Origin of the sequence: Desertihabitans brevis (assembly GCF_003327535.1) — a bacterium.
In the GTDB taxonomy this organism is placed as follows: domain Bacteria; phylum Actinomycetota; class Actinomycetes; order Propionibacteriales; family Propionibacteriaceae; genus Desertihabitans; species Desertihabitans brevis.
In genome coordinates this window covers 226,642-283,107 of the sequence record NZ_QOUI01000004.1, presented here as the reverse complement: position 1 = coordinate 283,107, position 56,466 = coordinate 226,642, and the positions used below count along the sequence as shown (strand labels likewise).

The 56,466-nt window shown below is 74.7% G+C and carries 53 protein-coding genes (2 of these 53 cut by a window edge); 24 read left to right on the top strand and 29 right to left on the bottom strand.

Features of this window, described 5'->3' with window-relative positions; translation table 11 throughout:
- Together deoC and DT076_RS08680 are read left to right on the top strand one after the other, a co-directional pair.
- A protein-coding gene (gene deoC / locus DT076_RS08685; RefSeq protein WP_114126246.1) for a deoxyribose-phosphate aldolase crosses the window boundary here: on the top strand, positions 1–161 show its 3' end. It extends 514 nt beyond the left edge of the window; only the last 161 of its 675 coding nucleotides appear in the window; its start codon lies off the left edge, out of view; it ends in the stop codon at positions 159–161.
- Between the two features lie 34 nt (positions 162–195).
- Positions 196–1,080, top strand: coding sequence for an SDR family NAD(P)-dependent oxidoreductase (locus DT076_RS08680; RefSeq protein WP_114126245.1), 885 nt, complete (start codon positions 196–198; stop codon positions 1,078–1,080).
- 97 nt (positions 1,081–1,177) lie between these two features.
- Here the strand turns inward: DT076_RS08680 and DT076_RS08675 are convergent, their stop codons facing one another.
- The 6 genes from DT076_RS08675 to DT076_RS08650 form a co-directional block, all read right to left on the bottom strand.
- The gene (locus tag DT076_RS08675) at positions 1,178–1,459 is read right to left on the bottom strand and encodes a hypothetical protein (protein ID WP_147264107.1); all 282 of its coding nucleotides are present in this window, start codon (positions 1,457–1,459) and stop codon (positions 1,178–1,180) included.
- A gap of 100 nt (positions 1,460–1,559) precedes the next feature.
- Entirely contained in the window at positions 1,560–2,465 is a 906-nt protein-coding gene (locus DT076_RS08670; RefSeq protein WP_114126243.1) for a phenylalanine 4-monooxygenase, read from the bottom strand.
- 171 nt (positions 2,466–2,636) lie between these two features.
- A complete protein-coding gene (locus DT076_RS08665) occupies positions 2,637–3,572 on the bottom strand; it encodes an ABC transporter substrate-binding protein (protein ID WP_114126242.1) in 936 nt (311 codons plus the stop codon).
- 53 nt (positions 3,573–3,625) lie between these two features.
- Positions 3,626–4,459: an ABC transporter permease gene (locus DT076_RS08660; RefSeq protein WP_158548087.1), complete on the bottom strand. Its 834-nt coding sequence runs from the start codon at positions 4,457–4,459 to the stop codon at positions 3,626–3,628.
- Positions 4,456–5,112, bottom strand: a complete 657-nt coding sequence (locus tag DT076_RS08655; RefSeq protein ID WP_114126241.1) for an ABC transporter permease — start codon at positions 5,110–5,112, stop codon at positions 4,456–4,458. The genes DT076_RS08660 and DT076_RS08655 overlap by 4 nt, the downstream gene beginning before the upstream one ends.
- Positions 5,112–6,542 (bottom strand): ABC transporter ATP-binding protein, encoded by a 1,431-nt coding sequence (locus DT076_RS08650; RefSeq protein WP_114126240.1) that lies wholly within the window; start codon positions 6,540–6,542, stop codon positions 5,112–5,114. Before DT076_RS08650 ends, DT076_RS08655 begins: the two co-directional genes overlap by 1 nt.
- Positions 6,543–6,738: 196 nt before the next feature.
- Here DT076_RS08650 and DT076_RS08645 point away from each other — a divergent pair, with 196 nt between their 5' ends.
- From DT076_RS08645 to DT076_RS08630, 4 genes are all read left to right on the top strand, one after another.
- Positions 6,739–7,485 (top strand): SCO2322 family protein, encoded by a 747-nt coding sequence (locus DT076_RS08645; RefSeq protein ID WP_114126239.1) that lies wholly within the window; start codon positions 6,739–6,741, stop codon positions 7,483–7,485.
- 86 nt (positions 7,486–7,571) lie between these two features.
- A complete protein-coding gene (locus tag DT076_RS08640; RefSeq protein WP_114126238.1) occupies positions 7,572–9,740 on the top strand; it encodes a (Fe-S)-binding protein in 2,169 nt (722 codons plus the stop codon).
- 66 nt (positions 9,741–9,806) lie between these two features.
- On the top strand, positions 9,807–10,859 hold the full coding sequence (locus DT076_RS08635; protein ID WP_114126237.1) for a hypothetical protein: 1,053 nt from the start codon (positions 9,807–9,809) through the stop codon (positions 10,857–10,859).
- Positions 10,860–11,051: 192 nt separating this feature from the next.
- The gene (locus DT076_RS08630; protein WP_233493800.1) at positions 11,052–11,582 is read left to right on the top strand and encodes a DUF1697 domain-containing protein; all 531 of its coding nucleotides are present in this window, start codon (positions 11,052–11,054) and stop codon (positions 11,580–11,582) included.
- A 22-nt stretch (positions 11,583–11,604) separates the two neighbouring features.
- Here the strand turns inward: DT076_RS08630 and DT076_RS08625 are convergent, their stop codons facing one another.
- Positions 11,605–12,183 (bottom strand): DinB family protein, encoded by a 579-nt coding sequence (locus DT076_RS08625; RefSeq protein ID WP_114126235.1) that lies wholly within the window; start codon positions 12,181–12,183, stop codon positions 11,605–11,607.
- Between the two features lie 88 nt (positions 12,184–12,271).
- Between DT076_RS08625 and DT076_RS08620 the strand changes: the two genes are divergently transcribed.
- Together DT076_RS08620 and DT076_RS08615 are read left to right on the top strand one after the other, a co-directional pair.
- Positions 12,272–12,928: a hypothetical protein gene (locus DT076_RS08620; protein WP_114126234.1), complete on the top strand. Its 657-nt coding sequence runs from the start codon at positions 12,272–12,274 to the stop codon at positions 12,926–12,928.
- On the top strand, positions 12,925–13,719 hold the full coding sequence (locus DT076_RS08615; protein WP_147264106.1) for a DUF4097 family beta strand repeat-containing protein: 795 nt from the start codon (positions 12,925–12,927) through the stop codon (positions 13,717–13,719). The genes DT076_RS08620 and DT076_RS08615 overlap by 4 nt, the downstream gene beginning before the upstream one ends.
- Before the next feature lie 18 nt (positions 13,720–13,737).
- Here DT076_RS08615 and DT076_RS08610 read toward each other — a convergent pair whose 3' ends face one another.
- On the bottom strand, positions 13,738–14,229 hold the full coding sequence (locus tag DT076_RS08610; RefSeq protein ID WP_114126232.1) for a helix-turn-helix domain-containing protein: 492 nt from the start codon (positions 14,227–14,229) through the stop codon (positions 13,738–13,740).
- A gap of 122 nt (positions 14,230–14,351) precedes the next feature.
- Between DT076_RS08610 and DT076_RS08605 the strand changes: the two genes are divergently transcribed.
- Entirely contained in the window at positions 14,352–16,289 is a 1,938-nt protein-coding gene (locus DT076_RS08605; protein WP_158548086.1) for a vWA domain-containing protein, read from the top strand.
- A gap of 13 nt (positions 16,290–16,302) precedes the next feature.
- Here DT076_RS08605 and DT076_RS08600 read toward each other — a convergent pair whose 3' ends face one another.
- From DT076_RS08600 to DT076_RS08560, 9 genes are all read right to left on the bottom strand, one after another.
- The gene (locus DT076_RS08600; protein ID WP_158548085.1) at positions 16,303–17,367 is read right to left on the bottom strand and encodes a serine/threonine-protein kinase; all 1,065 of its coding nucleotides are present in this window, start codon (positions 17,365–17,367) and stop codon (positions 16,303–16,305) included.
- A gap of 31 nt (positions 17,368–17,398) precedes the next feature.
- Positions 17,399–17,974, bottom strand: coding sequence for a dCTP deaminase (gene dcd / locus DT076_RS08595; RefSeq protein WP_114126229.1), 576 nt, complete (start codon positions 17,972–17,974; stop codon positions 17,399–17,401).
- Positions 17,975–17,991: 17 nt separating this feature from the next.
- Entirely contained in the window at positions 17,992–19,053 is a 1,062-nt protein-coding gene (locus tag DT076_RS08590; RefSeq protein ID WP_114126228.1) for an AI-2E family transporter, read from the bottom strand.
- Positions 19,054–19,154: 101 nt separating this feature from the next.
- Positions 19,155–20,699: an RDD family protein gene (locus tag DT076_RS08585; protein WP_114126227.1), complete on the bottom strand. Its 1,545-nt coding sequence runs from the start codon at positions 20,697–20,699 to the stop codon at positions 19,155–19,157.
- Between the two features lie 286 nt (positions 20,700–20,985).
- Entirely contained in the window at positions 20,986–21,627 is a 642-nt protein-coding gene (locus tag DT076_RS08580) for a response regulator transcription factor (RefSeq protein WP_114126226.1), read from the bottom strand.
- Positions 21,579–22,895: a sensor histidine kinase gene (locus tag DT076_RS08575; protein WP_233493799.1), complete on the bottom strand. Its 1,317-nt coding sequence runs from the start codon at positions 22,893–22,895 to the stop codon at positions 21,579–21,581. The genes DT076_RS08580 and DT076_RS08575 overlap by 49 nt, the downstream gene beginning before the upstream one ends.
- Positions 22,896–22,980: 85 nt before the next feature.
- Positions 22,981–25,257, bottom strand: a complete 2,277-nt coding sequence (locus tag DT076_RS20245; protein ID WP_114126224.1) for an FHA domain-containing protein — start codon at positions 25,255–25,257, stop codon at positions 22,981–22,983.
- Between the two features lie 179 nt (positions 25,258–25,436).
- Positions 25,437–25,931 carry an SRPBCC family protein gene (locus DT076_RS08565; protein ID WP_114126223.1) on the bottom strand — a complete coding sequence of 165 codons (495 nt, stop codon included), beginning with the start codon at positions 25,929–25,931 and terminating at the stop codon, positions 25,437–25,439.
- A 72-nt stretch (positions 25,932–26,003) separates the two neighbouring features.
- Entirely contained in the window at positions 26,004–27,023 is a 1,020-nt protein-coding gene (locus tag DT076_RS08560) for a bile acid:sodium symporter family protein (RefSeq protein WP_114126222.1), read from the bottom strand.
- A gap of 134 nt (positions 27,024–27,157) precedes the next feature.
- Between DT076_RS08560 and DT076_RS08555 the strand changes: the two genes are divergently transcribed.
- The gene (locus DT076_RS08555; protein ID WP_114126221.1) at positions 27,158–28,201 is read left to right on the top strand and encodes a class I SAM-dependent methyltransferase; all 1,044 of its coding nucleotides are present in this window, start codon (positions 27,158–27,160) and stop codon (positions 28,199–28,201) included.
- A 21-nt stretch (positions 28,202–28,222) separates the two neighbouring features.
- Here the strand turns inward: DT076_RS08555 and DT076_RS08550 are convergent, their stop codons facing one another.
- Positions 28,223–28,816, bottom strand: a complete 594-nt coding sequence (locus DT076_RS08550) for a methylated-DNA--[protein]-cysteine S-methyltransferase (RefSeq protein WP_114126220.1) — start codon at positions 28,814–28,816, stop codon at positions 28,223–28,225.
- Entirely contained in the window at positions 28,813–29,325 is a 513-nt protein-coding gene (locus DT076_RS08545; RefSeq protein ID WP_114126219.1) for an RNA polymerase sigma factor, read from the bottom strand. The genes DT076_RS08550 and DT076_RS08545 overlap by 4 nt, the downstream gene beginning before the upstream one ends.
- Before the next feature lie 122 nt (positions 29,326–29,447).
- Between DT076_RS08545 and DT076_RS08540 the strand changes: the two genes are divergently transcribed.
- Complete coding sequence (locus DT076_RS08540; protein ID WP_233493797.1) at positions 29,448–30,266, top strand: class I SAM-dependent methyltransferase; 819 nt, start codon at positions 29,448–29,450, stop codon at positions 30,264–30,266.
- Positions 30,263–31,804 carry an FAD-dependent oxidoreductase gene (locus tag DT076_RS08535; RefSeq protein ID WP_199539056.1) on the top strand — a complete coding sequence of 514 codons (1,542 nt, stop codon included), beginning with the start codon at positions 30,263–30,265 and terminating at the stop codon, positions 31,802–31,804. Before DT076_RS08540 ends, DT076_RS08535 begins: the two co-directional genes overlap by 4 nt.
- Before the next feature lie 314 nt (positions 31,805–32,118).
- On the opposite strand, the gene DT076_RS08530 is transcribed toward DT076_RS08535, so the two are convergent.
- Together DT076_RS08530 and DT076_RS08525 are read right to left on the bottom strand one after the other, a co-directional pair.
- Positions 32,119–32,853: a hypothetical protein gene (locus DT076_RS08530; RefSeq protein WP_114126218.1), complete on the bottom strand. Its 735-nt coding sequence runs from the start codon at positions 32,851–32,853 to the stop codon at positions 32,119–32,121.
- Between the two features lie 119 nt (positions 32,854–32,972).
- Positions 32,973–34,589: a phosphodiester glycosidase family protein gene (locus DT076_RS08525; RefSeq protein ID WP_114126217.1), complete on the bottom strand. Its 1,617-nt coding sequence runs from the start codon at positions 34,587–34,589 to the stop codon at positions 32,973–32,975.
- Positions 34,590–34,727: 138 nt separating this feature from the next.
- On the opposite strand from DT076_RS08525, the gene ggt reads away from it, so the two are divergent.
- Complete coding sequence (ggt, locus tag DT076_RS08520) at positions 34,728–36,515, top strand: gamma-glutamyltransferase (RefSeq protein ID WP_114126216.1); 1,788 nt, start codon at positions 34,728–34,730, stop codon at positions 36,513–36,515.
- A gap of 8 nt (positions 36,516–36,523) precedes the next feature.
- On the opposite strand, the gene DT076_RS08515 is transcribed toward ggt, so the two are convergent.
- Entirely contained in the window at positions 36,524–37,591 is a 1,068-nt protein-coding gene (locus DT076_RS08515; protein WP_114126215.1) for an inositol-3-phosphate synthase, read from the bottom strand.
- A gap of 10 nt (positions 37,592–37,601) precedes the next feature.
- Positions 37,602–38,417, bottom strand: coding sequence for a helix-turn-helix domain-containing protein (locus DT076_RS08510; protein WP_233493795.1), 816 nt, complete (start codon positions 38,415–38,417; stop codon positions 37,602–37,604).
- 109 nt (positions 38,418–38,526) lie between these two features.
- Between DT076_RS08510 and DT076_RS08505 the strand changes: the two genes are divergently transcribed.
- From DT076_RS08505 to DT076_RS08465, 9 genes are all read left to right on the top strand, one after another.
- Positions 38,527–39,420, top strand: coding sequence for a phytanoyl-CoA dioxygenase family protein (locus DT076_RS08505; RefSeq protein ID WP_199539055.1), 894 nt, complete (start codon positions 38,527–38,529; stop codon positions 39,418–39,420).
- A 46-nt stretch (positions 39,421–39,466) separates the two neighbouring features.
- Positions 39,467–39,787: a hypothetical protein gene (locus DT076_RS08500; protein ID WP_114126214.1), complete on the top strand. Its 321-nt coding sequence runs from the start codon at positions 39,467–39,469 to the stop codon at positions 39,785–39,787.
- Positions 39,788–39,991: 204 nt separating this feature from the next.
- The gene (locus DT076_RS08495; RefSeq protein WP_158548084.1) at positions 39,992–41,164 is read left to right on the top strand and encodes a DNA glycosylase AlkZ-like family protein; all 1,173 of its coding nucleotides are present in this window, start codon (positions 39,992–39,994) and stop codon (positions 41,162–41,164) included.
- Between the two features lie 157 nt (positions 41,165–41,321).
- Entirely contained in the window at positions 41,322–43,160 is a 1,839-nt protein-coding gene (locus DT076_RS08490) for a LamG-like jellyroll fold domain-containing protein (RefSeq protein WP_233493794.1), read from the top strand.
- A 929-nt stretch (positions 43,161–44,089) separates the two neighbouring features.
- Positions 44,090–45,382, top strand: coding sequence for a type III polyketide synthase (locus tag DT076_RS08485; protein ID WP_325048364.1), 1,293 nt, complete (start codon positions 44,090–44,092; stop codon positions 45,380–45,382).
- Positions 45,379–46,080, top strand: a complete 702-nt coding sequence (locus tag DT076_RS08480) for a class I SAM-dependent methyltransferase (protein ID WP_199539053.1) — start codon at positions 45,379–45,381, stop codon at positions 46,078–46,080. The genes DT076_RS08485 and DT076_RS08480 overlap by 4 nt, the downstream gene beginning before the upstream one ends.
- Positions 46,077–46,424 (top strand): hypothetical protein, encoded by a 348-nt coding sequence (locus DT076_RS08475; RefSeq protein WP_114126211.1) that lies wholly within the window; start codon positions 46,077–46,079, stop codon positions 46,422–46,424. Before DT076_RS08480 ends, DT076_RS08475 begins: the two co-directional genes overlap by 4 nt.
- Complete coding sequence (locus DT076_RS08470) at positions 46,424–47,227, top strand: nitroreductase family protein (protein WP_114126210.1); 804 nt, start codon at positions 46,424–46,426, stop codon at positions 47,225–47,227. The genes DT076_RS08475 and DT076_RS08470 overlap by 1 nt, the downstream gene beginning before the upstream one ends.
- A 93-nt stretch (positions 47,228–47,320) precedes the next feature.
- The gene (locus DT076_RS08465) at positions 47,321–48,289 is read left to right on the top strand and encodes a hypothetical protein (protein ID WP_114126209.1); all 969 of its coding nucleotides are present in this window, start codon (positions 47,321–47,323) and stop codon (positions 48,287–48,289) included.
- Positions 48,290–48,307: 18 nt separating this feature from the next.
- Here DT076_RS08465 and DT076_RS08460 read toward each other — a convergent pair whose 3' ends face one another.
- From DT076_RS08460 to idi, 4 genes are all read right to left on the bottom strand, one after another.
- Positions 48,308–49,354, bottom strand: coding sequence for a DUF5914 domain-containing protein (locus DT076_RS08460; RefSeq protein ID WP_114126208.1), 1,047 nt, complete (start codon positions 49,352–49,354; stop codon positions 48,308–48,310).
- 25 nt (positions 49,355–49,379) lie between these two features.
- Positions 49,380–50,294: a phytoene/squalene synthase family protein gene (locus DT076_RS08455; RefSeq protein ID WP_114126207.1), complete on the bottom strand. Its 915-nt coding sequence runs from the start codon at positions 50,292–50,294 to the stop codon at positions 49,380–49,382.
- The gene (gene crtI / locus DT076_RS08450) at positions 50,291–51,769 is read right to left on the bottom strand and encodes a phytoene desaturase family protein (RefSeq protein ID WP_114126206.1); all 1,479 of its coding nucleotides are present in this window, start codon (positions 51,767–51,769) and stop codon (positions 50,291–50,293) included. Before crtI ends, DT076_RS08455 begins: the two co-directional genes overlap by 4 nt.
- Before the next feature lie 138 nt (positions 51,770–51,907).
- Positions 51,908–52,435, bottom strand: a complete 528-nt coding sequence (gene idi, locus DT076_RS08445) for an isopentenyl-diphosphate Delta-isomerase (protein WP_114126321.1) — start codon at positions 52,433–52,435, stop codon at positions 51,908–51,910.
- Between the two features lie 201 nt (positions 52,436–52,636).
- Between idi and DT076_RS08440 the strand changes: the two genes are divergently transcribed.
- Complete coding sequence (locus DT076_RS08440; RefSeq protein ID WP_158548083.1) at positions 52,637–53,287, top strand: lysoplasmalogenase family protein; 651 nt, start codon at positions 52,637–52,639, stop codon at positions 53,285–53,287.
- Positions 53,288–53,338: 51 nt separating this feature from the next.
- On the opposite strand, the gene DT076_RS08435 is transcribed toward DT076_RS08440, so the two are convergent.
- Positions 53,339–54,202 (bottom strand): manganese catalase family protein, encoded by an 864-nt coding sequence (locus DT076_RS08435; RefSeq protein WP_114126204.1) that lies wholly within the window; start codon positions 54,200–54,202, stop codon positions 53,339–53,341.
- 238 nt (positions 54,203–54,440) lie between these two features.
- Here DT076_RS08435 and DT076_RS08430 point away from each other — a divergent pair, with 238 nt between their 5' ends.
- Positions 54,441–55,655, top strand: a complete 1,215-nt coding sequence (locus tag DT076_RS08430) for a Gfo/Idh/MocA family protein (RefSeq protein WP_114126203.1) — start codon at positions 54,441–54,443, stop codon at positions 55,653–55,655.
- Between the two features lie 82 nt (positions 55,656–55,737).
- On the opposite strand, the gene DT076_RS08425 is transcribed toward DT076_RS08430, so the two are convergent.
- Positions 55,738–56,466, bottom strand: partial view of an alpha/beta fold hydrolase gene (locus DT076_RS08425; protein WP_114126202.1) — the 3' portion only. Its footprint extends 12 nt past the window's final position; the window shows 729 of its 741 coding nt (coding positions 13–741); the start codon falls outside the window, past its right edge — the gene reads right to left on this strand; the stop codon is at positions 55,738–55,740.

The window sequence follows — 56,466 nt, the reverse complement described above, 5'->3', positions numbered from 1 at the left end:
TGATGGCCCGCACCGTCGGCGACCGGCTGGGGGTCAAGGCCTCGGGCGGCATCCGCACCTGGGCGGACGCGGTGGCGATGGTCGAGGCCGGCGCCACCCGGCTGGGGCTCTCGGGCACCCGTGCGGTGCTGGAGGGCGGCGAGGCCGGCACGGGCTACTGAACCAGCGTTCCGGGGCGCTCACTAGGGTGAGCCCATGACGTCGCCTCGATCGGTCCTGGTCACCTCCTGTGCCGAGGGTCTCGGCCAGCGGATCGCCGTCACCGCCGCGGCTGCGGGGTGGGAGGTCTTCGCCACCATGCCCGACGCCTCGCGCTCAAGGGGCCTGCGTCAGGCGCTGCGGGAGGCCGGCGCCGACGCGACGGTGCTCGAGATGGACACCCACGACGACGGCTCGGTGAAGCGGGCGGTCGGGATCGCACTGGAGGGCACCGGGGACCGGCTGCACGCGGTCGTCAACGTGCCCGGGGACACCCCGCTCGGCTTCTTCGAGGACCTCACCGACGCCCAGCTGCGCGAGACCCTGGACGGGGTCCTGTTCGGGGCGATGTCGGTGACCCGGGCGGTGCTGCCGACGATGCGCCGGCGCCGCAGCGGGCACGTGGTCAACATCAGCTCCCACGCCGCCCTCACCCCGTCGCCCACCCTGTCGGCGCTGGCGGCGGCGACCTGGGCGCTGGAGGGCTGGTCGGAGGCGCTGGCGCTGGAGGTGGCGCCCTTCGAGGTCGACGTCAGCGTGCTGCAGCCCAGCCTCGAGGCCTCCCTCATCACCCCGAGCCGGCGACGTCCGGACTCGGCGTACCGCCGGCTGGCCGACCGGGCCGAGCCGCGGGTGCGCGGGGCGGCGCGCTACGAGGTGTCGCCGGAGGACGAGGTGGCCGACGCCGTCCTGCACGTGCTCGGCGAGCACTCCCCGCGGCTGCGGGTGCCGGTCGGCAGGCAGGCCCGCTCGGCCACCTGGCGGCGCCGGCTGCTGCCCTTCCGCGAGATCGTGCGCTCTGCCGCCGAGGCGACCGGGCTGGGCAAGGCCGCCCCGGAGTCGGGCGCGGACCGGAAGTGGCGCCGCTCGCTCTCGCGGTAGCCCTCCGGCCGGCACGACGTGCCGCGGGCCCGCAGCGGACGGGTCGTCCACCGCGGGCCCGGTCAGCACCCCCGCGCCACGCCGCGGCGTGGGCTCGTCAGCGCGAGGTCTTGAGCGGCATCCAGTAGTGGAAGCTGCCGCGGTAGCCCCCGTGGATCCGGTGGCACTGGTCGATGGCGCCGATCCGTGCCCCCTCGGCCGAGCGCAGGCGCACCTGGTTGGAGAGCCGGCCCTGGCACTGCAGCAGCGTGTCGGTCTGCACCATCGAGTGGTACTTCTTCCAGGTCGCCGCCTCGGCCTGCGGTGCCACTGCCAGCCCGCCTGCCCCCACCAGGGCGAGCGCCGCCACTGCCGTCCCGATCCGTCGTGCGAGCTGCACTCCGACCACGTCCTCTCCGATCCGCCGTGCCGCCGGGTCCCGGCGGCCGTGCACTACGACGGGCCGGGCACGCCTCCGGTTCCCGGCGGACGGCGACGGCTCAGAGCCGGCCGGCGGCGGCCAGGCCGCGCTGGTGCAGCGCAGCGGCACGGTCGTCGTCCACCTCGGTGAAGAAGACGCCCACCACGTCCTCCAGCTGGTCGAGGGAGTCGGCGGCGAAGAGCACCGGCTGGTAGGCGGTGATGTCGTAGTTGAGGGTGCCCATCTGGGCCAGGTCGAGCGGGCGGATCTCCATCCGGGTGTACTCGTCGAGCTCGCCGTAGCTGGAGAGGATCCCCGCCCCGTAGGCCTTGAGGTCGCCGTCCTCGCGGACCACCCCGAACTCGAGGGTGAACCAGAAGACGTCGGCGACGAGCTGGACCGCCTCGTCGGTCTCCAGCCGGCGGACGGCGGTGCCGGCGGCGCGGGTCAGCGCGGCGAAGCGGGGGCTGGCGAGCTGGTTGGCGTGCCCGACCACCTCGTGGATGATGTCCGGCTCGGGTGTGTACAGCGGCATCGACGGGTGCCGCAGGTACTGGGTGGAGTGGAACTCCGCGTCGGCCAGCGACCCGTAGAACGCCCGCAGCTCGACCAGTCCCGGCGCGCTGACGTAGCGGAACCCGGTCAGCGGCTCCAGCCGCGCGGTCACCTCGTCCAGCTGCGGCACCCGGTCGATCGGCAGCCCGAGCCGCGCCTTCGCCGCCAGGTACTCCCGGCTGGCGTGCCGGGCGTGCTGGGGACCGAGCTCGGCGCACACCCGGCGCCAGATGCCGTGCTCGGCCTCGGTGTAGTCGATGGTCGGGACCGGTCCGCCGGGCTGGCGGCGCAGCGCGGCGTCGGCGATCTCGTTGCGGCGCCGGCGGTAGTCGGGGTCGGCGAAACCGGGATGGTTCTCGGCCAGGTGCACCTGGACCTCCCCGTCGTCACCGCGGCTGACCGGCGAGTAGAGCTGGCCGTCCTCGAACATCTGCCCGTCCTCTCCATCGAGGTGTGCCGACCAGCCCAGCACGCGGCGGCCGGCACCGGAACACCCCCACGACGCGGCTGGGCATCCGGTGCACCGGCGGGGAACGGCACCGGGCCCGCGGTGGACAGGGTGTCCACCGCGGGCCCGGTCACGAACGGCCGGAGGCTCGGCTCAGGCGAGGCCCTCGCTGGCCAGCCACTCCCCCGCGACCTCGCCCGGGTTGCGCCGGTCGACGTCCACCGCCTTGTTGAGGGCGGTCAGCTCCTCGGTGGTGAGCGCCTCCGAGACGGCGTCCATCGCGTCCACCGCGGCGGTGTTCTGGGCCACCTGCGGCGCCATCAGCGGGACGATGTTCTGCGGCAGGATCATCCCCTGCGGGTCCTCCAGCTGCACGTAGCCGTTGTCGCCGATGGCCGACTCGGTGGTGAAGAAGGTGGCCACCTGGATCTTGCCGTCGTTGAGGTCGCGGATCTTCACCGCCGGTGCGTCGTAGGGGCGGAACTCGCCGAACTCGACGCCGTAGAGCTCGGCCAGCCCGGGTGGGCCGTAGGAGCGCTCGGCCAGCTCGGCCGGACCGCCCAGCACGGCGTCCGGTGCGAGGTCGGCGAGGTCCTCCAGCGAGGTCACCTGGTTCTGCTGGGAGTACTCGGCGGTGACCACGTAGACGTCCTGGTCGGTCGCCTCCGACGGCGTGCCGAGCACCAGCTGCTCCTCGGCCAGCACCTCCTCCAGCGCGGTCTCGATCTCCTCCGCGGTCGAGGCGGGGGACTCGGGATCGAAGTAGAGCAGCAGGTTGCCGGTGTACTCGGGGATCACCGAGATCGAGCCGTCCTGCAGCGCGGTCAGGTAGACCTCGCGGGATCCGATGTTCGGCCGGGTGGTCGCCTGCACCCCCTGGGCCTGCATCGCCTGGGCGTACAGCTCGGCCAGCACCTGCGACTCGGTGAAGTTGGCCGAGCCGACGACCACCTCACCCGCCTCGGGTGCCGGCGCGGCGGACTCGCTCGCCCCGCCGCCCTCGAGCGGGTTGGAGCCGGCGCCGCAGGCGCTGAGCACCAGTGCGGTGGCGGCTGCGGCCGCGGTCAGGATCCAGCGCTTCCTCGTCATGTGAGCTCCTCGGTGTGTGGTGGGAGGTCGGGATCGGTGATGTGGTCGGCGGGTCAGCGGTGCCCCGGCCGGGGTCCGGTGTCCGGCGTCTCGCCGGCGGGGACCTCGACGGTCGCGGCGTCCGCGGGACGGTCGGCGTCGCCGGCGCGGTCCGCGGTGTCGGGGCGGGCGGCGGCCTGCTCGGCCAGCTCGCCGGCCCGCAGCGCGTCCAGGTCGCCCCGCTCCTCACGGCGGATGTGGCGGCGGCGGCGCTCGAGCTGCCAGCTGAGCCCACCGAGCAGCAGGTCGACGACGATCGCGAGCAGGGCGACGAGGACCGCGCCGGCCAACATCTGCGGATAGCCCTCGGGGCCCAGCCGCTGCCCGTCCACCACGAACCGACCCAGCCCGCCGGCGGCGGCGAGCGCGGCCACGGTGGCGGTCGCGATCACCTGCAGGGAGGCGCTGCGCACACCGGAGACGATCAACGGCGTGGCCAGCGGCAGCTCCACCTGCCGGACCAGCTGCCAGGGCGTCATCCCCAGCGCCCGGCCCGCGTGCACCGCCTCCTGGTCGGCCTGCCGGAACCCGGCGACGGTGTTGATGAGGACCGGCGGGACGGCCAGCACGGCCAGCGCGCCCACCACCGGTGCGGCGCCGGTGCCCAGCAGCGTGACGACGAGGACGAGCAGGCCCAGGGTGGGGATGGCCCGCGCCGCGTTGCTCAGCCCGCTCGCGACCGCATCACCCCGGCGGGTGTGGCCGATGACGACGCCGAGCGGGATCGCCACCAGCGCGGCGAGCAGCACCGCCGCCCCGCTGTAGAGGAGGTGCTGCAGCAGCCGGGCCGGGATGCCGCTGGGGCCCGTCCAGCTCGCGGGGTCGAGGAGGAACTCGAAGAGGTTCACGCGGCCGCCTTCCGATACCAGGGCAGCAGCACCCGCTGGAGCATCAGGATGACGCCGTCGAAGAGCAGCGCCAGGGCCACGATCAGCACGATCCCGACGATGATCGGGGTGTAGAAGGCCTGCCGCAGGCCCAGGTCGAACAGCTGCCCGAGCGCGCCGGAGCCGATCACCGCGCCGACGCTGACCAGCGCGATGTTCGACACGGTGGCGACCCGCAGCCCGGCGAAGACCACCGGCATGGCCAGCGGCAGCTCGACCGTCAGCACCCGGCGCACCGGGCCCATCCCCATCGACTCGGCGGCCTGACGGGCGTCGACGGGCACCGAGCGGAACCCGTCCACCACGCTGCGGACCAGCAGCGCGAGGGTGTAGACGGTGAGCGCGACCACGATGTTGAGCGGGTCCAGGATCTGGGTGCCGATGACCACCGGGATGGCCACGAACAGCGCCAGCGACGGGACCGAGTAGACGATGCCGAACAGCGCCAGCAGCGGCGCGGCGCCGGCCCGGGTGCGGTGCACCAGGTAGCCGACCGGCACCGACAGCACCAGGGCGCACAGCACCGGGGTCAGCGCGAGCACCAGGTGCAGCCCGAGCAGGCCGAGGATGTCCTCGCCCTCGGACAGGTTGCGCCCGATCCAGTCCAGGTCCATCAGCGGCTGCCGTCCTCGGCGTGCCGGGGCTCGGCGGCCGGGGCCTCCGGGGCATCGGCCGGCGGCGGACCGAGGGCCCGCCCCGGCTGGCGCTCGAGGTCGTCGCCGTCGGCCGGCGGCGCCGTCGACGTGCTGCCCGGTGTCGCGTCGGGCTCGACGGCACCGGCTCCGGCGGCGTCGGGCTCGGCGGCGTCGGGCTCGGCGGCGTCCGGTTCGGCGGGACGGGGCTCGGTGGCGTCCGGCTCCGCGGGACGGGTCCCGCCCGCGGCGTCGGAACGGGCCGCGGGCGCGGTGTCGGGCTCAGCATCGGCGACCGGGACGTCGTCGGGCTCGGCGTCGGCGGCCTGCTCCTCGGGGCGGTGCTGGTCGGCCACCTCCAGCCGGCGACGACGGACGGCGGCGAGCGCGTCCTCGGCGCGCACCACCCCGGCCAGCCGGCCGCTGGGCTGCAGCGCCACGGCCATGCCGAGCGGGGAGGAGAGGGTCGCGTCGACGACGGCCCGCAGGCTGTCGGTCTCGGGGTGGAAGGTGGCCCCGAGCGGCAGCACCGCGGGCCCGTGGTCGGGGTCGACCCAGCCGGTCGGGCGTCCCTCGGCGTCCACCACCACGGCCGGGGCGCCGCTGGTGGCGCTGGCGGCCGACCGCACCGAGCGCACCCGTCCGACCGGCAGCCCCGACGCCGGGGCGAAGGACAGCGCCCGGTAGCCGCGGTCCTTCCCGACGAAGCCCTCGACGAAGTCGTCCACCGGACGGTCGAGGATCTCGTCGGGGGTGCCGACCTGGGCGATCCGACCGCCGACGCGCATGATGACGACCCGGTCGCCCATCAGCATCGCCTCGTCGATGTCGTGGGTGATCATCACGATGGTCTTGCCGAGCTCGCGCTGGATCTCGCGCACCAGCTGCTGCAGGTCGGCGCGGACCACCGGGTCGACGGCGGAGAACGGCTCGTCCATCAGCAGCAGGACCGGGTCGGCAGCCAGCGCCCGCGCCACCCCGACCCGCTGCTGCTGCCCACCGCTGAGCTGGGCGGGGAACCGGTGCGCGAGGGAGCGGTCGAGCCCGACCATCTTCAGCAGGTCGATCGCCCGTGAGCGGCTCTTCGCCCGGCTCCACCCCAGCAGGGCGGGCACGGTGCAGATGTTGTCGAGCACGGTGCGGTGGGGGAAGAGCCCGCCGTTCTGGATGACGTAGCCCATCTGGCGGCGCAGGGTGGTGCGCCGGAACGACTTCAGCGGACGGTCGTCCCAGGCGATCGTGCCGGTGGTGGGCTCGATCATCCGGTTGATCATCCGCAACGTGGTGGTCTTGCCGCAGCCCGACGGGCCGACCACGATCGAGATCTGGTCCGAGGGCAGGACCAGGTCGAGATCGGCGACGGCCGTGGTGCCGTCGCGGTAGGTCTTGCTGACGGACTCGAAAGTGATCACGTGGTACCCATCATCCGGTGCCAGACCGCCGCGGCGCGCGGCGACGGAACGACCCTAGACCAGCCCTCTGACAGCCGTCGGGGTTCTCGGCCGCGGGTCGGCGTGCCCGGCGCCGTCTCGACGCCGGTCCTGTCGGTGGCTGCTGCGTAGGATGCCGCCGACCGACCGCCGGGTCGGACGGACCGGAAGGACACACGTGCACCGCACACCGCTGCGCTGGGTCGGCCTCGCGCTGCTCGCCCTGCTCACCCTCGGCCTCACCGCCCCCCTGGCCACGGCCGAGACCGCGTTCCGGTACTGGTCCTACACCACCGCCGACCAGGGCACCTGGACGCCGGCCTCGACCGGCCCGGCCGACGTGCAGCCCGAGGAGGGCTCGGTGCAGGGGATGCGCTTCGCCGTGCACGGCACCACCGCGCGCGTCCCGCGGACCGCACCGGACTTCGAGACCGTCTGCGCCGGCACCGAGCCCAGCGCTGACGGCGTCCGGGTGGCGGTGGTGGTCGACCCCGGCACCGCCGAGGACGCCCCCGAGGGCGCCACCCCGGGCCCGGCGACCGGCACCTGCGTGCTGGCCGCACCCGGCGACTCCGCCCAGGACGTGCTGGCCGCCGCCACCGAGCTGCGCACCGACGACAGCGGGCTGATCTGCGCCCTCGGCGGCTACCCCGCCACCGGCTGCGGCGACCCCGCCCCGGCGCCCGAGGCCACCGAGGACGCCCCGGTCGAGCTGCAGGTCACCGCACCCGTGGGGTTCCCGGCCGGCAGCGGCGAGGACGCCGCCCAGGGCACCAGCCCCTCCCCGGCGGCCTCGGAGGACGCCGTCGAGGGCGAGGGCGCCCCGTCCTGGCTGGTGCCGCTGGTCGCGGTGGTGGCCGCGGCCGCGCTGGTCGGCGGCGGCGTGCTGGTGTCGCGCCGCCGGCGCGGCGGCGACGCCGGCTGAGCCCTGCGCCAGGCCGCTCCCTCGCGGCCGCGGTGTCGGTTACCCTCCGGTAACAACGGTGTTCGACGGAGAACCGAGGTGACGTGATGAGGACGGCCGCGATCGTGGTGGCCCTGGCCGCGACGGTGGTCGGGGTGGCGCTCTTCGTCCGTGCGGTGGTGCGGATCGTCGGCGTGGTCCGCCTCGGCGGGCCGACGCTCGGTCGCACCGACGCGCCTCGGGAGCGCTGGAAGCACCTGCTGGCCGAGACCCTCGGCCACACCCGGATGCTGCAGTGGACGCGGGTGGGGGTCGCGCACTGGTTCGTCTTCGTCGCCTTCGGCGCGCTGTTCCTCACCCTGGTCACCGCCTACGGCCAGCTCTTCGACCCACGCTTCGCGCTGCCGGTGATCGGGCACTGGGTGGTCTACGAGTGGGCCAGCGAGCTGATCGCCTGGCTCGGGCTGGTGAGCATCCTCGCGCTGATGGCCGTCCGCGCCCGCAACCGCGCCTCGGACCGGTCGTCGCGGTTCTACGGCTCGAGCACCTGGCAGGGGGTCTACGTCGAGCTGACCATCGTCGGGATCACCGTCTGCGTGCTGCTGATCCGGGCGCTGGAGTACCAGCTGGTCGGCGGCGTCGTGCACTTCCCGCTGACCTTCTTCCTGCTGCCGGCGGGGCTGCCGACCGGGGCGGTGGAGACGGCCGTGGTGGTGCTGGCCGCGGTGAAGATCGTGATCTCGATGGCCTGGTTCGCCGTGATCGGGCTCGTCACCACGATGGGCGTGGCCTGGCACCGCTTCACCGCCTGGCCCAACATCTGGTTCAAGCGCGAGTCCAGCGGTGCGACGGCGCTGGGGGCGCTGCAGCCGGTCAACGCCGGCGGCACCCCGGTCGACTTCGCCGACGTCGAGAGCTTCGACGAGGACGCCCCGCTCGGCGTCGGCGCGGTCGAGGACTTCACCTGGAAGGGCCTGCTCGACTTCACCTCCTGCACCGAGTGCGGGCGCTGCCAGAGCCAGTGCCCGGCGTGGGCCACCGGCAAGCCGCTCAGCCCCAAGCTGCTCATCACCGGGTTGCGTGACCACGCCCACGCCAAGGCGCCCTACCTGCAGGCCGCCGAGGAGGCCCGCGGATCGCTGCCGGCGACCGTCCAGGCCGAGGCCGCGCGGCCGCTGGTCGGGCCGATCCAGGTCGACGGCGACGGCCACCCCGGCGTGGTCGACCCCGACGTGCTGTGGTCCTGCACCAGCTGCGGCGCCTGCGTCCAGCAGTGCCCGGTCGACATCGAGCACGTCGACCACATCATGGACCTGCGCCGCTTCCAGGTGATGGTCGGCGAGGAGTTCCCCGACGAGCTCACCGGGCTGTTCAAGGGTCTGGAGGGCCGCGGCAACCCCTGGAACCTCAACGCCAGGGGACGGCTGGACTGGACCAAGGACCTCGACTTCGAGGTGCCGGTGGTCGGCCGCGACGTCGAGGACCTGTCGGAGGTCGACTACCTGTTCTGGGTGGGCTGCGCCGGCGCCTACGAGGAGCGGGCGAAGCGGACCACCCAGGCCGTGGCCGAGCTGCTGCACACCGCCGGCGTCCGCTTCGCGGTGCTCGGCAAGGGCGAGACCTGCACCGGCGACCCGGCGCGGCGGGCCGGCAACGAGTTCGTCTTCCAGCAGCTGGCGATGCAGAACGCCGAGACGCTCACCGAGGCGGGCGCCACCAAGGTCGTGGCGACCTGTGCGCACTGCCTCAACACGCTGAAGAACGAGTACCCGCAGGTGGGCGTCCAGCTGGAGGTGGTGCACCACACCCAGCTGCTCAACCGGCTGGTGCGCGAGGGCCGGCTCACCCCGGTCGCACCGCCGGCCGGATCGGTGGGCGGGCGCACCATCACCTACCACGATCCCTGCTTCATCGGCCGCCACAACGGCGTCTACGACCCGCCGCGGGAGCTCCTCGAGGTGCTGCCCGACGCCACGGTGACCGAGATGCCGCGCAACCGGCAGACCGCGTTCTGCTGCGGGGCCGGCGGGGCGCGGATGTGGATGGAGGAGAAGCTCGGCACCCGGATCAACGTCGCCCGCACCGAGGAGGCGCTGGCGACCGGCGCCACCACCATCGCGACCGGCTGCCCGTTCTGCCGGGTGATGCTCTCCGACGGCGTCGCCGCGGTGCAGGACCGGACCGGGCAGGACGGCGGGCCGGACCGGGAGGTCGAGGTGCTCGACGTCGCCCAGCTGCTGCTGGAGTCGGTGCGCCGCGGCGACGTCCGCCCCTGACGCGCGGGCGACGGCGCCCGAGCGGCGGCCGGGCCGACGAACCCTCGAACCGGTAGGAACGCCCCCATGACCGCCGCACCTCCCCCGTCCGCGGGACCCGAGCCGGACTACCTCGACCTCGGACCCGGTCCGCGCCCCGAGGCCGACGCGGAGCTGCTCGCCCGGTTGCGCACCGCCCTGCTTGCCGCCGACCCGATCTCGCAGTCGGACGTCGAGCAGCTGCTCTCCCGCCTGACGGTCGACCTCGACGGGGCCGACGTGGACGCGCTCGTGCTCGACGCCACCGGGCTGGAGCTGGAGCTGCCCTCCCTCGCCGAGGCGGCGGCAGACCCGGTCCCGCCCGTCGTGGCGTCCGCACCGGACGGCGGCGACCCGACCGATGCCCACCCGCTGTCCGATCCGTCGGTGGATCCGGCCTCGGGCGCCACCCCGCTGCCGGGCGAGCCGGACCTCGGGGACGGCCCGCTCCGTGTTCCCGACCTGCCGCCACCTCCGGAGCCGCCCGCCGCGCCACCGGGAGCGCGGCGGACACCGGCGTCGGTGCGGCGGGCCGTGCTGCGGGCGCGGCCGGTGCACCTGCGGGGCGTACCGGTGGAGGTCGAGGCGGACGCGGCCGACCTGCCGTTCAGCTGGGTCGAGGGTGGTGACCGCTGCGGGATCGAGGTGGCCGCGCCGGCCCCCGGCTGGCGGCTGCGGGGCACCGCCCGCGCCTCGGCGCCGACCCGCGAGCTGGTGGCTGCGGTCCGCGCCGCGGCGGCGGAGGAGCTCGGCCGGCAGGGCGTCCGGCTCACCCGGTTCGAGGTCGACCTCACCGGGTCCGGGCCGCGGACGCTGCGGGCACGGGTGCGCACCGCAGTGCGCAAGGGCCTCGTCTCCGGCTCCGTCACCGCCTCCGGCACCGCGAGCGTCGACGACGCCCTGGTGCTGCAGCTGCGCGACGTGCGGCTCACCAGCCGCAACCCGATCCTCGCGGTGGCGCTGCTGGTGCTGCGGGGGAAGATCCGGGCGGCCGTCGGACGGCCCGTCCCGCTGGCTGAGCACCTGCCGCCGTGGGTGCACCTCACCGACCTCCAGGTCGGCGCCGGGCCGACGCTGACCCTCTCCCTGCGCTGCGGGTGAGACTGCGAGAACGGCCATCCGAGGCCGAAGGGCGGTGCGACGTCCCGCCCTTCGACAGGCTCACGGCGCTGGGGTCGCGACCCTGCGCCGGCTCGGCAGATCGCCCTTCGACAAGCTCAGGGCGCTGGGGTCGCGACGCTGCGTCCACTCGGGGTCGGGATGCTGGGGTCGGGCGGGCGCTACGGTGCCGGCGTGGGCGGGCGACGGGCGGTGCTGCTGCGGGCGGTGAACGTGGGTGGGGCCAAGCTGCCGATGGCCGAGCTGCGCCAGATCGCCACCGACCTGGGGGCGACGGAGGTCGCCACCCACATCGCCTCGGGCAACCTGCTGTGCAGCCCACCGGGCGCAGCGGCCGACTTCGACCGGGCGTTGGAGCGGGCCGTCGAGGAGCGGTTCGGGTTCTTCCGCGAGGCGATCTCGCGGACCGGGCCCGAGCTGCGGGCGGCCCTGGAGGCGTTCCCGTTCGAGGTGCACGAGCGGCGCTTCTGCTACGTCGTCTTCCTGCTCGACCAGCCCCGCGCCGACGCGGTGGCGGCCGCGGCCGAGGTGGACACCGGCGCCGAGCAGTGGCAGCTGATCGGACGTGATGTCCACCTCCGCTACGCCGACGGCGCCGGACGCGCCGACCCGCGGCTGGACCGCGCGCTGCGCCGGCTGGCCAACCCGGGCACCGCACGCAACCTCAACACGGTGGCCAAGCTCGTCGAGCTGCTGGGCGCCTGATGCGCCCCGCACCACGATCCGGTCAGGCCTCGCGCGCCGCCCGCTCCACCCGCTCGCGGTAGTCCGCCCACCAGGCCTCGTCGCCCTCGGGCAGGTTGTCGTTGCCCGCCCGCATCCCCCGCGCCCCGTCGACCAGCTCGCGGACGATGTCGGCGTGACCGGCGTGCCGATGGGTCTCGGTGACCACGTGCACCAGCACCTGGTGCAGCGTGACGTCGCGGACCGCCGGCGGCCACCACGGCACCTGTCCGACGGCGTCCAGCGGCAGTGACGTCACGGTGGCGTCGGTGTGCTCGGCGACCCGCTGGTAGAGGTCGAGGACGTCGGCGCGGGTCTCCTGCGGCGTCACCCACAGGTCGGCGTTGGGCTCGGCATCCTCGGCCATCCACGGCAGCGGCTGGGGGAACGGACGTCCGAACACCTCGCCGAGGTAGCCGGCCTCGACCGAGGCCACGTGCTTCACCAGACCCAGGAGGTTGGTGCCGGTGGGCGTCAGCGGGCGGCGGACGTCGTACTCGTCGAGACCCTCGAGCTTCCAGACCAGGGCCTCGCGGGCGGCGGAGAGGTAGCGCAGCAGCACCTGCGCGTCAGGACTCGTCATGCCAGCATCCTGGCCGTCACCGCCCACCCCGCCAGGCTGACGCCAATAGTGACTTGCATTGACGTCAGCCTGGCGTCATAGTGGTGCCATGAACATCGACAGCTATCTCGAGTCGGTCCGCCGCGGTGTGCGCAACGCCGCCGCCCTGGCCGACGACCGCACCCAGCAGGTGGCGGACCAGCTCAGCGCCGCGCTGGAGTCCACGGTCCGCCTCACCCTCGTCCAGGCCCTGGCCGATGCCGCCACCGAGGTCAGCGCCCAGCTGGCTCCGAGCTCGGTGTCGGTGCGGATGGACGGGGACGAACCGCACTTCGACGTCACCCTGGTCGAGGCCGAGGACGAGCCGGAGGTGATCGCCCCCGACGAGCCGGTCACCGAGCCGTCGGCGGAGGACGAGGCCACGGCCCGGATCAGCCTCCGGCTGCCGCAGTCGCTCAAGACGCGGGTGGACCAGCTGGCCGACGCGCAGGGCGTCTCCACCAACGTCTGGCTGACCCAGGTCATCACCCGGGCCATCATGCGCGGCGGCCGCCGCGAGCGCTGGGGTGAGGAGCGCGGTGGGCACCGTGGCGGACCCGTCCCGCCGGTGCCACCGGTGCCCCCGTTCGGCCCCGACTTCCCGTTCGGCCCGGGTTCGCCCTTCGGCGGCCGGGGACGCGGCCGCGGAGGTCGGCGCGGCCCCGGCCCACGGGGCGGCCGCGGCGGCCCCGAGACCGGCGGGAACGTGCAGGGGTGGGTCCGATGACCGCCTCCGCGCCCACCACGCGCACCGTCGAGGCTGCTGCCGCCACCGCGCTGCAGGTGGAGCTACGGGCCGGGCGGGTCGAGCTGCGCCCCGCCCCGGAGGGCACCACGGGCATCCGCGGCACGCTCACCGGCGAGCCGGACGTGGTCGAGCAGATCGCCGTCACCACGTCCGGCGACACCCTCGTCGTCGAGCAGCCCGCCCCGAGCGGCTGGTCACCGTCGGAGCTGCTGCAGCGGGTCACGCTCAGCCTGGAGGTCCCGGACGGGTCGCGGCTGCGGTCCACCACCGGAGCGGCCGAGCTGTCCAGCCAGGTCGGGCTGGAGGCCGCCTCCGTGCAGACCGGGGCGGGCGAGGTCCGGCTCGCCCGGGTCGGCGAGCTGGTGCTGCACGCCGGGGCCGCCGACGTCGCCGTCGAGGAGCTCACCGGTCCGGGCCGCATCACCACGGGGGCCGGCGCCGTCCGCCTCGGCCGGGTGACCGGCTCGCTCAGCGCCCGCACCGGGGCCGGCGACGTCGAGGTCGACCGGCTGGAGGCGCCGCTGCAGGCCCACACCGCCGCCGGTTCGCTCACGGTCCGCGCCACCACCGCCTCGGTGGAGGCGCGCACGGCGGTCGGGACGATCACCGTCGGCGTGGCCGACGAGATCCCGACACTGGTCGACCTGCACTCGGGTCTGGGCCGGGTCCGGGTGGAGCTGCCGCCCACCGAGCCGCCGGCGGCCGACGACCGGTGGCTGCGTGTGCACGCCCGCAGCGCGACGGGCGACATCCTGCTCCACCGCGCCTGATCCGGGCGCCGCGGTGGCTCAGCCGTCCTCCCCGCCCAGCAGCTGACCGGCGCGCCCCGAACCGAGCAGCCGCAGCAGCTGCGACACCCCCGGATGGGTGCCGGCCAGCACGTCGGCGGCGGAGAGGTACTCCTCCGGCGTGGCCACCCCTCGGAGCGCCGCCTCGAGCCGTTCGGCCGGCGCGGTCCGGGGGCCGGTCCGGCGGGTGCTCAGCAGGTCCCCGCCGGCCTGGACCGCCGCCACCGCGGCCAGGGCCACCGAGACGTCCATCCGCCCCGCCTCGACGGCGTCCACCGCGTCGTTCATCGCCTGCAGCCGGGCGGCGGCCAGCGGGTTGGCGATCTTCACCCGGTGGGCGTTGATGAGCTGGGACAGCATCGGCGCCGAGATGCCGAGCGCCCGGGCCAGCTCGGCCTGGTTGAGACCCAGGACCTGCCCGCAGCGTCGCAGCACCTCACTCAGCGGCGCCCCGTACAGGGCCGTCTGGGCCACCCGCACCTCATCGCTCATCCTCCACCTCCGTCGCCTGGATCCTGGCAGCGTGCGGTGGGAGCGACAACCGCGGAGGGGCCCGCCCGTACCGGCGTCGGACGGGTTGACACCTGACCCCGGGCCCCGGCATGCTCCGGACCATGATTTGCAATCGCAAACATCCGCTGCGGTCCGGCGCCGCCACGCTCGCCGCCTCGCTGCTCCTCGCGCTCGTGGTCGCCGGCCCGCAGGCGTCCGCGGACGAGCAGACGGCGAGCGGCCGGATGATGTTGGTCCTGGACGCCTCGGGGTCGATGGCGGAGGAGGCGGCCGGCGGGGTGACCAAGATCGAGGCGGCCCGGGAGAGCCTCCGCGCCGTCACCGACGCGCTGCCGGCGGACCAGCCGGTCGGGCTGCGGGTGTTCGGTGCGGAGGTCTTCTCCGCCGACGACCCGGGCGCCTGCACCGACTCCCAGCAGGTGGTGGCCCCCGGCACCGGCAACCGGGACGAGCTGCGGGAGGCGGTCGAGGCGTACGAGCCCTACGGGGAGACGCCCACCGGGCACGCCCTGCAGGAGGCCGGCAAGGACCTGGGCGGGGAGGGCCAGCGCACGATCATCCTGGTCTCCGACGGCGAACCGACCTGCGAGCCCGACCCGTGCGAGGTGGCCGCGCAGCTGTCCGAGGACGGCATCGACCTGCGGATCGACGTGGTCGGGCTCAACGTGTCCGGCGAGGCGCGGGAGTCGCTGCAGTGCATCGCCGAGCAGGGCAACGGCACCTACTACGACGCCGACGACGCCGACAGCCTGACCGACAGCCTGACCCGGGTCTCGGAACGCTCCTCCCGCCCGTTCGACCTCACCGGAGAGCCGGTCGAGGGCGCTGCGGACCCCGAGCAGGGCCCGGCGCTCGGCACGGGTATCTACCTCGACACGATCCCCAGCACCGGCGAGCTGTGGTACCGGGTGCCGCGCACCGTCCCCGGCTCCACCCTCCACGTCGGCGCCGCCTTCCAGTACGTCAGCTCCAACAACAACGTCTACCTCAAGGTCTTCGACGACCCGACCGGTCCGGCGTGCGCGAGCGTGCTGGTCCACCGGATGCTGTCGTGGGGGCGGCCCCTGGTGAACCAGGCGGCCTCCACCTGGTCCGACGACCCGGAGGACGGCTGCAACACGGCCGACACCGTGTACGTCCAGCTGGAGTCCTCCGACGAGGACATCGCCGGCCGTCCGCTGCAGCTGGTGGTCTACGAGGAGCCCCCGCTGGCCGACCCGACCCAGCGCGACCTGCCGCCGCGTCCGGACGACCCGGCCTGGACGACCCTCGAACCCGCCGACGACCCGGTCGACGGCGTCGTCCCCGGCACCAGCCTGGCCAGCGCCCCGGTGGTGGAGGACGGCAGCTACGCCCTCGACATCACCACCGAGGAGACGCAGGTGCTGGCCGTCCCGCTCGACTGGGGACAGGACCTGCAGGTCCAGCTGGACGCGGTCTGGCCCGAGGACGCCTGGCAGGTCGAGATCCGGGTGATCAGCCCGCTGCGCGGCCGCGGCAACGTGGACTTCCTCGCCTCGGAGCCCGGTGACTGGACCACCACCGCGCTGCCCAACCTGCGGGCCGGTGAGCCGGTGCGACTCGGTGCCCAGACCCTGACCACCGCCTTCCGCCACCGCAGCGGCAGCGCGGAGGAGGCCGGGGCGGCCCTGCCGGGATTGCGCTACGTCGAGGTGTCCTTCCGCGGCGACGACGAGGACGTGCCGGTCAACCTGCCCTACACCCTCACCCTGCAGACCAACGGCACCGCCGGCGAGGGCGCCCCGACCTACGTCGACGGGACCGGGCTGGTCCCGCCCTCGGCCGACTTCGCCATCACGGCCGGCAACCGTCCCGACCAGGCCGGTGCCGGGGAGGACGCCTCGCCGTCGGCCGCGCCGAGCAGCGAGCCGGACGGAGAGCCCTCGGCCCCGGCGGGTGGACCGGTCGACGACGACCCCACGGCCGGTCCGCCGGTCCTCGCGCTCGCCCTCGGTGGTGCCGGGCTGGCCCTGCTGGTGGCGGCGGTGGTGCTGCTGGTGGTCCGGCTCCGACGCTGACCCACCGGCCCGCTCAGAGCAGGAGCAGGGCGACCACGACCAGCACGACCCCGAGCCCGGCGAGCACGACCGGGAGCAGCAGCCCGCGGCCACGGCCGTCCCGGCTGACGACCCGGGTGGGCCCGGCCGACGCCGGACCCTGCTGTGACCAGCCGGCGTCCGGCCTCCCCGGACCACCGGCCCCCGGCGGCGTGACCGGCGGCGCGGGCCGCAGCGGCTCGTCCCGACCGGTGGCCTGCTGCGGGGCACCGGGGGACGGGGTGGCGGGTACCGGACCGTCGGCGCTCCAACCGGCGGGCAGCTCCGGGAGGTGGCGGAACACCTCCACCTCCTCCTCGCCGCGGGGCACCTCGACGGCCCGGACGGCGAGCAGGGCCTCGGCCGCCGTCCGGTAGCGCGCAGCCGGCCGCTCGGCGCAGAGCCGTTCGGCGACGTCGGCCAGCGACCCGGGACGCGGGTCGGGCAGCCGACCGCGGCCACCGCTGAGCAGCTCGCGCACCACGACGCCGGCCGAGTACAGGTCCTGGCGCGGATCGGGGTCCGCCCCGTCCTCCGCCTCGGGGGCGGCGTAGCCGGGGGTGAGCAGCCGGTCCGTGCTGGCCGTCAACCGCGGCTGGTCGATCCCGGCCGCGATGCCGAAGTCGGACAGCAGCAGGTGCGGGCGGCCCCGTCCGGTCGCCCGCAGCAGCAGGTTGGCCGGTTTGACGTCGCGGTGGACGAGGCCGGCCGCGTGCACCGCCACCAGCGCCTGCAGCAGCTGGTCGGTGAGCTCGCGCACCCACAGCGGGGGCAGCGCGCCGTAGTCGGCGAGCAGCAGCGCGACCGAGCCGCCGTCGACCAGCGGCATGGTGAACAGCACCCGGTCGTCCTCGGCGGACCAGCCGGTCGGGGCCACCACGTGCGGGTGGTCGATCCGGGTCGCGGTCTCCCGGACGAACCGCAGCAGCGCGGCGCCGTCGGAACGTTCCAGCAGCTTCGCGGCGCGGTAGCACCGGTCGCGCCGGTCCCACACCCGCCAGACCGAGCCCATCCCGCCCTCGTCGAGCAGGTCGACGAACACGTAGCGGCCGGCGAACACCTCCCCCACGGTCGTGGCCCCGGACGCCGGGTCAGACCACCGTGCGGTGGAAGTTCAGGTGCGAGCGGGACGGGGTCGGGCCGCGCTGGTTCTGGTAGCGGGAGCCGTACCCCGTCGATCCGTAGGGCTGCTCGGCCGGGGAGGACAGCGCGAAGAAGCAGAGCTGGCCGATCTTCATCCCCGGCCACAGCTTGATCGGCAGCGTGGCGACGTTGGACAGCTCCAGCGTCACGTGCCCGGAGAACCCGGGGTCGATGAACCCGGCGGTGGAGTGGGTGAGCAGCCCCAGGCGTCCCAGCGAGGACTTGCCCTCCAGCCGGGCCGCCACGTCGTCGGGCAGGGTCACCGTCTCCAGCGTGCTGCCCAGCACGAACTCGCCGGGGTGGAGGATGAAGGGCTCCTCCCCCTTCGGCTCGACCATCCGGGTCAGCTCGGGCTGGTCCTCCGACGGGTCGATGTGGGGGTAGCGGTGGTTCTCGAAGATGCGGAAGTAGCGGTCCAGCCGGACGTCCACGCTGGAGGGCTGCACCATCTGCGGTGTCCACGGGTCCAGGGCGATCCGGCCGGCGTCGATGCGCGCGCGGATGTCGCGGTCGGAGAGCAGCATGGCCGCACCCTAACGGTCTAGCGGGGGTTGGCGGCGATCAGCGTGTTGAGCCACTGCCGCTTCGGGTCGCCGTCGACCAGCATCGTCTTGACGAACAGCGTGGCCGGCAGCGCCAGCAGCGCCCCGAGGGGGCCGAAGACGAAGGCCCAGAAGGTCAGCGACAGGAACGACATCGCCGTCGTGACCCCGACGGCGTCCCCGGTGAAGCGGGGCTGGATGACGGTCTGCACGGTGAAGTTGAGCACCGAGTAGATGGCGACCACCCACAGCATGAGCGGCCAGCCGCCCTCGAGCAGCCCGAGCAGGGCCGGCGGCACCAGACCGATGACGAACCCGATGTTGGGGATGAAGTTGGTGATGAAGGAGACCAGACCCCACAGCAGCGCCAGCGGGATGCCGAGGATGACCAGGGCGACGACGTCGAGCACGGCGACGATCAGCCCGAACACCGCCGTCACCACCCAGTAGCGCCGGACGCCGATGGCGAAGCTGTCGAGCGCGGCGACGAACTGCGGGTTGGCCCGCGAGGCGAGCCGGAGCCGCCGGGGGATGTCGGCGGAGTCGAACATCAGGAACAGCAGCACCACCAGCAGGAAGACGAACAGGGAGGTGGCGTTGAGCAGGCTGCCGAGGAAGCCCTGCAGGGTGGTGAACAGCGAGGAGACGTCGAAGTTGTCGAGCTGCTGCTGCAGCTGGGTGGAGCCGAGCCCGATCCGGCCGAGCTGCTCCAGGCCGTCGTTGTAGAGCTCGACGAACTGCGACTGGTAGGTGGGCATGGCCGTGATCAGCTGGGCGATCGACAGACCCATCGCGATGGTCAGCCCGACCACCGTGACGTAGAGGACGACCCCGCAGATGACGGCCGCGACCGCCCGCGGCACCTTGCGCACCACCAGCCACCGGTGCAGCGGGTGCACGGTGATGACGAGGGTCAGCGCCAGGAAGGTCGGGGCGACGATGTCGGCCGCCACCCGCAGACCGGCGCAGACGATGACGACCGCGGCCGCGCCGAGCAGGATCCGCAGGCCGCGGTTGACATCCCGGCCGGAGGCGGGAGCAGGGGTCTCGGCGTCGGCCATGGGCCTGAGCGTAGCGGTCGGCCTCCCCGGGTCGGCTCGGCCGAGCGGGGTGCCCGGGTCGGCTCCGGGTCGGCTCGGGGAGCCCCCCGGGAGAAGGCGCGTCAGTGCTTGGTGCGGCGGACCTCGAGGCTGTTCTCGCCGAAGGAGACCGAGTGGCCCTCCCCCACCCGCACCGGTTCCCCGGGTGGGCAGCCCTCGTAGTCGCCGTAGGGTGCCGCGACCGCCGAGCCGTTGGTCGAGCCGCGGTCGACCACGTACAGGCCGCGCGCGTCGACGCCGACGGCGAGGTGGGTCTTGGACACGGTCCGGTCGGCCTGGTCGATGGTCACCAGCTCGGCCGCCTCCTCCCCGGGACGCGGTCGCGGGTTGCGCCCGATCAGCACCAGGCCCTTGACCCGCACCTCGCGGCCGTCGTCGAGGGCGAGCACCCAGCCCTCGTCCGGGGCTCGCCCGCGCCGGCCGGGCTCGTCGCGCCGGGGGGCGTCGACCTCGGGGTCGAGGGCCCGCGCCCCGCGTCGCGGTGCCGGGGCGGAGGTCGTCGGCAGCTCGGTGGTGGGCGCCGGGTCGATGTCGGGGACGGCCCGGGCCCGGCGGCCGCTGGTGGCCGGAGGAGGCGGGGTCGCCGAGGCCGCGCTGGCCGGCGGAGCCGGGTCCCCGGGCGGACGTCCCCAGCGGGCGCGCTCGTCGAGCTCGGGTGGGAGGTCGGCCGGGCGCGGCGAGACCCACCCCGTCGGGCCGGAGGCCGGACGCTCCGGCGTGGGACCGCCGGTCGGACCGGTCGTCCCGCCGCGTGGAGGTGTTCCGAGGCCGTTGCCGGAGACCCACTCGCTGGCCGAGGGCGCCGAGCCGGCCGAGCGTGCCGAACCAGCCGAGCGCGCCGAGGCGGCCGACGCGGGGCCGGGTGCGCTGGCGGCCGACGACGCCGAGGCGGCGGAGCTGCCGGAGGTGGCGGAGCTGGCGGAAGTGGCGGAGGTGGCGGAGCTGGCGGAGGTGGCGGAGGTGGCGGAGCTGGCGGAGGTGGCGGAGCTGCCGGAGGTGGCGGGAACCGGGGCGGCCGGGGCCGACAGCGACGGGGTGGCCGGAGCCGACGGCGTGGCGGCAGCGCTCGGACGTCCTGGCTCGCCGGTCGACCGCGGCGCCGACTCCGGGGCCTGGCGCCGTCCCACCGGCGGACGCGGTGCGGTGCGCTCCCGGATGACCACCGAGGAGGCCAGCCGGTCGTGCCAGCCCTGGCGGCGGGCGTCGCGGGCCAGGAAGACCGCCAGCAGCACCAGGCCGACCACGGTGGCCCCGAGGGCGCCCAGCACCGCCTGGCGCCCGAGCACCCGGAGCCAGCCGACCGGGCGACCGTCGTGCAGGCCGACCAGCTGCAGCCGGGCCAGCCGCATGCCGGGGCTGGCCGTGGTGACGGCGAGCATGTACCAGACCACCAGACCCCAGGCGAGCGTCAGCAGGCCGGCCGTGGTGGCGAGCACGAGGAAGACCACCGCCGCCTGCACCCACAGCGTCACCGCCAGCACGAAGGCGACCTGCACCAGCACCGGGACGCCCCAGTCGAGCACAGCGGCAGCCAGGCGGCGCCCGAGCGGACCGGTCTGCACGCCGGGCGGCAGCACGTCGCCGGCCGGTACGTCCTCAGCGCTCACCGGGCGTCCCGGGGGAGGGGTCCGTGGCTGGTCCTCATCGTTCCGCTCCTCCTCGACTGCTCACCGGCGCTCCTGGAGTCGGCCCGCTCGCTCGCGGCCCGCGCCCCATGATCGCCTAACGCCGACCACTCGCCAACCGTGCCTCGTCGGGGGGCGTTCGCCCCCCGCGCCCGGGATCGTCGCCGGCCTCCGCCCCTCACGCACGCCGGGGGTGTGGCCGAACCGTCGCTGCGAGCCCGCGCATCCCCCACTCCGGCCACACCGGCGGGCGCGGGGCGCAGCCGGTTCAGGACTGCTGGAGGTAGGTGAGGACGGCCAGCACGCGACGGTGGTCGTCGCCGGAGACCTCCAGCCCGAGCTTGGCGAAGACGGCGGCGACGTTCTTGCCGACCGCGGACTCGGTGACCACCATCTGCGCGGCGATCGCGGCGTTGGAGCGTCCGCTGGCCATCAGCTGCAGGGTCTCCCGCTCCCGCGGGGTGAGGGTGGCGAGCACGTCCTCCCGCCGGCCGAGCAGCCGCGAGACCACCTCCGGGTCCATCACCGTGCCCCCGGCGGCCACCCGGCGGACGGCGTCGACGAAGTCGGCCACCCGGTTCACCCGGTCCTTCAGCAGGTAGCCGACGCCGCTTCCGGCGGACGCCAGCAGCTCGCGGGCGTAGAGCTGCTCGACGTACTGCGAGAGCACCAGCACCGGCAGCCCGGGGCGCTCGGCCCGGATCTCCAGCGCCGCCCGCAGGCCCTCGTCGGTCCCGGTGGGCGGCAGCCGGACGTCCAGCACGGCGATGTCGAAGTCGTCGCGTCGCAGCGCCTGGCGCAGGTGCGGCTCGTCGGCGACCGCCGCGGTGACCGTGATCCCGTTGAGCTCGAGGAGCTGGATCAGACCTTCTCGGAGGAGGGTGTGGTCTTCGGCGACGAGGGCTCGCACGGCATCTCCAGGGTCACGGTGGTGGGCCCGCCGACCGGGCTGGCGAGGTGGAGGCTACCGTCGAAGGCCCGCAGCCGCCGTTCGATGCCGGCCAGCCCGCTGCCCGCCCCGACGGCCGCGCCGCCGTGCCCGTCATCGGTCACCGAGGCGCTCACCGAACCCTCGCGCAGGGTCAGCACCACGCCGGCGCGGGTGGCCCCGGAGTGCTTGACCACGTTGGCCAGCGCCTCGGCCACCCCGAAGTAGAGGCAGGTCTCGACCGGCGCCTCCAGCCGCCGCGACCTACCGCCGTCCGGGCCGTCGGCCGGCTCCACCTCGAAGCCGTGCACGGTCAGGGTGGTCGGCACGGCGGTGTCGAGCACCAGGCTGCGGACGGCGCCGACCAGCCCGCGGTCGGCCAGCACCGGCGGGTGGATGCCGCGGACCAGCGCGCGCAGCTCCTGCATGGTCGAGGTGGTCGCCTCGGAGGCGGAGGCCAGCAGCGCACGGGCCCGCTCCGGATCGGTGCGGATCAGCTGCTCGACCAGCCCGAGGTTCATCCCCAGCGAGGCCAGCCGAACCTGGACGCCGTCGTGCAGGTCGCGCTCGATCCGGCGCAGCTCGGCCGCGGCGGCGTCCCGGGTCTCGGCCCGGGAGCTGCTCAGCGTGTCCACCCGGCCCTGCAGCCGGCTGGAGCGGGTGGGGCCGAGCAGCGCCCGGGTCATCACCGCCCACCCGGTCATCAGGCCCGGGGTGGTGACCCACCAGAGCAGGACCGCCAGCCCGGCGACCGGCCACATCCAGAAGCCCTCGGTCCAGTGGTCGAGCACGACCAGCGGACCCAGCGGGTCGTTGAAGATCCCGGGCGGGGTGACCGCCAGCAGCAGCGGCATCGCCAGGTAGAACAGCGCGGCGCCGAACAGGGTGAGGACGAGGGTGGCCAGGGTGAACCCGACGGTGCACGACAGCAGCACCCACAGCAGGTCGCGCCAGGTGGCGGGATCGGTCAGCAGCACCCGCACCCAGCTGAACATGCCGGCGGGGCCGCGTCCGCGCGGCAGCGGCCGGTAGGGGCGGGGGACGCGGTTGCCGCCGATGCTCCCGGCCAGCCAGCGGGCGCCGTCGCACCACAGCCGCAGCAGCAGGACGGCCCCGAGGAACATCGGCACGCCCAGCCAGACCACGAACAGCGGGAGGGCGGTGACGACGAGGACGAACGGGACCAGCCCGATCATGGTGAGGACGACGAGGACCAGGCTCGTCAGGGTCAGCTTCGCTCGCAGTGCCATGCCTCCAGGCTGGGCCCGCGGGGACGCCGGCGCAGTGGGGCTGGCACCCGGATCGGTCATGGTCCCTCCCCCCGGTCAGGGGCCCTCAGGAGCTGCTGGCCAGGGTGAGGGTGACCCCGTCGCCGAGGTGCAGCTGCCACCCCGGCTGGACGACCACCGCCTCCCCCGGGGTGAGCCGGCGGGGGCTCTCACCGGGTCGGGCCAGCGTGGTGCCGTTGGTCGAGTGCAGGTCGGTGACGGTGACGTCCCAGCCCTCCGGCGCCAGCTGCAGGTGCGTGCGCGAGATGTCGGAGTGCGGGCTGGGGACGGTCAGCAGCCGGGCGTCGCCGGGCCCGCGGTCGGCCGACGGGGAGCGTCCCACCAGGACGACCCGGTCGACCTCGACGGGCCGGCCCTCGGGCGGGTGCACCACCAGCTGCACCGGGCGCGGGAGCAGCCGCGGCTGCTGGGAGGGCACGCGTCCGCCGCAGCGCCGGCAGACGGGGGCGTCGGGTGGGTTCGGGTGGCCCCCGGCGCACAGGGTGGCCAGCACCAGCGGACCGGCGGGCGCGGGCTCGTCGTCCTCGCGCCGGGGCGGGGACGACTGCAGCACGGTGGCGCCGTCGTGGTCGAGGTCGTGGTCCGCTGAGCCGGGCGCGGCAGGCAGCGGCGGGACGCCGCCCGGCGGACGGCCGGGGGTGGGTGCCGGCGCGCCGGAGCCGGTCCCCGTCCCGCCCGGGCCAGCGGGTGCGCCCGGTGCCACGTCCGGGCCGGAGGGCCGGGGACCTGCCTGGCCGGGACCCGGCGGTCCGGGGCGGTCGTGCAGGTCGGGCCGGTACGGACCGGACGGGTGCGGTCCGGGTGCCGCCGGGGCGCCCGGTGGGCGGACGCGGGGGTCCGAACGGTCCGGACGGTACGGGTGGGGCACTCCGGACGGAGGGCCGCCGGGAGCGCCGGGGGGAGGCGGGCCCGGCTGACCGCGGAGGGGCTGGCCAGGATGGGGTCCCGCGGCCCCCGGTCCACCCGGGACCAGACCTCCGGGCACCGCCGCCCCGGCACCCGGCAGGCCCGGCACGGCACCTCCGGTGTCGGGTTGCGGCGGCCGGACCGGCGGACCGGGCGGGACGGGTGCCCCGGGAGCGGCTCGCCCGGGGCCGTCCGGGAGGACCGGCCAGCCGTAGCCCTCGCCCGGCGGTGGGGCCGGTGTCTGGGAGGACCCGGCCGGGAGCCGGTCCGGCGCCGACCTCGCCGGGGCGGCGCCCCGTTCGGGGTGCCAGTGCTCGGACATGAACTCGGTGCGGCCGTCGAGCAGGTCCTCCTCGGTCGCCGGGCCGAGGTCGGACTCCGGTGGCACTGCTCCGGGCTCGACGGGTGAGCTGCCGGGGTGCCCGTGGGGCTCCGCGCCGGGTCCGGCCTCGAGCGCGTCGGGCACGTCGGCGGGGTCGAGCTCGCCGGTGTCCTCCAGCTCGGCGTCGTCGACGGCGTCCGGCCCACCGTCCTGCCCCTGGTCCCCTCCAGCGTGCCCGGTCGCCGGTGCCTCGGCCGGCACATCGGCGGCGGCGAGGTGGGCCGCGGCGGCCGCCCGCTCCTCGGCATCCGGCCAGGGCTGGTCGCCGGTCGCCTCGTCGTCCAGCGGCCCCGGCTCGGCCAGGTCACCGACGGCGCCCGGATCCGGTCCGGCGACGTCGACGGCGCCGGCGTCGTCGTCCACGACGCCCTGCGCGGATGCCCCGTCCTCCGGCGCGGGCGCGTGCCCCAGCCGGGTCCCCGGCTGTGCAGATGAGGGCTGGGCGGGTGAGGGCTGGGCGGGTGAGGGCTGGGCAGGTGAGGGCTGGGCAGGTGAGGGCTGGGCGTTCGGGAAGGGCACGGACGGCACGTGCGCGTGCGAGGGCACCACGAACGGCTGCGGCGATCGCACCGGCGCGGCGGCGTCCAGCACCAGGGTGGACGCCTGCACCGCCCCGACCACCAGCGGCAGCGGCAACCCGTCGGGCTCCGGCTCCGGCTCCAGCTCGACCCGGACCCGTTGCACGTCCCCGAGCCCGACCTCGTGCCAGGTGAGCACACCCTCGCCGTCGGCGACCACATCCCCCGTGTCGAGGTCCACCACCCGCACCGAGCCCCGCACCAGGGAGCGCATCCCCGAGCCGTCGTAGAAGAAGACGCCGAGGTCGGGGTGCTCCGAGCCGTGGAAGCGGGCGAGCCGCTCGACCAGGCTGTGCACGTCGGCGGCGCCCACCACCTCGTTCCACAGGTCGTCGACCCGGCCGGCGGCGTGCGCGCCGGGCTGCGGGAGCACGACCACCGAGGTGGGACCGGCCAGCACCAGCCACCCTCCGGCGGTGTAGGTGGCGCGCCACTGACCGACCTGGGTGCTGTCCATCTCGACCTCCGCCTCGGCTGCGTCCCCACGATCCTCGACCCGGGCGCGGCGAACATCAACCGCTCGGGGTGACCTTAGTGCGGCAGGGGGCCCGCGACGTCGCCCGCGCTCCCCGGGACGCGCACGGGCCCCGTCCAACCCGGAGGCGGGGACGGGGCCCGTGGCGTCGGACCGGTCGGTCAGATCGAGCTGTCGTGGGCCCCCGTGGTGCCCTGGCCACCGGCCGGGACGTCCCCGCGCCAGGCGCCGGTCTCGCTCGGGCGCGACTCGATGAAGGACTTGAAGCGCTTCAGGTCGGCCTTCACCTGGCGGTCGTCGACTCCGACGGCGGCGCCGACCTTCTCCACCAGCCCCTCGGGGTTCCAGTCCATCTGGACCGTGACCCGGGTCTGGTTGTCACCGAGGCGGTGGAAGGTGACGACACCGGCGTGGCCGACGTCGCCGTCCACGCTCTTCCACGCCACCCGCTCGTCGGGGTGCTGCTCGGCCACCTCGGTGTCGAACTCGCGGGTCTGGCCGCCGACCGTGACGACCCAGTGGTTGCGGGTCTCACTCACCTGCGTGATCGAGTCGACCCCGTCCATGAACTCGGGGAAGGACTCGAACTGCGTCCACTGGTTGTAGGCCTGGCTGACCGGCACGTCGACGTCGATGGACTCCTGGACCTGGCTCATGCTGCCTCCTCACTCGTGGGCGGCCGGGGTCTCCGGCCTCACGAGTGCACTACCCAGCCCTCCGGAGGGCATTCAGGCCCGCTGCGCCCCGGGCGTGTCGTCCTGCCGGTCGCCGGTCGCCGTCGGCCGGCGCGACCACCACGCCGCCAGCACCGAGCCCGACACGTTGTGCCACACCGAGAACAGCGCCGCCGGCAGCGCGGACTCCGGCGTGAAGTGGGTCCGCGCCAGACCGGCCGCGAGCCCGGAGTTCTGCATCCCGACCTCGACCGCCACCGCGCGGCGCGACGACTCGTCCAACCCGACCACGCGGGCGGCGAGGTAGCCCAACCCGAAGCCGCAGACGTTGTGCAGCACGACGACGAGGGCCACCAGCAGACCGGTGCTGAGGATGGCCGCGGCGCTGCCGGCCACCACCGCCAGCACCACCAGGGTGATGCCGAGCACCGACACCAGCGGCATCCACGGCAGCACCCGGGACACCAGCCGCGGCAGGAAGCGACGCAGCAGCACCCCGACCACGATCGGGGCGATGACGATCTGCACGATGGAGACGAACAGCCCGCCCGCGTCGACCGGCAGCAGGTTGCCGGCCAGCAGCAGCACCAGCAGCGGGGTGAGCAGCGGGGCCAGCAGGGTGGACACGGTGGTCATCGCCACCGACAGCGCGGTGTCGCCCTTGGCCAGGTAGACCATGACGTTGGACGCCGTCCCGCCCGGCGCCGAGCCGACCAGCACCACACCGACCGCCAGCGCCGGCGGCAGCTGGAACAGCGTGGCCAGCCCGAGCCCGAGCAGCGGCATCACCACGAACTGCGCCACCACCCCGATCGCCAGCGCCCACGGCCGGCGCGCGACCACGGTGAAGTCCCCGGTGCGCAGGGTCATGCCCATCCCGAGCATGATGAGGGCGAGCAGCCAGCTGACCGCCGGACCGAGCAGCAGGAACGGTGCCGGCACCGCGACCGCGACCGCGCCGGCCACCAGCACCACCAGCGGGAACCACGTCCCCGCCAGCCGGCTGACCCGGGTGCCGGTGCTGTCGGGCCCGGTGGGGGCCGGTGTCGAACGGTGCTCGTCGCTGCTGCTCATACCCTCGGTCCTGCTCGTCGGCTGCGTCACCGGCCCGTCGCCGTGACCGGCCCACGCTAGCGGTGGGTCGCGGCCGCGCCGGGCGGCGACCACCGTGCGACCAGCGCGGGCGGTCCGGTGGGAGGATCGGGCGGGTGAGCCCCGACCTCGACCCGGTGCCCGGGCTGGACCCCGTCAGCCGTCTCGTGCTCGACGAGGCGGGTGTCGGTCCCGACGGACCGCCCGGGGACGTGCTGGTCGTCGACGACGTCGGAGGCGCGCTGTGCCGGGGCGTGCTGGTCGCCGGCGGACGTCCGCTGGCCTGGGTGGACGACCTGCGCGAGGCCCGCGCCGCCGCCGCGGCCGGGGCCGATCTGGTGGGACGTCCCGCGCCGGCGGCCCTGGTGCTCGGACGCCTGCCGGCCGCGCTGTCGGCGCTGGACGACCTCGCCGAGCAGGTGGCCGCGGTCGCCCCGCCCGGGGTGCGGCTGGTGCTGGGCGGTCGGGTGAAGCACATGACCCGCAGCCAGAACGAGGTGCTGGCCCGCCACTTCGCCGAGGTGTCGGCCAGCCTCGGACGCCAGAAGTCGCGGGTGCTGCACGCCTCCGGCCCACTCCGCACCGCCACCCCGCACTGGCCGCGGGAGCGGGTGCTCGACCACCCCGCCCTGGGGGCGCCGCTGACCGTGCGCAGCCACGGCCGGGTCTTCGCCGAGGGACGCCTCGACGCCGGCACCCGGCTGCTGCTGGCCGCGATGGACCGGGCCGACCTGCCGCCGGGCGACGCCCTGGACTGGGGCAGCGGGGCCGGCGTGGTCGCGGCCTGGCTGGCCCGGCGCGGTCGCACCACCCGGGCGGTGGACGTCTCCGCCGCGGCGGTGGCCTCGACCGCGGCGACCGCCGCCGCCAACGGGCTGACGGTGGAGGTCACGCAGGCGGTGGGGCTGGAGCCGGTGCCGGAGCGGAGCCTGGACCTGCTGGTGAGCAACCCGCCGTTCCACGTCGGGCCGGCCAAGGACTCCACGCCCACCCTCGACCTGATCGACACCGCCGCCTCCCGGTTGCGGCCCGGCGGCGAGCTGTGGCTGGTGTGGAACGCGCACCTGCCCTACCTGCCGCGGCTGCGGCACGCCGTCGGCCCGACCGAGGTGGTCAGCCGCGACCGCAGCTACCTGGTCACCCGCAGCCGCCTGCGCTGACCCGTCCGGCGGCCGCGGGTCTCAGGCGGCTTCCAGGGCGAGCAGGGCGCGTTTGGCCTCCGGCCCGCCGCGGTAGCCGCCCATCGCGCCGTCGCTGCGCACCACCCGGTGGCAGGGCACCACGACCGGCACCGGGTTGGTGGCGCACGCCGAGCCGACCGCGCGCACCGCACCGGGGCTGCCGACCAGCGCGGCGACCTCGGCGTAGCTGGCGGTGCGGCCGAAGCCGATGCCCGGCAGCGCCTCCTGCACCCGGCGGCGGAAGGGGCTGGACAGCCGCAGGTCGACCGCGACCTCGAAGCGCTGCCGGCGCCGGGCGAAGTACTCCTCGAGCTGGCCCGCGACCGGGTCGAGCGCGCGCGGGGCCCGCAGCACCCGCGACCCCAGGGCGGTGGCCAGCGTCGCCAGCACGGCGTCGAAGCCCTCGGCGGCGAAGGCCACCCGGACCAGCCCGCGGTCCGAGGCGGCCAGCAGCAGCTCCCCGACGGGGGAGTCGACCACCCGCCAGCGCACGTCGAGCAGCCCCTCGGCCTCCGCTCGGGTGGCCAGCCGGTCGCGCAGGGCGGCGACGTCGGCGTCGGCGGCGGGCGCCAGCCGGGCGGTGAGATCGGTCATGGTCGGGTCCTCTCCTCGGTGCGGTGCAGGCCGTCCACGCGGTGCGCGAGGGCGCGGCGCAGGGCGGCGACGCCGTCGGAGGCAGCCCGTCGGGCGGCCGCCGGCGTGCCCCCGAGCAGGGCGGCCACCTCGGCGTGCGGCAGCCCGGCGACGTGGTGGTAGGCCACGCAGAGCCGCTGCTTGTGCGGCAGCGCGGCCAGGGCCGTCCACAGCTCCTCGTCGGCGACGTCGGGATTCCCCCACGACGAGGGACGCTCGGGCAGCTGCTCGGTGGGGACGGCACGCCGCGCCCGCGCCCGGGTGACGTCGATCGCCCGGCGGTGGGCGATGGTCACCAGCCAGGCCCGGACGTCGGCGTCCTCGGCCAGGTCGGGCCAGGCCCGCAGCGCCGACAGGAAGGTCTCGGACCAGGCGTCGTCGGCGTCCGGCCCGGGCCCGAGCACGGCCCGGCACACCCGCAGCACGACGGCCCCGTGGGCGTCCACCGCGTGGTCGAACGGCTGCTGCACGTCATCCTCCTGCTCGCCTGCACCCGGTGGACGTCCCGCAGGCTACGGATGTGAGGTCGGGTCCGGACGGGCCACTAGGGTGATCGCATCCTCGACCCTCGCCGACGCTCGCAGGAGGTCAAGTGCTGGACCGTGGACCAGACGCGCCCGACACCGAGGTGACCGACGCGTTCACGCGCACCGCGGCCTCCTACGACCGGCTGGTCGGGCTGAACCCGGGCTACCACGACCACCTCCTCGCCTCGGCCCGCGCCCTGCTCGAGCACGTTCCCGCCGACGGCCCGCTGCGGCTGCTCGACCTCGGCTGCGGGTCGGGCGCCTCGACCCGGGCCCTGGTGCAGGCGGTCGAGGAGACCGGGCGGTCGGAGCAGACCGAGCTGACGGGGGTGGACGCCAGCAGCGGGATGCTCGCCTCGGCCCGGATCAAGCGCTGGCCGCGCTGGGTGCGCTTCCGGCTCGGCCGGGCCCAGGACCTCGGATCGGACACCACCCGCTACGACGGCGTGCTGGCGGCCTACCTGGTGCGCAACGTGCCCGAGCGCGACCAGCTGGTGGCCGACCTGTTCGAGGTGCTGCGGCCGGGTGGGGTGCTGGTGCTGCACGAGTACGCCGTCCGGGGGCACCGGCGGGCCGCGGCGGTGTGGACCCTGGTCTGCTGGACGATCGTCATCCCGCTCGCCGCGCTGGTGGCACGCAAGGTCGACCTGCACCACTACCTGTGGCGTAGCGTCCTCGACTTCGACTCGGTGCAGCAGCTGCAGGAGCGCCTGCAACGCGGCGGGTTCACCGACATCCGCCACCGCACCGTCGGCGGCTGGCAGCGCGGCATCGTGCACACCGTGCTGGCCCGCAAGCCCGAGCAGGCGGAGCAGACCTGGCCGGCGGAGCAGGCGGCGCCAGTGGAGGACGAGCAGCCGGAGCGGGCGGGGGACGCGGCGTGACCCTGCGGCGCTGGCGTCCCGGCCGGGATCCCCGCGCCGTCCGGCACCCCGCCCAGCCGCCCCGCACCGACGCCGTCGCCCCCGCCGACGACGCCCCGCGGCACGTCGTGGTGGTCGGCGGCGGCATCGCCGGGCTGGCCGCGGCCTGCGTGCTGGCCGAGCGGGACGTCCGGGTGACGCTGGTGGAGAAGGAGGACACCCTCGGCGGGCGGGTCCGCTCCTGGCCGCTCCCGCCGCTCGCGCCCGGTGAGACCGTGCCGCGGACGATGAGCCGCGGGTTCCACGCCTTCTTCCGGCAGTACTACACGCTGCGCTCGCTGCTGCGCCGCGCCGACCCGGCCCTCGGTGCGCTGACCCCGGTCGGGGACTACCCGCTGCAGCTGGCCGGCGGCCACCGCGACTCCTTCGCCCAGATCCCGGCGACCCCACCCTGGAGCGTGCTCGGGTTCGTGCTGCAGAGCCCCTCGTTCACGCTGCCCGGGTTGGCCCGGGTGGACGTCGCCCGCGCGCTGGACCTGCTGCGGGTCGACTTCCCCCGCACCTTCATGGACCTGGACGGGGTGAGCGCCTCGGAGGTGCTGGACCGGCTGCGCTTCCCCGAGGGCGCCCGCCACCTGGCGCTGGAGGTGTTCGCCCGCAGCTTCTTCGCCTCCCCCGACGACTTCTCCGGCGGCGAGCTGGTCGGCATGTTCCACAGCTACTTCCTCGGCTCGGCCGAGGGCCTGCTCTTCGACGTCCCGGTGGGCGACTACGACCGGGTGCTCTGGGCCCCGCTCGGGCGCTACCTCGAGCAGCGGGGTGTCGCCGTCCGGCACGGCTGCACGGTGACGGGGATCGAGGACGCCGGCGAGGAGGTGGTCGTCGGCACCGACGCCGGCGAGCTGGTCGCCGACGCGGTGGTGCTGGCCACCGACCTGCGCCCGCTGCAGCAGCTGGTGGCCGACGCCGGCTGGCTGGGGGACGAGGCGTGGCGCGAACGGATCACCTCCCGGCGCAGCGCGCCTCCGTTCGCGGTCTGGCGGATGTGGCTGGACCGCCCGGCCCGGCCCGACGCGCCCGCCTTCCTCGGCACGTCCGGCTTCCCCGGCGGGCTGGACAACGTGACGATGGTGCACCGGTTCGAGGCCGAGGCGCGGGCCTGGGCCGACGCCGCCGACGGCTCGGTGGTGGAGCTGCACGCCTACGCGGTCGGGGCCCGCGGCGGCAGCACCGACGAGCCGACGCTGCGGCGCGAGCTGCGGGCCTCGCTGTCCCGGCTGCACCCCGAGCTGGACGGGGCCCGGGTGCTGGCCGAGGAGCTGCTGCTGCGCGACGACTGCCCGCTGGTCGACACGGGCCCCTGGCTGGAGCGGCCGGAGGTGGAGACCCCCGACCGCCGGGTGGTGCTCGCCGGCGACGGCATCCGCTGCGACCTCCCGGTGGCGCTGATGGAGCGGGCCGCGGTCACCGGCACCCAGGCCGCCAACGCCCTGCTGGCCCGCTGGGGCGTCCGCGGCGAGGACGTCTGGTCGGTCCCGACCCGCGGCCTGCTCGCCTGAGCCACCCTGAGCGCGTGTATGTCATCGCGCTCACGGCCGGCGTGTCGCGGCGTGTCGTGCCCCGGCAGGCCTTCGGCGTACACGTTCTCAGGGTCGGGGCACCCGGAGCGGGGCCCGGGCGGCTCGGGCAGGTGTGGACCGCGGCCCCGGCGCGGCGGGCGCCCGTGCGTCCCTGCGCGGACGGGTTCGCCATGCCCTGCCCCTGAGAACGTGTACGCAGCAGGCCGGAAGCGCCGGGACACGCCGCGACACACCGGTCGTGAGCGCGATGACATACACGTTCCCCGGGACGCGGCGGGCATGACGCGCCGGGGTCAGCGGCGGCGGAAGAGGCCCCGGAGCCCCCGCGGCTCCACCTGCTGCGGAGCGGGCGCCTCAGGCTGCAGCTCGAGCACAGGGAGGTCCGGGTCGGGCCCGCGGCCTGGGACGAGCCGGTGCGGGACGCCGGCCACGGTCAACGTGCCGCCCTGCTGCGGCACCTGCTGCTGCTCCAGGACGTCGCAGACCGCGGCCCGCAGCGCTCCGAACGCCTCGGCCGGGGTGCCCCGCGTGTGCCACAGCACGTCGATCCCGCCGAAGTCGGTCAGCCCACGGGTGAAGGCCAGCGCGGTCTTCCCGTCGCGCATCGCGTGCACCCGGAACCAGTTCTGCGTCGAGCGCTGCGCGCCCTCGCCGGCGTAGAGCACGTCGGTGGTCAGCGCCTCCTGGCTCGGCGTCCAGACGGCCTGGACCGCCTCGTGCTCGCAGACCATCGCCGTCACCGACTCCAACGCGTCCCAGGCGGCGAAGACGGTCGTCGTCACCGAGGCGCTGAGCAGCAGCGCGGAGCGGTGCTCGCGGGCGACCGGTTCGACCATCGAGCGCACCGGGCTGATCGAGGCGGCCAGGCCCAGCATCCGGTCGTGGCCGAGCGGCGGCAGCAGCATCGCCTCGACGGTCTGGTCCTGCAGGGCCATCCGCACCCCCGGCTGGGTCGAGTCGGCGAGTGAGGGGTCGAGCGTCGTCAGCAGCGGACCCACGGCCTCGAACGGCCGGTCGCAGAGCAGCACCGTCGCAGTCGGGGGTCGTCGTGCTCCTGGTCGCTCATCCGCGCTCCTGCTCGCTCGCTGCCCGTCGCGGGCACGGCCGGACGCCCCGGCCGGGAGGACACGCTAGGGCGGCCGCCGTGTCAGCGCACCCAGACGACGTCACCGACCGGACGCTCGCCGGCCGCGTCGGAGGGGCTGCTCACCAGGTCACCGCCGACCACCATGGCGGTCGACCCGCCACCGTCGAGGTTGAGCGCCGACTCCATCCCCAGCGCCTGGGCCACCGCGGCCGTCTCCGGGATCGAGAGCCCCAGCTCGTCGGGCTGACGGCCGTCCACGGTCACCAGCAGGGTCCGGCCCTCGGCGTCCACGCCGGCGAAGGTGCGCGGGTTGCGCTGCAGCACCCAGCCGTAGGCGAAGGACGGGTCGTCCGCGCGCCACATGCCGTCGGCCCGCTGGGTGATGTGCGGCTCGCCGCGGCGCAGCAGCTCCGGTCCGCCGTTGACCACCGACACCCCGTCCCGGGTGAGCGTCCGCCGGCCGGTGGAGAGGTCGGTGGTGACCCGCAACCGGTCGCCGACACGCACCCCGGCGAGCTCGGCCACCCGGTCGCCGGTGGCCTGCACCGAGCGCTGCCCGTCGGCCAGCACCACCCCGCGATCGGCGTGCACGGCCCGCACCCGGCCGGCGGCGTCGAGCACGACCTCCGCGCCGGGCCCGGTCGGGGTGGAGGCGCCGAAGTCGGTGGTGAAGGCGACCAGCTCGGCGTCGTCGGTGCAGGTGGCGTCGTGGCGCGGGCCCTCGAAGGGGACGTCGTCCAGCCCGCCGCAGTTGCGGATCAACCCGGGCACCCGGTTCAGCCCGTCCAGCGCCGACGTCGGAGGACGGGTCCCGCGGTCGCGGCGCTGCACGATGACCTCACCGCGCCACGTCGGGCGCACCACCGCGGCTCCGTCGGCGTCCGACGGCAGCACCAGCACCGGGCGCCGTCCGACCGGCTCCGACAGCACGGTGCCGTCGACCACGGTGGCGCCGGCCGGATCGCCCGGGGCGCCGGCGGCCGGGTCGAGGACGAAGAACCCGCCGTTGACCGCGGCCAGCGCGTCCGCCTCGGCAGCCAGCTGCGACACCGTCTCACGCCGCTCCAGGTCGGGGCCGGTGCCGAGCCCGAGCTCGCCGGTGAAGTCGTCGGGGTCGATGGTCAGCACGTTGACCGTCCAGCGGCCGGGGTCCTCGCTGCCGCCGTCCCAGCCGCGGTACCAGGAGCGGGCGCTGAAGCCGGACGTCCGCAGCCCGTCCACCGCGGCGTCGGCGGCGCCCTGGTCGGCGAAGGGCGTGGTCAGCCGCACCCGGTAGCCGATGACCGCGGCCGGCAGGTCGGCCACCGCCGGCTGCTGCACGGCCTCGGCCTGCGCGTCCACCCCCGCGGCGGCGAGCCGCTCGACCAGCGCGTCGGCGGCGGCACGGTCCTGCACCGCGCGGGCCGGGGCGTCGGGGTCGGGGCTGGTCTCCCCGGCGGGGATGGACAGCTCGACCACCCACGGCGTCGCCGGGTCGGGCGCGCCGCGGACGATCGTGGTGTGGGTGAGGCCCGGCGCGAGCTGCTCGACGGTGGCGCTCTGCGTCGTCCCGGCCGGCCCGAGCGGCAGGTCGGCCACCACCGGCTCGGCGACGGCCACCCCGGGCGGCACGCTGAGGCAGGCCACCGCGGCGGCGAGGACGGCGACGGGCAGGGCGGTGCGGGTGGGTCGGCGCATGTCCCCTGAGTCTGGCCGCCGCCGACGGGCGCTGACCAGACCCGTCACCGGAAACAGCCGGTGAACCCGTGCCCGACCCCTGGACCGGGGCGCGCCGGAGGCCTAGCGTCGGAGGACGCGCACCCTCTGGAGGACGAGATGACCCGAGCCCGACCCGTCCGGACCCGCTGGTGGACGCTGCTGGTGGCCCTCGGCCTCACCGCCGCCACCCTGGTCGCCGCCCCCGACGCCGAGGCGCGCACCCGCCCGGTGCGCCAGCCCGTCGCGGTCGGCAGCGGCGGCGCGGTCGCCACCGTCGACCCCGAGGCCAGCGCGATCGGGCTGGACGTGCTGGCCCGCGGCGGCAACGCGGTCGACGCCGCCGTCGCCTCCGCCGCCGCCCTCGGCGTCACCGAGCCCTACTCCGCCGGCATCGGCGGCGGCGGGTTCTTCGTCTTCTACGAGGCCGCCACCGGCGAGGTGCACACCCTGGACGGCCGCGAGACCGCCCCGGCGGCGATGCGCGTGGACTCCTTCGCCCCCGGCGGCAGCGCGCTGCCGTTCGCCGAGGCCGTCACCAGCGGGCTCTCGGTGGGTGTGCCCGGGACGCCGGCCACCTGGGAGGAGGCACTGGAGCGCTGGGGCACCATCACCATGAACCGGGCGCTGGCCGGCAGCATCCAGCTGGCCCGCCGCGGGTTCGAGGTGGACGAGACCTTCCGCAGCCAGACCGAGTCCAACGCCGACCGGTTCGCCGACTTCCCCGCCACCCGCGAGCTGTTCCTGCCCGACGGCGAGGCGCCGGCGGTCGGCACCCGGTTCCGCAACCCCGACCTGGCCGACACCTACCGGCTGATCGCCCGCGAGGGCGCCGACGCCATCACCACCGGCCCGGTCGCCGAGGACATCGTCGAGACCGTGCAGCAGCCGCCGGTCGACCCGGCTGCCGACCGCGTCGTCCGGCCCGGGCTGATGACCACCGCCGACCTGGCCGCCTACGAGGTGGTGGAGCGCGAGCCCACCGTGAGCGACTACCGCGGGCTGGAGGTGTACGGCATGGGCCCGCCGTCCAGCGGCGGCACCACCGTCGGTGAGGCGCTCAACGTGCTCGAGCGGTTCGACCTGTCGGCGATGGACCGCACCCAGGCGCTGCACCACTACCTGGAGGCGAGCGCGATCGCCTTCGCCGACCGCAACCGCTACGTCGGCGACCCGGCCTCGGTGGACGTCCCGGTCGAGGAGCTGCTGTCGGACGGTTTCGCTGCCGAGCGCGCCTGCCTGGTCGAGCCGGACGCGGTGCTGCCGCGGCCCGTCGCGCCGGGCAGCCCGGACGGCAGCTACACCGGCTGCCCCGACGGCGGGATCCCGGGCGGCGAGTCGCCCGAGGGCCCGTCGACCACCCACCTCACCACCGCCGACCGCTGGGGCAACGTCGTCTCCTACACGCTGACCATCGAGTCCACCGGCGGCAGCGGCATCGTGGTCCCCGGGCGCGGGTTCCTGCTCAACAACGAGCTGACCGACTTCAGCTTCACCGACACCCAGGGTGGGGACGACCCGAACCTGCCGGGGCCGGGCAAGCGTCCGCGCAGCTCGATGTCGCCGACGATCGTGCTCCGCGACGGCGAGCCGTGGCTGGCGCTGGGCTCCCCGGGTGGCGCGACGATCATCACCACCGTGCTGCAGACCCTGGTGAACCGGGTCGACCTCGGCCAGGACCTGCCGACCGCGCTGGCCGCACCCCGGGCCAGCCAGCGCAACGGCACCACCCAGGCCGAGCCCGGTTTCGAGACCGCCGAGCTGCAGGCGCTCGGCCACACCTTCACCCCCACCGCCGAGCTGGGTGCGGCGGCCGCGGTGGAGCTGCTCGGCGACGGCCGGTTCCAGGCGGTGGCCGAGCCGACCCGGCGCGGCGGGGGCAGTGCGCGGGTGGTCGAGGAGGACTAGCGCGGCGGTCAGCCGAGGATGAACTTCTCCACCAGGTCGCGGGCGAAGGAGTCGTCGTACTGGGTGGGCGGGCTCTTCATCAGGTACGCGCTGACGCTGTCGATCGGGCCGCCGACGTGGCGGTCGAGGGCGATCTTGGCCGCGCGGATGGCGTCGATGGCGACCCCGGCGGAGTTCGGGGAGTCCCACACCTCGAGCTTGTACTCGAGGTTGATCGGGGCGTCGCCGAACCCGCGGCCCTCCAGCCGGACGAAGGCGTACTTGCGGTCGGCGAGGAACGGCACGTAGTCGCTGGGCCCGATGTGGACGTCCGAGCCGGCCATCTCGTGCGGCACCTGGGAGGTGACGGCCTGGGTCTTGGACTTCTTCTTCGACTCCAGCCGGGAGCGCTCCAGCATGTTCTGGAAGTCCATGTTCCCGCCGACGTTGAGCTGGTAGGTGCGGTCGAGCTCGACGCCGCGGTCGGCGAACAGCCGGGCCAGCACGCGGTGGGTGATGGTGGCGCCGACCTGGCTCTTGATGTCGTCGCCGACGATCGGCACCTTGGCCGCGGTGAAGCGGGCGGCCCACGCCGGGTCGGAGGCGATGAACACCGGCAGGCAGTTGACGAAGCCGACCCCGGCCTCCAGGGCGCACTCGGCGTAGAAGCGGTCGGCCTCCTCCGAACCCACCGGCAGGTAGGAGACGAGGACGTCCACCTCGGCGTCCTGCAGCGCCCGCACCACGTCGACCGGGGAGCGGTCGGACTCGGTGACCACCTGGCGGTAGTACTCCCCCAGCCCGTCGAGGGTGGGTCCGCGCTGCACGGTGACCCCGGTCGGCGGGACGTCGCAGATCGTGTGCGTGTTGTTCTGCCCGGCCTCGATCGCCTCGGCCACGTCCAGGCCCACCTTGTCGGCGTCGACGTCGAAGGCGGCGACGACCTGCAGGTCGCCGACGTGGTACTCGCCGAACCGCACGTGCATCAGACCGGGCACCTGCTCGCCGTCGGGGGTGTCCCGGTAGTAGTGGATCCCCTGCACCAGCGAGGCGGCGCAGTTGCCGACGCCCACGATGCCCACACGCACTGTCGTCATGCGCGTCACTCTAGATGGGCCGCGCCGGCGATCCCGGGTGCGACCGCGCCGCTCCGTCCTGCGCGGCCGCGCGGATCTGGCGCGGTGAGGCACCCAGCACCGAGCGGCACAGCTTGTTGAGGGTCTGCAGGTCCGGGACGCCGACCGAGCTGGCCACCGCGCCGATCGAGATCGTGCTGCGCTCCAGCAGGTGGCGGGCGACCTCGGCCCGACGCCGCCGCAGGTAGCCGACCACGGTGGTGCCGGCCCGCTGCCGGAACAGCCGGGTCAGCTGGCTGTGCGAGACCCCGACCGCGGCCGCCACCTCCGGCACCGTCACCGGTTCGGACAGCCGGGACTCGATCCAGCTCATCGCCGCGGCGACGTGGTCGGGAGCCCGCGGACCGCCGGGGGCCGGCGCCTCCGACATCCGCAGCAGCACCATCCAGACGTCCGCGCGGGTCCGCTCGGGACGGACGGTGGCGTGCCGGACCGCCGACGTCAGCAGCCCGGTCAGCTCCGGCAGCGCCGTGCCGGCCGACGTCCGCAGCGGCAGCCGGGTGCCGGGCCCGCCCGCGGGCGTCCGGAAGTGGACGTAGAGGTGGCGCGAGGGTCCGCGGTAGCGCATCACCGACTGCGCACCGGGCGGGATGACGGTGAGGGTGCCCGGGGAGACCTCGAGGTCGACGCCGTCCACGGCCAGCTCGGCGGAGTAGTCGTAGAGGTGCAGCTGCCACAGGTCGGGCAGGCGGTAGCGGTCGACCTGCTGGTGCACCCCGTGCACGGCGCGGTTGGCCGTCACCACCTCCGGCGGCGCATCCAGGCTCATCAGCACCTCGTCGACCACGTGCTCATTTTCGACCACCGGAGGCCGGGTGCGCACCACGACGGGCCCAGAACCCGGCTCCTAGCGTCGGAGGAGCCGGCGGCGAGGCCGGCCGCACCGAGGAGGAACCATGACAGCCAGCCCCAGCACAGGCCGGGTCGACCGCAAGCACCTGATGACGTCGGTCGAGATGGCCCACTTCGTCTCCCACGGCAGCTTCCGGCTCGACGGCGTGGTGCCGGAGTCGATGAACGAGCGGGCGATCGACGTCCTGGACACCGGGATCGAGCCCCACCCCTACGGCACCCCGGTCGAGGACGCCTACCCCCAGGGCGGCTTCGTCCGCGAGCTGCTCGACCTGCCGGCGGTGGCCGGCGCCCTGCAGAGCCTGGTCGGGCCGCGTCCTGCGGTCGACCACCACGCCGTGCACGTGCGCCCCCCGCACGGCGGCAACGCCCAGGACATGCACGGCGACGCGGTGCTCGACACCCGCACCGACGCGTTCGACGTCCAGCTCATGTACTACCCGCGGGAGGTGACGCTGGAGCAGGGCGGCACCCTCAGCGTCCCGGGCACCCACCTGCGGCGGATCAACGAGGGCGCGATCGGGCGCTACCAGAACCTGCGCGGGCAGACCCGGCTCACCTGCCCGGCCGGCACCGTGGTCTTCCTGCACCACGGCATCTGGCACGGCGGGCGGCGCAACGACTCCGGCCAGCCCCGCTACATGTTCAAGATCCGCTTCAACCCGACGGTGCGCCAGCTGCGGCTGTGGAACACCGACGACATCGACGACCCGCAGGTGCGCGCCACGCTGGCGACCCGGTTCGAGTGGGCCAACGGCAGCCAGGGCCGGCTGGAGCTGATCAACCGGGCCAAGCTGTGGCGGGTGCTCACCGGCGACCACGACTTCGACCTGGACTACTACCTCACCCGCGAGCGGATCCGCCCGACCACCCTCGCGCCCGGCGCCACCGACCCGCGGCTCGGAGCCGGCGGCGCCGGTGACGGCTGGGGCGCGTGACCAGCGCACCGACCGTCCACCGAACAGCACCCAGCCGAGGAGAAAAATGACCACCACCATCGAGACCGCCTTCGACGCCCCCCTGGCCGAACCGCACCTGCGCCAGCAGCTGCTCGTGCTCTACCTCAGCTCCTCCGCGCTGAGCTCCACCGTGGTCGGCTGGACGCGCTACGACGGCACCGGCGCCTCCTCCCCGACCATGGGCGACAGCGACGAGGCGCCCTACGACACCGGGGTCGAGGCCCTGGTCGACGGCTGGCGGTTGCTGCAGATGTCGCAGCTCCAGCCGCACCCGCGCGGTGAGGAGTACGACACGGGCTACCTGCCGTTCGAGTTCCTCTTCGAGCGGATCGTCTCCATCTCCTGACCCGGCCCCCGGCGGCCGGACGTTGCTGCCCGGCCGCCGGACGGACGGTCCCTGCCCTCCCGCCAGGACCACCGCGAGTGTGGCCGTCCCGTCGCTCCCGCTGGGTCTGGAGCGACGGGACGGCCACACTCGCGCGCGTTGACTGGGGCCGTGCGCGCCGGGCGGGTGCTGGTCGGGGACGTCCGGGCGTGGCAGCCTGCGGCTGTGGCAACCCGTCCGTACACCTGGGAGCAGCTGCGCCGGCTGACCCTGGGGCGGCAGTTCGGGCGGCTCCGTGGTCGCGGGGCGGCACAGGTGGCCGCCACCCTCCACGGCGCCGGGCCGGTGCAGGCCCAGACGGCGCGCTCGGTCTTCCTCGGGGTGGCGGCCCGGCTGCCCGGGGTGGGGCACGCCGCGATCACCGACGCCTACGAGCAGCTCGCGGTCGTCCGCGGGAGCACCCTGCGCGGCACCGTGCACGCCGCCACCCCGCAGCAGCACGTGCTGCTCGACCGGGCGACCCGGGTGGGCCTGCGTCCGATGTGGGAGCGCATCCTGCGGCTGCAGCGGGTGGCCCTGGAGGACGTCTGGGCCGACCTGGAGGAGTTCGCGGAGACGTCCTGGCGGACCCCGGCTGAGCTGCGGATGCGGCTGCGGACCTTCCTCACCGAGCGCGGCGAGACCACCGGGGACCTGGTCGACGGGCCCGGCCGCTACCTCGCGGTGAGCCACGGCGCCCTCATCCGGCGTCCGCTGCGTGGCGGCTGGGAGGGCCAGGGGGCACCGGGCTACCGGACGGCCCGCTCCGCCCTGGCCGAGCACCGGCCCGACCTCGACGACGAGCTGCACCGGCTGCGCGCGCGGCCGGAGCCCGAGGCGCTGGCGGAGCTGGTCCTGCTGCACCTGCGCTGCCACGGCCCTGCCACCAGCGAGGACGTCGCCTGGTGGTCCGGGCTGCACTCCCGCACCGTGGCCGCCGCCGTCGAGCACCTCGGCGACCGGGTCGCCGCACGTCCGGGTCCGGCGGGGCTCACCTTCCTCGACGTGGGAGACGGGACGCCGCGGGGCCGTGACGACGTCGGCACCCGGCTGCTCCCGGAGTTCGACGCGCTGCTGTGCGGCTACCAGCCCCGCACCCGCACCCGCTTCGTCACCGCCGACCAGCACGCGGTGCTGTGGAACCAGGCGAACGGCCTGCTGCGGGCGCCGCTGCTCCACGAGGGCCGGATCGCGGGGCACTGGCGCGCCGACGGCACCGGCCGACGCCGCCGCTTCTCGGTGACCGTCTTCCCCGAGGCACCGTCGCCCACCACCGACGAGCTCGAGACCGCCGTCCGGGACGCCGCCACCGCCATGGGGTGGACCCCCACCGACGTCGAGCTCACCCGGGCCACCTGAGCGTCTGCCCCTGTGGCCGGGGCGGTCGCACGCGCCCACACCCGCGGACGACCCGGGTTCGGCTGACCGATGACCAATCGTCACCTGCTGGCCGTCCGGGTGTCGGTTCCCGGCCGGAGGCTGGGGTGGTCCAGACCGGTCAGCCCGAGGAGATCCGATGCGTTCCCGTGCCCTGCTGGTGGCCGCCGCGATGGCGGTGGTCACCGTCCCCACCATCGCCTTCGCCCAACCCTCCCCCCAGGAGGACGCCGACGGCCGCTTCACCATCGCCGTGGTGCCCGACACCCAGTACCTGTTCGACTACGAGGCGGGGGTCACCCGCTCCGATCCCGAGCCCGTGGAGGACGCCTTCGAGTGGATCGTGGAGAACCGCGAGGAGCGCGACATCGTCTTCACCGCGGGCCTCGGTGACATCACCGAGCACGCCACCACCGAGGAGATGGCCGGCGCTGACGAGGTCTACCGGATCCTCGACGAGGCCGAGATGCCCTACAGCACCCTGGCCGGCAACCACGACGCCAGCGGCACCGACGCCGACCGCCCCGCCTCGACGCCGTACCTGGAGTACTTCAGCCCCGACCGGGTGGCCGACCTCGGCACGCTGCGTGACAGCGACCCGACCGGCTACAACACCGCCCACGTCTTCACCGGCGGCGGCCGGGAGTGGCTGCTGCTGGCCCTGGACTGGCGGATGTCCGACGCCTCCTTCGACTGGGCCCAGGGCGTCATCGACGCCCACCCCGAGCTGCCGGTGATCCTCACCTCCCACGAGCTGGTCCACGACGACCCCGAGGGCCAGGGCATCGCCACCTTCTCCAGCTACGGCCAGCAGCTGTGGGACCGGCTGATCGACGACAACGACCAGGTGTTCCTCGCCATGGGCGGGCACTTCTGGCCCACGGCGCGCGGGCAGCGGGACAACGCCGCGGGCAACCCGGTGGAGCTCAATCTCGTCAACTACCAGGAGCAGTACTACGGTGGCGCCGGCATGATCCGGCTCTACACCTTCGACCTCACCGCCAACATGATCGACGTCGAGTCCTTCTCCCCGTGGGCCGAGGATGCGGCCGCCGAGGGCAACCCGCTGGCTGCCGACGTGGCCCGTCCGACGCGTCCGGTCGACCGCGCGGTGGACCAGTTCTCGATCGAGCTGGACTTCGCCGAGCGCTTCGCAGGCTTCGCCCCCGAGGCCGGACGGCGCGAGGCCGAGCCGGTGCAGGCGTCCCTGCCCGAGGGCACGGTCGCGTACTGGCGCCTGGGTGAGCTCGGCAACCGCCGCGGCCAGGACGGCCGTCCGGTACCGGCCGGCTCCCCCGGCTTCGAGGACCTCTCCGGCAACGGCAACGACCTGCAGCTGCAGCGTCTGGACGGCGCCGCCCGCGACTCGCTCGTCTACCGCGACGACAGCGACCCGCAGCAGCCCGGTGCGGGCAGCCTGGAGTTCACCACCAACGCCGGCTCGTACCTGCGCACCGTCGCCGGTGCCCCGCTGGAGACCGAGGAGTTCACCGACGGCTACACCATCGAGGCCTTCATGCGGCTGCCGGAGAACTGCTGCGGCGGTGACCGGCAGTGGATGGGCATCGTCTCGCGGTTGTCCACCGGTGCCGACCACGGCAAGACCGGCGGCTGGAACGTCAACGCCCCGATCGCCACGCTGAGCGTCTCGCCCAGCCGTCAGCTGCAGTGGGAGATGTACCCCACCAACCAGCCGGGCACCCTGACCAACTGGGGCCACGAGATGGAGGACGAGGTCTGGCGGCACGTGGCCGTGGTCAACGACGGCGAGACCACCACCGTCTACATCGACGGCGCGCAGATCGCCCGCAACCCGAGCGCGGAGAGCATCGGCGTCGACGGCGCTCCCAGCCCCTGGCTGGTCGGTGCCAGCTCCTTCGACAACACCGTGGAGAAGAGCTTCGCCGGACGCCTCGGCGACGTCCGCATCGCCGACCGCGCCCTCGACCGTGAGGACTGGCTGCTCGAGCAGGGCTGACACCCCCGACGGACTGTGGCGGGGCACCTCTCGAGCCGGGTGCCCCGCCACGCTCGTCTGCGCCGCACGTGACCGCCGAGCGCTCACCACTCGCCCTGAACCTGTCGAAGCGCCGCCCCGAGCCTGCCGGAAGGGGGCGAGGGCCCCGCACCCGGATGCGCGAACAGATCGCCCTGCGCGACCGCACCTGTGTGTTCCCCTGGTGCTCAAGACCCGCCCACCCCTACCCGCTGCCCCGGCGCGACGACACTCCCGGGGCGGAGGCGGAGGAGCGCTGGTCGGCTGAGGACGACCACATCGTCCCCTGGGACGCCGGCGGGCCGACCAGCAGCGACACCCTGGCCCCGTTGTGCCGGGCCCACCACCGGTTGGGGACCGTCACCGGCTGGCGCCACACCCGCACCGGGCCCGGCTGCTACGACTGGACCAGCCCGCACGGCTACCGCTCCCGCCGCCACCCCGACGGCGGCACCGGCCTCACCGCCGGGGTCCGTCCCGGGGTGTGGCCCGGCTCCTCAGCCCGCGGCCGATCCGAGGGACACGCCGACGGCACAACGCGGCCCGGGCCCAACGGTGCCGATCCAGGGCATGCCAGCAGGTCAGCACCGGCAGCTCCCACCAGGTCCTTACGGCAGCGCGGCCGACCACCGCAACCGGCGCCATCGCTCGACCGACCACCCCTCCGGCTGGGGCCGTCGAGCCCGACGAGTCGCCACCCTTCTGACCTGTCGGCGAGCCGCTGCCGCCGCCCGTGGGTCGGCCAGACCCGACGACCACCCGCGTTCCGGTTCCCCACCATCCGCACTCGCCCGTCCCTGCTCGACCGACCAGCCCGTCGACGGCCACGGCCGACGGGCCGGTCGGCATCCTGCGTCACACGCGAGGTGCGGCTGCGGCCCTGACTCCGACGCGGATCGGCGCGGCGCGCACTGCAGCGAGGTCTGGCCTCCGCTCGCGATGCTGCCTCCCCGGCGACCCCGGCTGCAGCGGGCGGTTACGCTCCCAGACGCGGGGTAACTGCCCGCAGGCATCGCCGAGCCACGTCGTCGGAGCAGAGGGGGCCAGCCGTCATCGCATCCACCCCGACCGGGCCGGTCAACGTGGTGTCGATCGCCACGGCCGTGCCACCGACGTCCCTGCCCCAGGACGAGGTGCGTGACCTGTTCGCCGGCCAACCGGGTCTGGGTCGGCTGGGCCGCCGGCTGGTCGGAACGGTCTTCGACGCCTCCGCGATCGACCGCCGCCACACGGTCATCGACGAGCTCGACGGCGAACCCCGGGATGCCTCGATCTTCGTCGACGCCGCCACCCGGACCGTCCTCAGGCCGTCCACCGGCACCCGGAACGCCGTCTACACCCGCGCGGTGCGGCCCTTGCTGACGGACGCGGCCGAGCAGGCGATCGCGGACGCCCCCGGGCTCGACCGCGGCGACGTCAGCCACGTCATCACCGTCTCCTGCACCGGATTCTTCGCTCCCGGCCCCGACCACCTGCTGGTCCGCGATCTCGGCCTCGCCCCTTCCACCCGCCGGCTGCACATCGGGTTCATGGGCTGCTACGGGGCCTTCCCCGCGCTCCGCGCCGCGGTGTCGACCTGCCTGGCCGAGCCGGACGCCGTCGTCCTCGTGGTCTGTGTCGAGCTGTGCACCCTGCACCTGCGCTCCTCCGACGACCCCGACACCATCGTCGCCTCCTCCGTCTTCGCCGACGGTGCCGCCGCCGCGGTGGTGACGGCCCGTCCTGCCCCGGCTGGTGCCGCCGTGCTGGAGGTGCTCGCCCTGGAGACGGTGCTCACCGACGAGGGCGAGGCCGACATGGCCTGGACCATCGGTGACGTCGGCTTCGAGATGGTCCTCTCCAGCTACGTCCCGCGCATCCTCGAGGCCGGGATCGCCACCGCGCTCCGCCCGCTGGCCGACCGTCTCCCCGCCCTCGGTGCCGATGGCTGGCCGCAGGTCGGGCAGTTCGCCGTCCACCCCGGCGGACGGGCCATCCTCGACCGGGTGCAGCACGCCCTCGACCTCTCCGACGAGCAGCTGGCACCGTCGCGCGCGGTGCTGCGCGGCTTCGGCAACATGTCCAGCGCCACCGTCCTGTTCATCCTCGCCCGCATCCTGCACGGCGCCGACGCGGCCCCGGCGGGCCCGGAGCTGGTGGCGGCGATGGCGTTCGGCCCCGGGCTGACCGTGGAGTCCGCCCTCCTCCGACGGGTCACCTCGTGACGCCTCCCGGCCTCGCGCACCGCGATCCCGACCTGCGCGAGCTGATGGACGACCCCGACTGCGACCGCGACCGGCTGGAACGCACCTACCGGCAGTTCCGCGCGGTCAACCGCCTGGTCTCCGGCTGGCGACGCCTCTACCGGACGCGGCTCCGCCCCCGCCTCGACCCCGACCGGCCCACCACCCTGCTCGACATCGGCTTCGGCGGCGGCGACATCGCCCGCGCCCTCGCCGGCTGGGCGGCCCGCGACGGGCTCTCCCTCGACATCACCGCCATCGACCCCGACGAGCGCGCTCTCCGCTTCGCCCGCCGCTCCCCCGCCGCCGGCGTCAGCTTCCAGCAGGCCTCCAGCGCCGATCTGGTCGCCCGCGGCGACCGCTACGACGTCGTCGTCTCCAACCACCTGCTGCACCACCTCGACCCGGCCCAGCTGACCGCCCTGCTCGAGGACAGCCTCGCGCTCACCGACGGCCTCGTCCTGCACAACGACCTCGCCCGCGCCCGTCCGGGGTACCTGTTCTGGGACGTCGCGACACGACCCCTCGCCCGACGCTCCTTCCTGCACGAGGACGGGCTGCTCTCGATCAGGCGCAGCTACCGGCGCGCCGAGCTGGAGGCGGTGGTGCCGACCGGGTGGCGGGTGGAGACGATGGTCCCGCAGCGTCTGCTGCTCACCGCGGAGAGGAGCACCCGATGAGCGAGGCCCGTCCCGGCCGGACCACCCGCACCCTGGTCACCGCGGCGGCCGCCGGCTACACCGCCAACGTCGCCTTCGGGACCGCCGTCGCCACCGGCCTGGTCGACAACCGGCGCATCCGCTGGGTGCACCACGCCCTCTTCATCGCCACCTCCACCCTGACCGGGCTCGCCCTGGCCGCCAGCGCGGTGCAGCGCCGACCGGCCGGGCTGGCCCTGCTGCCGGCGGTCGTCCCGCTCGCCGCGCTCCCCTACGCCGGCGGACGTCTCCGCCGCCACGCTGGCCTGGCCGGCTCGGCCGCACCGGCGTTCCTGTCCGCCCTCGTCCTGGTCTGGAGCCGCTGATGGAGTTCCTCGACGTCGTCCGCCGCCGCAAGACGACCAACGGTCCGTTCCTGCCCGACCCGGTGTCGGAGGAGCACCAGCGGCTGCTGATGGAGGTCGCCGGCCGCGCACCGTCCCAGCTCAACAGCCAGCCGTGGCGCTTCGTCCTCGTGGAGGAGCGCGCCACCATCGAGGAGATCGCCCGGATCAGCGGCGAGAGCATGACCGAGGCGATGTCCAACGGCACCTTCTTCGAGCGCTACAAGCCCTACTTCCGCTTCAGCGCGGCCGAGATGGAGCGCCGCCGCGACGGGATGCTGTTCGACAGGCTGCCCGCACCGCTGCGTCCCTTCACCTCCCAGGTGTTCACCCCGCGCGGGCAGAAGCTGATGAACGCCATGCGGGTGCCGCAGACCCTCGGCGAGGAGAACCGCAAGCTCGTCGCCGGCTCGCCGCTGCTGCTCGGCGTCATGCTCGACCGCTCGGAGTACCGCCCCGGTGAGCTCTCCTCCTTCTACTCCGTGTTCAGCATGGGCGCGGCGATGGAGAACGTCTGGCTGACCACCGTCGAGATCGGCATGGGCATCCAGTTCGTCTCCTTCCCGATGGAGGTGCCCGGACGCTGGGAGGAGATCGTCGGCCTGCTGCAGGTGCCGGACGAGCTGGAGCTGATGGCCGTCTACCGCCTCGGCTACCTGCCCTCCGAGCAGCGCCGGCCGCCGATCGACTGGACCAGCAGCCAGCGCCGGCTCCCCTCCCAGTACGTCTTCCGCGGCACCTGCGCCACCCCGCAGCAGGGCTGGGACGACACCCCGACGGGCTGACCGGACGTCCCTCTCGACGCGGCGCTCCGCGTCGGGCACCGTGGTGCTGGGTGCGTCGTCACGCACCCGTCGTCCCAGCGGGGAGAAGCGACCATGGGAACCGTCCGTCTGCTCGGCGCCGTCACCGGTGCCGCCCTCACCCTCCTGCTCGCCGTGGCGCCGCCCGCCACCGGCCGACCACCCACCCGGGTCGTCAACACCGTCGACGAGCTGTCCTGCGCCTTCGCCACCACCAGCGGTGAGGGGCTCTTCATCCAGGCCGGCGCCGGCTCGGCCTCCGGCGAGTCCGGGTCCGGCTTCTTCCTCGAGGACGCCGACGGGATGGTCGTCCTCGCCGGCGAGGGTGGCACCGCGCGGTTCGGTCCCGAGTTCACGGCCGAGATCGAGGCGGTCCGGCCCGGCGCGGAGCAGCCGGTGGGGACTGTCACCCTGACCGCCCGGCTCACCGAGGGCACCCCGGTGGTCGAGCAGGTCGACGAGCGGGACGGCAACATCCGCACCACCGGCACGGTGACCACCACCGAGTACGCGTTCAGCGACGTGGTCGTCGAGATCCCCGGCTACGAGGTCGTGGTCGACGAGCTCTCCTGCGACGGCTCACGGATCAGCTTCGACCTCGTCAGCACCAACCCGTCGGCGCACGTGGTCCGCAGCCGTGACTTCGGCTCCGACATCTGCACCGTCGCCGGCACGGCCGACACCCAGGTGCGGCTCAGCGGGGAGGACCGCTCCGCGCCCTACGCCGAGGTCGTCGTCGACGACGGCGTCAACCCGCTGAAGGCCTCGGGCGAGATCCGCATGCGCGGGCTGCAGGGCACCCTCGTCGCCCCGCTGACCGAGATCTTCACCGGTGAGACCGTGGCCACGCTCACCCTCCGGCTGCGGCTGGTCCCCGACGGTCCGCCCACCACCACGGTGGAGCGCGACGGCCGGGCCCTCTTCACCCGCACCGAGACCCCGTACCTGGCCGAGCTGGGCCTGACCACCACCGACGGACGCCGCGGGGAGGTCCGCTGCCCGGCGTCCGAGGTGCTCGAGGGCTCGATCAGCCCGCGCCGCTGACCCGTCCGCGCGAAGGGCTCAGAGGAACTCGCCGCGGCGCCGCACCTCGTAGCGGCGCTCGGCGTAGACCAGGTCGTCGACCCACAGCCTCGCCGCGGTCCGGCGCATGGCCGGACGGATCAGCGCGCCCACCCGCTGCGCCACCGCGAACCCGGGACGCCCGGAGTGCGCCACCGTCGCCTCGGTCACCATCGTGCGGGGACGCCCGTCCGCGCCGACCCCGAGCGGCGTCGCGTGGGTCTCCACCACCGAACCGGTGCCCTCGCCGTCGATGATCGTCATGACGATGGTGCGCCGGTCCGGGCAGGTGAAGGTGGCCCGCACCGGGACGCCGTAGCGCCGGCTCAGCCGGAAGGTCACGTCGACCACCAGCCGCTCGTCGGTGCTGGCCGCCTCGTCCACCTCCAGGTGGCTGAACGCGTAGGGGTGGAACCAGCTGCCGTGCCACGGGTCCAGCCGGTTCGCCACCACGTCCCGCGGCTCGCACACCCCCGGCATCGCCACCACCGCGGCGATCGAGCGCTCCAGCGGCGGACGCGGCGTGATCGTCGGCGCGTCGGTGAAGGTCTCGCCCTCGGTGGGGCGCCGCACCCACAGCAGCACGCCGTCGTCCAGCGCCGGGTACGTGCGCCAGCGGCCCCAGCCGGGACGCCCCAGCGCCAGTCCGTGCCAACGGCAGTACACCTCCCCGCCTCTCACCTCGCAGTCCTCCAGCAGCGCGCCGAGGTGCGGGCAGGAGCCCGGGCCGGCCAGCAGCGAGCCGTCGGTGTCGCGCCACAGCACGACCTCCTCGCCGGCGACGTGGCGGATGGTCGAGCGGTCCGGGCCGAGGTCGGTGCTCGCCCCCACCACGTACCAGCCGCCGGCCTCGGCCGCCTCGGCCAGCGCCAGCGCTCTGCGGATCCGGCCCGGGCGGGCGTCCCGCCACGACGGCAGCAGCCGGTCCCGTGGCGGCACCGGACGGACCGCGACCGGGATCCGGGAGCGCACCTCGTCGAGCAGGCTCACTCGGGCCCCGGCGGCGTCCCGCCCTCCGACAGGCTCAGGGCGCTGTGGTGACGTCATGCGGTCTCCTCCCACACGGTGCGGATCAGGGGGTGCTCTCGGCCAGGGCGGCGGCGCGGGTCATCCGCTGCGGGCGCAGGACCGAGGTGGCGGTCACCCACAGCTTCTCCGGGCGGGGCACCCGGATCCGGGAGCTGAAGACGTCGTAGTCGGCCTCCTCGATCCGCAGCAGGATCCGCGAGTAGAGCACCCGCGCGGTGGCCACGCAGCGGGCCGAGCTCGGCGGCAGCATCGCCACCCCGCGGTCGGCCTCGGCGTACAGCTCGCGGTTGCGGTCGATCTCGTGGGCCAGCGCGGCCCGCCACTGCGGGGTCACCCGCCGCAGCCACGGGTCGGCGCCGTAGCGGCGCAGGTCGGCCTGCGGCAGGTAGACCCGGCCACGGTCGAGGTCCTCCCCGACGTCGCGGATGAAGTTGGTCAGCTGGAAGGCGAACCCGAGGGCCCGCGCCGGACCCCTGGCGGCCGGGTCCACCGGGTCGAGCACCGGCAGCATCATCTCCCCGATCACCGCCGCCGAGCCCTCCATGTAGCCGAGCAGGTCGTCGAAGGTCTCGTAGCTGGTGGTGGTGAGGTCCATCGCCATCGCGGCGAAGAACCGCTCGAAGCACTCCCGCTCGATCCCGGCCGCCACCACCGCCTCGGCGATCGCGGCCAGCACCGGCTCCGAGACCGGACGGCCGTCGCGGGTGGTGGCCACCGCGTCGAAGAACCGGCGCCCGAACGCCTCCAGCTCGCGCCCGGTCGCCTCGGCCTGCGCGGGCGTGGTGGCGTCGGGGGCGTCGACGATGTCGTCGGCCAGCCGGCACAGCGCGTACACCGCGTACACCTGGCGCCGTCGGGCCGGTGGCAGCAGCTGGGCACCCCACCAGTAGGTGGTGCCGTGGCGCCAGGTCAGCCGCGCGCACTCGCGGTAGCCCTGGGCCAGCCGGTCGGCGCTCACCGGTCGCCGTCCAGCCAGTCGGCGACGCGCTCGGCGGCCAGCTTGCCGCTGACCAGCACCATCGGCACACCCACCCCGGGCACCGTGCCGGAGCCGGCGAAGAACACCCCGGGACGCCGCCGCTCCACGTTGGGCGGGCGGAACGGCCCGGTCTGGGCGAAGGTGTGGGCGAGCGCGAACGGGGTGCCCTGCTCCATCCCCAGGTGCTCCCAGGTGCGCGGGGTGTACAGCTCCTCGCACACCACGTCGGTCGGGTAGCCCTCGGCGTCGAGGAAGCCCAGCAGCCGCTCGCGCATCGGCCCGGCCTCCTCGTCCCAGTCGATGCCGCTGCGGTTGTTCGGCACCGGCTCGAGCACGTACAGCGTGGAGCAGCCCTCCGGCGCCAGGGACGGGTCGGTGGCCGAGGGCACGGTGACCAGGCGGGACGGGTCGGGCATCAGCTCGTGCCGCTTGATGAGCGCGTCGAAGGCCTCGTCCCACTGCGACCCGAAGTGGATGTTGTGGTGGGCCCGGCCGGCCGGCGCCTCGCCGCGGACGCCGACGTGCCAGACCACCGCCGACGGCGAGTACACCCCGCGCCGCACCCCCCGCGGTGGCGTCAGCTCGGGGAAGAAGGCGCGGTAGGCCACCGGCAGGTCGGGGGTGAGGACGACCGCGTCGGCGCGCAGCACCTCCCCGTCGACCAGCCGGACCGCGGCCACCTTGCCGCCGCGGCCCTGGATCTGGTCCACCTCCAGCCCGTAGCGGAAGGTCACCCCGGCGCGGGCGGCGGCCTCGGCCAGCGCGGTCGGCACCGCGTGCATGCCGCCGGCGGGGGCGTACACGCCGGCGATGCTGTCCATGTAGGTGATGACGGCGTACAGCGCGAGCGCCGAGGACGGCGGCAGCCCGGCGTACATCGCCTGGAAGCTGAACAACCGCCGCAGCCGGTCGTCGTCGAAGAAGCGCCGCACGGCCGGACCGAGCCGACCGAACCCGCCGAGGGCCAGCAGCCGCGCCGCCGGCACCGGACGGCTGAGCAGGTCGAGCGGGGAGTCGAAGTTGCGGTCGATGAAGTGGGCCATCTCGATCTCGTAGAGCTCGCGCAGCCACTCGACGAAGTCGTCGAACCGTTCGGCCTCGCGCGCCCCGCTGACCGCGGCGACCTCCGCCCGCATGGCCTCCGCCCCGTTGCGGACGCGGATCCGCGAGCCGTCGGCGAACTGGGCCAGGTAGGCCGGGTCGAGCCGCTGCAGGGTGAGCAGGTCGTCCAGCCGGCTGCCGGCGGCGGCGACCGTGTCCTCGAGCAGGTCGACCATGGTCATCACCGTGGCACCGGTGTCGAAGGAGAACCCATCGCGCTCGATCCGCCCGGTCCGTCCACCCGGCTGGTGGCCGCGCTCGACCACGGTCACCTCGTAGCCGGCACCGGCCAGCCGGCAGGCGGTGGCCAGACCGGCCAGGCCGGCACCGACCACCACGACGGGGTGAGGCATGCGGTTCCTCCTCGCTTCGCTGGACGTCGCTGGGGCTGCGGGGCCGACGCGGACGCCGCCATCCAACCAGCCCGCCCCGAACGGCTCCGGTGCGGTCGGCGCCGGCGCACGGGACGCCGGCGGCCGGTCCGGCGGGGGTCAGTCGCCGCGGAAGCCCGCCTCGACCATGGCCGGCACCGCGAGCACCGCCCACGGGCTGAACACCACCGGGGCGGCCCGCACGGCGGTGACCACGTCGTCCCAGCCGACCCAGGCCCACTCGGCCACCTCGTCCGGGTCGGGGCAGGGCTCGCCGTCGATCCGGCCCACCCAGACGGGGCACAGCTCGTTCTCCACCAGCCCGCTGGCGTCGGTGGCGCGGTAGCGGAAGTCGGGAAGCACGCAGCGCAGACCGCGCACGCGCACCCCGAGCTCCTCACCGAGCCGCCGCTCGATGGCGACGGTCTCCTCCTCACGGGGCTGGGGGTGACCGCAGCAGCTGTTCGTCCACACCCCGGGCCAGGTGGCCTTCGTCAGCGCCCGCCGGGTCAGCAGCGTCCGGCCCGCACCGTCGAGGAGGTGCAGGGAGAAGGCGCGGTGCAGCGGGGTGTCGCGGGTGTGCACCGAGCGCCGCGGCGCCGTACCGATGGCCTGGCCACCGGCGTCCAGCAGCACGACGTCGTCCATCGGATTCCTCTTCTCCTCGGTGTCGCGACAGCGTCTCACGCCCGTCTGGGCGGCCGGGGCGTCCCCGGGCGACCGGGGCCGGATGCGGGAGGGCTCGCCCTGACCCGGATCAGCCGACATACTGACCCGGTGCACGTCGACGCCACCGACCGGAGTCCTGCCACGAGCAGGGTCGGTGGCGGCGTCGTCTCGTGGCCTCTCGTGCTGTTCGTGGTGGTGGCGGCGGTGCACCTGGTCCAGCTCCTGCTCGATCTGCCGACGAGCGGCATCACCCACGCCCTGCTGGTGCCGCCGCTGATCGCCCACCTGCTGCTGCGCACCCGGGGCCGCCACACCCCGCTGGTGCGGTGGTCGGCGGTGGCGCTGGGCTTCGGCTGGCTCGGCGACGCCGTCCCCGTCCTGCTGCCGGCCCCGGCCCAGCTGGCCAGCTCGATCGTGCTGCACGCGCTGGGCCACCTCGGCTGGATCGTGGCGTTCCTGCCCACCTGGCGGCGCAGCATCGCCAGCGAGCGCCCACCGTTGCTGGTGCCGTACGCCATCGGCGTGGTCGGGCTGATCGGGGTCTGCCTGCCCGGCTCCGGTCGGCTGTGGCCGTTGGTGGTGCTGTACGGGGTGCTGCTGGTGACCATGCCGGTGCTGGCCACCGGGATCGGGATCCGGGCGACCTGGGGTGGGGTGGGATACGTCCTCGCCTCCGGCCTGATCGCCTGGCGGGCGTTCCTCCCCGGCTTCCAGCTGCCCGCCGACGACGCGATCATCGTCGCGCTGTACCTGGTCGCCCTGGTGCTGCTGGTGAGTGGTGTGGTGCACCGTGTCGAGCGCCCGTCCCGGGAGGTCGAGCCCACCGGGTGAGGCGGGCCCGCCCGGCGTCGCGCCGGACGGGCCACCAGGGTCGGGCTCGGCTCACTTCAGGGCGTCCTTGGCCTTGCCGATCAGGCCCTTGGTCTCCTGCAGCGGGTTGGTGCCGTAGAGGCGCGGGTCGCCGGGGGCCAGCTCGGGCTCCTGGCCGTGGGCCTGCACCACCGCGGAGCGGAAGTCGCCGCGGCCGTCGGGGGCCGGGCCGGACGCCCAGCGACCGTCGGTGGCCTGCGCACCGTCGCTGGCCTGGATGAAGGTCCGGTCGAACTCCTCGAACTCCTCACCCAGCGGGAACGCCTCGGGCACCGGGATGTCGTCCAGGCCGTCGGCCTTGAGCTCCTCGATCGCCGACAGCCACTGCATCTGGTGCATGTGGTCGCGGGTGACGAGGAAGCGGATGAGGTCCTTGACCCCCTGGTCGTCGGTCATGTGGAACAGCCGCGCGACCTGCAGGCGGCCCTGCATCTCCGCGGTGACGTTGAGGTGGAAGTCGGCCATCAGGTTGCCGCTGGCGGTGACGAAGGCGCCGCTCCACGGCACGCCGTTGCTGTCGTGGGGGTAGGCGCCGCCCCCGTTGACGATGGTGTGCTGGGGGTTCTGCGCGCCGTACTCGCTGGCCTGGGTGGCGCCGGTGGTGTCGTCGGCGGCCATCGCACCGGGCTTGTCGAGCAGCTGGTCGATCATCGTGGTGATCATCTCGACGTGGCTGAGCTCCTCGGTGCCGATCGCCATCAGCATGTCCTTGTACTTGCCGGGCAGACGGCAGTTCCAGCCCTGGTACAGGTACTGCAGGGCGACGGTCATCTCGCCCCACTTGCCACCGAGCACCTCCTGGAACCGACGGGCGAACGCGGGGTCCGGGGCGTCCGGCTTGGCAGTGAACTGCAGGGCCTTCTGGTGGGTGAACATGGGAGACCTTCCGTTGGGGTCCGTCCGGCGTCGCGGGCTCGCGCGCCGGTCAGCGGTTGGACTTCGGAGGTACCCACCTCCGGCGGAGGTCACACGCGACGCCCACCCGGTCCGCGCGAACTCCGAGACACCCGGTGGTCTGCCTCCCACGACGGCGCCGGACGTGGCAGGGTCGTGCCGGTACACAGCCGTACGCCCGCCGGCGGCGGCTCCTCATCAGGAAGGAACCACTGCAACCATGAAGATCGGCGTCATCGGCACCGGGCAGTTCGCCCGGAGCTTCATCAGCCTCTGGCAGCTGCACCCCGATGTCGAGGCGGTGTACGTGACGGACCTGATCCTGGAGCGGGCGGCCGAGCACGTCGAGCGGTACCAGATCGCCGGCAGCTTCGACAGCGCGGAGGAGATGCTGGCCTCCGACGTCGACGCCATCGTGGTGATGACGCAGCGCTGGACGCACGGCCAGTGGGTGCTCAAGGCGCTGGAGGCCGGCAAGCACGTCTACTCCGCGGTGCCGATGGCCTCCATCGGCTCCGAGATCGAGGCGATCGTCAAGAAGGTCGAGGAGACCGGCCTCATCTACATGATGGGCGAGACCAGCTACTACAACCCCGCCGTGGTCTGGGCGCGGGAGAAGGTGGCCGCGGGCGAGCTCGGCCGGGTCTTCTACTCCGAGGGCGACTACGTCCACGACATGGACAACGGCTTCTACAACGCCTACCGCTACTCCGGCGGGGAGAACTGGAAGAGCGAGGCGTCCTACCCGCCCATGCTCTACCCGACCCACGCCATCGGCGGCGTGCTGGGCGCGCTGCCCACCCACGCCACCAGCGTCTCCTGCATCGGCATCCCCGACGACCGCGGGGACGGGGTGTTCGACCCCGAGGTCTCGAAGTGGGGCAACACCTTCTCGAACATGTCGGCGCTGTTCGAGCTGGCCGACGGTGGCGTGATGCGGACCAACGAGTTCCGCCGGGTCGGCTACTGGAAGGGGCACGAGTCCCGGTTCCGCTTCTACGGCACCGAGTCGGTCATGGAGCAGACCGGCGACGGCGCCACCTGGAGCGTCAAGACCGAGGGCGAGGACTACGCCAAGGGCGCCACCCTCGACATCTCCGACCTCTTCTACACCCACACCACCCAGGTGCCCGAGGGCTTCGGCGACGTCGATCCGGCGCTGATGCAGTCCTTCGCCAGCGGGCTGGCCAAGGTGCACGACAGGTCGCGGCTGCCCAAGGAGTTCGAGGGCGCCCACAACGGCCACGAGGGCTCCCACCACTTCCTCGCCGACGACTTCGTCCGCGCGGTGACGACCAACACCCAGCCGCCGGTCAACGCCTGGGTCGCCGCCCGCTTCACGATGCCCGGTGTGGTGGCCTACGAGTCGGCCAAGCAGGGCGGCGTCCGGCTGCCGATCCCCGACCTCGGCGACGGGCCGGCCCCGGCCTGGTGAGCCCGGGCACGACCTGAGGACGCCGAGAGCCCGGACCCGCTGCGGGTCCGGGCTCTCGCTGCGTCAGCTCCCGGTCGGGCGCTCAGCGCGCGGTCTGCTGGACCGCCTCGAGGACGAGGTCGGCCACCGCTCCTGGCTGGGAGACGGTCACCGCGTGCGAGGCGTCGACCTCCACCGTGCGGGACTGGGCCCGCCCGGCCATGAACCGCATCGAGTCAGCGGGGATCGCGAGGTCCTGCAGGGTGACCAGGGCCCAGGACGGGATCTCGCGCCAGGCGGCCCTGGTCGCCGTGTCCTGCAGGGCGGCGGCGGCGATCGGGCGTTGCGTGACCGCCATCAGCGCCGCCACGTCCTCCGGCACGTCCGCCGCGAACACCGCACGGAACTCGTCCTGGCCGATGTAGAGGTCGTCCGCGGTGCCGCCACCGGTCGGGTAGGGCACGGGCCGCAGGGCCGGGCCGAGCCGGCCGCCGGGGAACTTGGCCGCCAGCTCGCCGGTGCCCTCGCCGACCTCCAGCTGGAAGCTGGCGACGTAGACGAGCGCGCGGACGTTCTCGGCGCCGGCGAGCGCCTCACCCATCACCGAGCCGCCGTAGGAGTGGCCGGCCACCACGACCGGCCCGTCGATCCCGTCGACGACACTGCGCAGGTACGCGGCGTCGTGCGCGAGACCGCGCAGCGGGTTGGCGACGGCGAGGACCGGCAGCTCCTCGGCGCGCAGCCGGGCCACCACGGCGTCCCAGCTCGACGACTCGGCGAAGGCACCGTGCACCAGCACCACCGTGGGCCGGCCCTCCACCGGCGCGAAGAC

What these genes read in the sequence shown, in the direction of transcription:
- DT076_RS08680 (WP_114126245.1), top strand. Translation starts at nt 196, where the DNA reads ATGACGTCGCCTCGATCGGTCCTGGTCACCTCCTGTGCCGAGGGTCTC.
- DT076_RS08670 (WP_114126243.1), bottom strand. Translation starts at nt 2,465, where the DNA reads ATGTTCGAGGACGGCCAGCTCTACTCGCCGGTCAGCCGCGGTGACGAC.
- DT076_RS08665 (WP_114126242.1), bottom strand. Translation starts at nt 3,572, where the DNA reads ATGACGAGGAAGCGCTGGATCCTGACCGCGGCCGCAGCCGCCACCGCA.
- DT076_RS08655 (WP_114126241.1), bottom strand. Translation starts at nt 5,112, where the DNA reads ATGGACCTGGACTGGATCGGGCGCAACCTGTCCGAGGGCGAGGACATC.
- DT076_RS08640 (WP_114126238.1), top strand. Translation starts at nt 7,572, where the DNA reads ATGAGGACGGCCGCGATCGTGGTGGCCCTGGCCGCGACGGTGGTCGGG.
- DT076_RS08635 (WP_114126237.1), top strand. Translation starts at nt 9,807, where the DNA reads ATGACCGCCGCACCTCCCCCGTCCGCGGGACCCGAGCCGGACTACCTC.
- DT076_RS08625 (WP_114126235.1), bottom strand. Translation starts at nt 12,183, where the DNA reads ATGACGAGTCCTGACGCGCAGGTGCTGCTGCGCTACCTCTCCGCCGCC.
- DT076_RS08620 (WP_114126234.1), top strand. Translation starts at nt 12,272, where the DNA reads ATGAACATCGACAGCTATCTCGAGTCGGTCCGCCGCGGTGTGCGCAAC.
- DT076_RS08615 (WP_147264106.1), top strand. Translation starts at nt 12,925, where the DNA reads ATGACCGCCTCCGCGCCCACCACGCGCACCGTCGAGGCTGCTGCCGCC.
- DT076_RS08610 (WP_114126232.1), bottom strand. Translation starts at nt 14,229, where the DNA reads ATGAGCGATGAGGTGCGGGTGGCCCAGACGGCCCTGTACGGGGCGCCG.
- DT076_RS08605 (WP_158548086.1), top strand. Translation starts at nt 14,352, where the DNA reads ATGATTTGCAATCGCAAACATCCGCTGCGGTCCGGCGCCGCCACGCTC.
- dcd (WP_114126229.1), bottom strand. Translation starts at nt 17,974, where the DNA reads ATGCTGCTCTCCGACCGCGACATCCGCGCGCGCATCGACGCCGGCCGG.
- DT076_RS08590 (WP_114126228.1), bottom strand. Translation starts at nt 19,053, where the DNA reads ATGGCCGACGCCGAGACCCCTGCTCCCGCCTCCGGCCGGGATGTCAAC.
- DT076_RS08575 (WP_233493799.1), bottom strand. Translation starts at nt 22,895, where the DNA reads ATGGCACTGCGAGCGAAGCTGACCCTGACGAGCCTGGTCCTCGTCGTC.
- DT076_RS20245 (WP_114126224.1), bottom strand. Translation starts at nt 25,257, where the DNA reads ATGGACAGCACCCAGGTCGGTCAGTGGCGCGCCACCTACACCGCCGGA.
- DT076_RS08565 (WP_114126223.1), bottom strand. Translation starts at nt 25,931, where the DNA reads ATGAGCCAGGTCCAGGAGTCCATCGACGTCGACGTGCCGGTCAGCCAG.
- DT076_RS08560 (WP_114126222.1), bottom strand. Translation starts at nt 27,023, where the DNA reads ATGAGCAGCAGCGACGAGCACCGTTCGACACCGGCCCCCACCGGGCCC.
- DT076_RS08550 (WP_114126220.1), bottom strand. Translation starts at nt 28,816, where the DNA reads ATGACCGATCTCACCGCCCGGCTGGCGCCCGCCGCCGACGCCGACGTC.
- DT076_RS08525 (WP_114126217.1), bottom strand. Translation starts at nt 34,589, where the DNA reads ATGCGCCGACCCACCCGCACCGCCCTGCCCGTCGCCGTCCTCGCCGCC.
- ggt (WP_114126216.1), top strand. Translation starts at nt 34,728, where the DNA reads ATGACCCGAGCCCGACCCGTCCGGACCCGCTGGTGGACGCTGCTGGTG.
- DT076_RS08515 (WP_114126215.1), bottom strand. Translation starts at nt 37,591, where the DNA reads ATGACGACAGTGCGTGTGGGCATCGTGGGCGTCGGCAACTGCGCCGCC.
- DT076_RS08505 (WP_199539055.1), top strand. Translation starts at nt 38,527, where the DNA reads ATGACAGCCAGCCCCAGCACAGGCCGGGTCGACCGCAAGCACCTGATG.
- DT076_RS08500 (WP_114126214.1), top strand. Translation starts at nt 39,467, where the DNA reads ATGACCACCACCATCGAGACCGCCTTCGACGCCCCCCTGGCCGAACCG.
- DT076_RS08490 (WP_233493794.1), top strand. Translation starts at nt 41,322, where the DNA reads ATGCGTTCCCGTGCCCTGCTGGTGGCCGCCGCGATGGCGGTGGTCACC.
- DT076_RS08475 (WP_114126211.1), top strand. Translation starts at nt 46,077, where the DNA reads ATGAGCGAGGCCCGTCCCGGCCGGACCACCCGCACCCTGGTCACCGCG.
- DT076_RS08470 (WP_114126210.1), top strand. Translation starts at nt 46,424, where the DNA reads ATGGAGTTCCTCGACGTCGTCCGCCGCCGCAAGACGACCAACGGTCCG.
- DT076_RS08465 (WP_114126209.1), top strand. Translation starts at nt 47,321, where the DNA reads ATGGGAACCGTCCGTCTGCTCGGCGCCGTCACCGGTGCCGCCCTCACC.
- DT076_RS08460 (WP_114126208.1), bottom strand. Translation starts at nt 49,354, where the DNA reads ATGACGTCACCACAGCGCCCTGAGCCTGTCGGAGGGCGGGACGCCGCC.
- crtI (WP_114126206.1), bottom strand. Translation starts at nt 51,769, where the DNA reads ATGCCTCACCCCGTCGTGGTGGTCGGTGCCGGCCTGGCCGGTCTGGCC.
- idi (WP_114126321.1), bottom strand. Translation starts at nt 52,435, where the DNA reads ATGGACGACGTCGTGCTGCTGGACGCCGGTGGCCAGGCCATCGGTACG.
- DT076_RS08435 (WP_114126204.1), bottom strand. Translation starts at nt 54,202, where the DNA reads ATGTTCACCCACCAGAAGGCCCTGCAGTTCACTGCCAAGCCGGACGCC.
- DT076_RS08430 (WP_114126203.1), top strand. Translation starts at nt 54,441, where the DNA reads ATGAAGATCGGCGTCATCGGCACCGGGCAGTTCGCCCGGAGCTTCATC.